This window comes from Enterococcus bulliens (genome assembly GCF_053761865.1).
The window spans coordinates 1-57,671 of sequence record NZ_JBSMXK010000012.1 but is presented as its reverse complement, the minus strand read 5'-3'; the positions used below and the strand labels follow the sequence as shown (position 1 = coordinate 57,671).

At 37.0% G+C, this 57,671-nt stretch carries 54 protein-coding genes and 1 other annotated feature (1 of these 55 running past the window's edge); of the genes, 5 read left to right on the top strand and 49 right to left on the bottom strand.

Annotated features, from left to right (window positions below; genetic code table 11):
• From ACWOEC_RS07550 to ACWOEC_RS07530, 5 genes are all read right to left on the bottom strand, one after another.
• Window positions 1-1,039 carry the 5' end (the start) of a penicillin-binding transpeptidase domain-containing protein gene (locus ACWOEC_RS07550; RefSeq protein WP_455307122.1) on the bottom strand. 1,178 nt of this gene lie to the left of the window's left edge, so the window shows 1,039 of its 2,217 coding nt (coding positions 1-1,039); it begins with the start codon at window positions 1,037-1,039; the stop codon falls past the left edge of the window.
• On the bottom strand, window positions 1,040-1,447 hold the full coding sequence (gene ftsL / locus ACWOEC_RS07545) for a cell division protein FtsL (RefSeq protein WP_455307120.1): 408 nt from the start codon (window positions 1,445-1,447) through the stop codon (window positions 1,040-1,042).
• Complete coding sequence (gene rsmH, locus ACWOEC_RS07540; protein ID WP_297079240.1) at window positions 1,440-2,411, bottom strand: 16S rRNA (cytosine(1402)-N(4))-methyltransferase RsmH; 972 nt, start codon at window positions 2,409-2,411, stop codon at window positions 1,440-1,442. The genes ftsL and rsmH overlap by 8 nt, the downstream gene beginning before the upstream one ends.
• A gap of 13 nt (window positions 2,412-2,424) precedes the next feature.
• A complete protein-coding gene (gene mraZ / locus ACWOEC_RS07535; protein WP_297079238.1) occupies window positions 2,425-2,856 on the bottom strand; it encodes a division/cell wall cluster transcriptional repressor MraZ in 432 nt (143 codons plus the stop codon).
• A gap of 126 nt (window positions 2,857-2,982) precedes the next feature.
• Window positions 2,983-3,354, bottom strand: a complete 372-nt coding sequence (locus ACWOEC_RS07530; protein WP_455307117.1) for a DUF3397 domain-containing protein — start codon at window positions 3,352-3,354, stop codon at window positions 2,983-2,985.
• Between the two features lie 295 nt (window positions 3,355-3,649).
• Here ACWOEC_RS07530 and ACWOEC_RS07525 point away from each other — a divergent pair, with 295 nt between their 5' ends.
• Window positions 3,650-3,769, top strand: coding sequence for a DUF4044 domain-containing protein (locus tag ACWOEC_RS07525; protein ID WP_081634494.1), 120 nt, complete (start codon window positions 3,650-3,652; stop codon window positions 3,767-3,769).
• A gap of 39 nt (window positions 3,770-3,808) precedes the next feature.
• On the opposite strand, the gene recN is transcribed toward ACWOEC_RS07525, so the two are convergent.
• From recN to ACWOEC_RS07420, 21 genes are all read right to left on the bottom strand, one after another.
• Window positions 3,809-5,494, bottom strand: a complete 1,686-nt coding sequence (recN, locus tag ACWOEC_RS07520; protein ID WP_455307114.1) for a DNA repair protein RecN — start codon at window positions 5,492-5,494, stop codon at window positions 3,809-3,811.
• A 17-nt stretch (window positions 5,495-5,511) separates the two neighbouring features.
• On the bottom strand, window positions 5,512-5,964 hold the full coding sequence (gene argR, locus ACWOEC_RS07515) for an arginine repressor (RefSeq protein WP_297079231.1): 453 nt from the start codon (window positions 5,962-5,964) through the stop codon (window positions 5,512-5,514).
• A gap of 12 nt (window positions 5,965-5,976) precedes the next feature.
• The gene (locus ACWOEC_RS07510) at window positions 5,977-6,789 is read right to left on the bottom strand and encodes a TlyA family RNA methyltransferase (protein WP_455307112.1); all 813 of its coding nucleotides are present in this window, start codon (window positions 6,787-6,789) and stop codon (window positions 5,977-5,979) included.
• Between the two features lies 1 nt (window position 6,790).
• Complete coding sequence (locus tag ACWOEC_RS07505; RefSeq protein WP_455307110.1) at window positions 6,791-7,672, bottom strand: polyprenyl synthetase family protein; 882 nt, start codon at window positions 7,670-7,672, stop codon at window positions 6,791-6,793.
• Window positions 7,669-7,890: an exodeoxyribonuclease VII small subunit gene (locus tag ACWOEC_RS07500; protein WP_297079224.1), complete on the bottom strand. Its 222-nt coding sequence runs from the start codon at window positions 7,888-7,890 to the stop codon at window positions 7,669-7,671. Before ACWOEC_RS07500 ends, ACWOEC_RS07505 begins: the two co-directional genes overlap by 4 nt.
• Window positions 7,871-9,226 (bottom strand): exodeoxyribonuclease VII large subunit, encoded by a 1,356-nt coding sequence (xseA, locus tag ACWOEC_RS07495; protein ID WP_455307108.1) that lies wholly within the window; start codon window positions 9,224-9,226, stop codon window positions 7,871-7,873. The genes ACWOEC_RS07500 and xseA overlap by 20 nt, the downstream gene beginning before the upstream one ends.
• A complete protein-coding gene (locus ACWOEC_RS07490) occupies window positions 9,207-10,076 on the bottom strand; it encodes a bifunctional methylenetetrahydrofolate dehydrogenase/methenyltetrahydrofolate cyclohydrolase (RefSeq protein WP_455307106.1) in 870 nt (289 codons plus the stop codon). The genes xseA and ACWOEC_RS07490 overlap by 20 nt, the downstream gene beginning before the upstream one ends.
• 123 nt (window positions 10,077-10,199) lie before the next feature.
• Window positions 10,200-10,649, bottom strand: coding sequence for a transcription antitermination factor NusB (nusB, locus tag ACWOEC_RS07485; RefSeq protein ID WP_297079218.1), 450 nt, complete (start codon window positions 10,647-10,649; stop codon window positions 10,200-10,202).
• Complete coding sequence (locus ACWOEC_RS07480) at window positions 10,642-11,067, bottom strand: Asp23/Gls24 family envelope stress response protein (RefSeq protein WP_455307104.1); 426 nt, start codon at window positions 11,065-11,067, stop codon at window positions 10,642-10,644. The genes nusB and ACWOEC_RS07480 overlap by 8 nt, the downstream gene beginning before the upstream one ends.
• A 166-nt stretch (window positions 11,068-11,233) precedes the next feature.
• Window positions 11,234-12,298 (bottom strand): M24 family metallopeptidase, encoded by a 1,065-nt coding sequence (locus tag ACWOEC_RS07475; protein ID WP_455307102.1) that lies wholly within the window; start codon window positions 12,296-12,298, stop codon window positions 11,234-11,236.
• 100 nt (window positions 12,299-12,398) lie between these two features.
• Entirely contained in the window at window positions 12,399-12,782 is a 384-nt protein-coding gene (locus ACWOEC_RS07470; RefSeq protein WP_455307100.1) for a DUF956 family protein, read from the bottom strand.
• A gap of 68 nt (window positions 12,783-12,850) precedes the next feature.
• The gene (locus ACWOEC_RS07465; protein WP_297079212.1) at window positions 12,851-13,762 is read right to left on the bottom strand and encodes a PTS system mannose/fructose/sorbose family transporter subunit IID; all 912 of its coding nucleotides are present in this window, start codon (window positions 13,760-13,762) and stop codon (window positions 12,851-12,853) included.
• Between the two features lie 22 nt (window positions 13,763-13,784).
• Entirely contained in the window at window positions 13,785-14,585 is an 801-nt protein-coding gene (locus ACWOEC_RS07460) for a PTS mannose/fructose/sorbose transporter subunit IIC (protein WP_297079210.1), read from the bottom strand.
• A gap of 25 nt (window positions 14,586-14,610) precedes the next feature.
• On the bottom strand, window positions 14,611-15,594 hold the full coding sequence (locus ACWOEC_RS07455) for a mannose/fructose/sorbose PTS transporter subunit IIB (RefSeq protein WP_455307097.1): 984 nt from the start codon (window positions 15,592-15,594) through the stop codon (window positions 14,611-14,613).
• A 33-nt stretch (window positions 15,595-15,627) separates the two neighbouring features.
• On the bottom strand, window positions 15,628-16,116 hold the full coding sequence (locus ACWOEC_RS07450) for a mannose/fructose/sorbose PTS transporter subunit IIB (RefSeq protein ID WP_297079206.1): 489 nt from the start codon (window positions 16,114-16,116) through the stop codon (window positions 15,628-15,630).
• Window positions 16,117-16,313: 197 nt separating this feature from the next.
• Window positions 16,314-19,121, bottom strand: coding sequence for a sigma-54-dependent transcriptional regulator (locus ACWOEC_RS07445; protein WP_455307095.1), 2,808 nt, complete (start codon window positions 19,119-19,121; stop codon window positions 16,314-16,316).
• Window positions 19,122-19,138: 17 nt separating this feature from the next.
• Window positions 19,139-19,501: a DUF1634 domain-containing protein gene (locus ACWOEC_RS07440; protein ID WP_455307093.1), complete on the bottom strand. Its 363-nt coding sequence runs from the start codon at window positions 19,499-19,501 to the stop codon at window positions 19,139-19,141.
• On the bottom strand, window positions 19,498-20,337 hold the full coding sequence (locus tag ACWOEC_RS07435; RefSeq protein ID WP_455307091.1) for a sulfite exporter TauE/SafE family protein: 840 nt from the start codon (window positions 20,335-20,337) through the stop codon (window positions 19,498-19,500). Before ACWOEC_RS07435 ends, ACWOEC_RS07440 begins: the two co-directional genes overlap by 4 nt.
• On the bottom strand, window positions 20,334-20,876 hold the full coding sequence (locus ACWOEC_RS07430) for an N-acetyltransferase family protein (RefSeq protein WP_455307144.1): 543 nt from the start codon (window positions 20,874-20,876) through the stop codon (window positions 20,334-20,336). Before ACWOEC_RS07430 ends, ACWOEC_RS07435 begins: the two co-directional genes overlap by 4 nt.
• A gap of 4 nt (window positions 20,877-20,880) precedes the next feature.
• Entirely contained in the window at window positions 20,881-21,792 is a 912-nt protein-coding gene (locus ACWOEC_RS07425; RefSeq protein ID WP_297079196.1) for a diacylglycerol/lipid kinase family protein, read from the bottom strand.
• Between the two features lie 28 nt (window positions 21,793-21,820).
• On the bottom strand, window positions 21,821-22,561 hold the full coding sequence (locus ACWOEC_RS07420; RefSeq protein ID WP_297079195.1) for a GntR family transcriptional regulator: 741 nt from the start codon (window positions 22,559-22,561) through the stop codon (window positions 21,821-21,823).
• A 124-nt stretch (window positions 22,562-22,685) separates the two neighbouring features.
• Here ACWOEC_RS07420 and ACWOEC_RS07415 point away from each other — a divergent pair, with 124 nt between their 5' ends.
• Both ACWOEC_RS07415 and ACWOEC_RS07410 read left to right on the top strand, forming a co-directional pair.
• Window positions 22,686-23,582: an ABC transporter ATP-binding protein gene (locus ACWOEC_RS07415; RefSeq protein ID WP_297079193.1), complete on the top strand. Its 897-nt coding sequence runs from the start codon at window positions 22,686-22,688 to the stop codon at window positions 23,580-23,582.
• The gene (locus ACWOEC_RS07410) at window positions 23,575-24,834 is read left to right on the top strand and encodes an ABC transporter permease (protein WP_455307088.1); all 1,260 of its coding nucleotides are present in this window, start codon (window positions 23,575-23,577) and stop codon (window positions 24,832-24,834) included. The genes ACWOEC_RS07415 and ACWOEC_RS07410 overlap by 8 nt, the downstream gene beginning before the upstream one ends.
• Before the next feature lie 67 nt (window positions 24,835-24,901).
• Here ACWOEC_RS07410 and celB read toward each other — a convergent pair whose 3' ends face one another.
• From celB to ACWOEC_RS07315, 19 genes are all read right to left on the bottom strand, one after another.
• Window positions 24,902-26,170 carry a PTS cellobiose transporter subunit IIC gene (celB, locus tag ACWOEC_RS07405; RefSeq protein WP_455307086.1) on the bottom strand — a complete coding sequence of 423 codons (1,269 nt, stop codon included), beginning with the start codon at window positions 26,168-26,170 and terminating at the stop codon, window positions 24,902-24,904.
• 45 nt (window positions 26,171-26,215) lie between these two features.
• The gene (locus tag ACWOEC_RS07400; RefSeq protein ID WP_455307084.1) at window positions 26,216-27,613 is read right to left on the bottom strand and encodes a glycoside hydrolase family 1 protein; all 1,398 of its coding nucleotides are present in this window, start codon (window positions 27,611-27,613) and stop codon (window positions 26,216-26,218) included.
• Window positions 27,614-27,695: 82 nt separating this feature from the next.
• Window positions 27,696-28,142 (bottom strand): GNAT family N-acetyltransferase, encoded by a 447-nt coding sequence (locus ACWOEC_RS07395; RefSeq protein WP_455307082.1) that lies wholly within the window; start codon window positions 28,140-28,142, stop codon window positions 27,696-27,698.
• A gap of 58 nt (window positions 28,143-28,200) precedes the next feature.
• On the bottom strand, window positions 28,201-29,031 hold the full coding sequence (locus ACWOEC_RS07390; protein WP_455307080.1) for a M15 family metallopeptidase: 831 nt from the start codon (window positions 29,029-29,031) through the stop codon (window positions 28,201-28,203).
• Entirely contained in the window at window positions 28,991-30,877 is a 1,887-nt protein-coding gene (locus tag ACWOEC_RS07385; protein WP_455307078.1) for a glycoside hydrolase family 13 protein, read from the bottom strand. The genes ACWOEC_RS07390 and ACWOEC_RS07385 overlap by 41 nt, the downstream gene beginning before the upstream one ends.
• Window positions 30,858-33,299 carry a glycogen/starch/alpha-glucan phosphorylase gene (locus ACWOEC_RS07380; RefSeq protein WP_455307077.1) on the bottom strand — a complete coding sequence of 814 codons (2,442 nt, stop codon included), beginning with the start codon at window positions 33,297-33,299 and terminating at the stop codon, window positions 30,858-30,860. The genes ACWOEC_RS07385 and ACWOEC_RS07380 overlap by 20 nt, the downstream gene beginning before the upstream one ends.
• A gap of 67 nt (window positions 33,300-33,366) precedes the next feature.
• Window positions 33,367-34,824 carry a glycogen synthase GlgA gene (glgA, locus tag ACWOEC_RS07375; protein ID WP_455307076.1) on the bottom strand — a complete coding sequence of 486 codons (1,458 nt, stop codon included), beginning with the start codon at window positions 34,822-34,824 and terminating at the stop codon, window positions 33,367-33,369.
• 5 nt (window positions 34,825-34,829) lie between these two features.
• Window positions 34,830-35,975 (bottom strand): glucose-1-phosphate adenylyltransferase subunit GlgD, encoded by a 1,146-nt coding sequence (glgD, locus tag ACWOEC_RS07370; protein ID WP_455307074.1) that lies wholly within the window; start codon window positions 35,973-35,975, stop codon window positions 34,830-34,832.
• Window positions 35,965-37,107, bottom strand: coding sequence for a glucose-1-phosphate adenylyltransferase (locus ACWOEC_RS07365; RefSeq protein WP_455307072.1), 1,143 nt, complete (start codon window positions 37,105-37,107; stop codon window positions 35,965-35,967). The genes glgD and ACWOEC_RS07365 overlap by 11 nt, the downstream gene beginning before the upstream one ends.
• 29 nt (window positions 37,108-37,136) lie before the next feature.
• Window positions 37,137-39,023 (bottom strand): 1,4-alpha-glucan branching protein GlgB, encoded by a 1,887-nt coding sequence (gene glgB / locus ACWOEC_RS07360; protein ID WP_455307070.1) that lies wholly within the window; start codon window positions 39,021-39,023, stop codon window positions 37,137-37,139.
• 239 nt (window positions 39,024-39,262) lie between these two features.
• Window positions 39,263-39,988 (bottom strand): TVP38/TMEM64 family protein, encoded by a 726-nt coding sequence (locus tag ACWOEC_RS07355; RefSeq protein WP_455307068.1) that lies wholly within the window; start codon window positions 39,986-39,988, stop codon window positions 39,263-39,265.
• Window positions 39,951-40,127 (bottom strand): hypothetical protein, encoded by a 177-nt coding sequence (locus ACWOEC_RS07350; RefSeq protein ID WP_455307066.1) that lies wholly within the window; start codon window positions 40,125-40,127, stop codon window positions 39,951-39,953. Before ACWOEC_RS07350 ends, ACWOEC_RS07355 begins: the two co-directional genes overlap by 38 nt.
• Window positions 40,128-40,229: 102 nt before the next feature.
• On the bottom strand, window positions 40,230-40,523 hold the full coding sequence (rpmA, locus tag ACWOEC_RS07345; RefSeq protein WP_016184617.1) for a 50S ribosomal protein L27: 294 nt from the start codon (window positions 40,521-40,523) through the stop codon (window positions 40,230-40,232).
• 12 nt (window positions 40,524-40,535) lie between these two features.
• Window positions 40,536-40,880 (bottom strand): ribosomal-processing cysteine protease Prp, encoded by a 345-nt coding sequence (locus tag ACWOEC_RS07340; RefSeq protein ID WP_297079581.1) that lies wholly within the window; start codon window positions 40,878-40,880, stop codon window positions 40,536-40,538.
• A 26-nt stretch (window positions 40,881-40,906) separates the two neighbouring features.
• The gene (gene rplU / locus ACWOEC_RS07335; protein WP_297079579.1) at window positions 40,907-41,215 is read right to left on the bottom strand and encodes a 50S ribosomal protein L21; all 309 of its coding nucleotides are present in this window, start codon (window positions 41,213-41,215) and stop codon (window positions 40,907-40,909) included.
• 19 nt (window positions 41,216-41,234) lie between these two features.
• Window positions 41,235-41,307: a sequence feature (ribosomal protein L21 leader region), on the bottom strand.
• Window positions 41,308-41,373: 66 nt separating this feature from the next.
• Window positions 41,374-41,943 carry a 3-isopropylmalate dehydratase small subunit gene (leuD, locus tag ACWOEC_RS07330; protein WP_455307063.1) on the bottom strand — a complete coding sequence of 190 codons (570 nt, stop codon included), beginning with the start codon at window positions 41,941-41,943 and terminating at the stop codon, window positions 41,374-41,376.
• 1 nt (window position 41,944) lies between these two features.
• A complete protein-coding gene (leuC, locus tag ACWOEC_RS07325; RefSeq protein WP_455307061.1) occupies window positions 41,945-43,327 on the bottom strand; it encodes a 3-isopropylmalate dehydratase large subunit in 1,383 nt (460 codons plus the stop codon).
• Window positions 43,324-44,370, bottom strand: coding sequence for a 3-isopropylmalate dehydrogenase (gene leuB / locus ACWOEC_RS07320; RefSeq protein WP_455307059.1), 1,047 nt, complete (start codon window positions 44,368-44,370; stop codon window positions 43,324-43,326). Before leuB ends, leuC begins: the two co-directional genes overlap by 4 nt.
• Window positions 44,367-45,884: a 2-isopropylmalate synthase gene (locus ACWOEC_RS07315; RefSeq protein ID WP_455307058.1), complete on the bottom strand. Its 1,518-nt coding sequence runs from the start codon at window positions 45,882-45,884 to the stop codon at window positions 44,367-44,369. Before ACWOEC_RS07315 ends, leuB begins: the two co-directional genes overlap by 4 nt.
• 563 nt (window positions 45,885-46,447) lie before the next feature.
• Here ACWOEC_RS07315 and ACWOEC_RS07310 point away from each other — a divergent pair.
• Entirely contained in the window at window positions 46,448-47,452 is a 1,005-nt protein-coding gene (locus ACWOEC_RS07310; RefSeq protein ID WP_455307056.1) for a tyrosine-type recombinase/integrase, read from the top strand.
• Window positions 47,453-47,507: 55 nt separating this feature from the next.
• Here ACWOEC_RS07310 and ACWOEC_RS07305 read toward each other — a convergent pair whose 3' ends face one another.
• The 3 genes from ACWOEC_RS07305 to ACWOEC_RS07295 all read right to left on the bottom strand — a co-directional run bounded on the left by ACWOEC_RS07305 (window position 47,508) and on the right by ACWOEC_RS07295 (window position 54,671).
• Complete coding sequence (locus ACWOEC_RS07305) at window positions 47,508-48,686, bottom strand: protein kinase family protein (protein ID WP_455307054.1); 1,179 nt, start codon at window positions 48,684-48,686, stop codon at window positions 47,508-47,510.
• Between the two features lie 106 nt (window positions 48,687-48,792).
• Window positions 48,793-53,448: a DEAD/DEAH box helicase gene (locus ACWOEC_RS07300; protein WP_455307052.1), complete on the bottom strand. Its 4,656-nt coding sequence runs from the start codon at window positions 53,446-53,448 to the stop codon at window positions 48,793-48,795.
• Window positions 53,449-54,488: 1,040 nt separating this feature from the next.
• Entirely contained in the window at window positions 54,489-54,671 is a 183-nt protein-coding gene (locus ACWOEC_RS07295; protein ID WP_455307050.1) for a hypothetical protein, read from the bottom strand.
• A gap of 270 nt (window positions 54,672-54,941) precedes the next feature.
• Between ACWOEC_RS07295 and ACWOEC_RS07290 the strand changes: the two genes are divergently transcribed.
• The gene (locus tag ACWOEC_RS07290) at window positions 54,942-55,457 is read left to right on the top strand and encodes a DUF6933 domain-containing protein (RefSeq protein ID WP_455307048.1); all 516 of its coding nucleotides are present in this window, start codon (window positions 54,942-54,944) and stop codon (window positions 55,455-55,457) included.
• A gap of 1,233 nt (window positions 55,458-56,690) precedes the next feature.
• Here the strand turns inward: ACWOEC_RS07290 and ACWOEC_RS07285 are convergent.
• Window positions 56,691-57,440 carry a hypothetical protein gene (locus tag ACWOEC_RS07285; protein ID WP_455307046.1) on the bottom strand — a complete coding sequence of 250 codons (750 nt, stop codon included), beginning with the start codon at window positions 57,438-57,440 and terminating at the stop codon, window positions 56,691-56,693.
• Between the last annotated feature and the right edge of the window lie 231 nt (window positions 57,441-57,671).

The following is a 57,671-nucleotide window of genomic DNA, read 5'->3' as shown; positions in this document are numbered from 1 at the left end:
TTGTTAAGATTTTCATCGTTGAACCTGGTTCATAAGTATCTTGGACTAAAATATTTCCCCATTTGAAAGTATCGGCGTTCGTACCTTCTTTTGTTTCTGGATCAAATGTTGGTTGTTGGGATAACGCGATGATTTCTCCAGTATCCGCTTTGACCAACATAGCCGTCATATTTTCCGCATCTAATTTATCGAAATATTCTTTCATATATTGATCTAAATACACTTGGATTCGACTATCTAATGTCGTATAGATATCTTTTCCATCTTCAGCTGGTGTAGATTCTGAGATCGTTCCTGGAAGTGGATTTTGATAGTTATCTTTTTGATAGACAATCTTTCCATCTTTTCCTTTTAAGATATCATTATACGCCGCTTCGATCCCCATTTTTCCGACAAGTTCTTTTTCGCCGGTCTTTTCTTCCACAACGTCAGTATATCCAATCAAATGAGAAGCAAATGCTCCATTAGGATATAAACGTGCTGGACTTTCAGTAAAGTAAATCCCGACAATATCTTGTTTTTCCATTGCTTCTTCGATGGCTTGTTTTTGCTTAAGGGTCAAATTTTTTGCACTGTTGATTTCTACTTGATAGGATTCTGCTTTTTCACCATTTTCTAACTGTTTCACCACGTCGTCGACATCGACCGCTTCGACTTGCGTTTTCAAAATTTTTGCTAAAGCTTCAAAATTCTTTGGCTCAGCATATAATTTTTTATCTCCAGTCGTATAGGTCTTTGATAAGATGATGTAAGCAGAATAAGAGGTAGCATCTTCAGCAATCGCGATGCCATTACGGTCATAAATGGTCCCTCGTTTGGCCGCCACGGTCTGACTCCCTTTATAAAGAGCATCCGTTTTATCTTTTAATGATACATCAGAAACTTTACCTGCTAATACGATATAACTTAAACGGCCCGCAAATAAAAAGAACATCACAAAAGTCATAGAGAACAAAAAGATCCCTACTTTTTTGCGATTGCTCTTAGGTGTGCCATTGTGTTTAGTGAAATATCGCTTGATTTTTTGTATGAGATTCATCTATTTCACATTCCTTAAATTATCCTCTTTATTGGTTAATCCTTTTTCTTCAGCGATTTTTTTGATTCGATCTGTTTTGGTTAATTCATTTTTTTCTTGACGCAAGTCATTAATTTGATTTTGATTTTTTGTAATTTCACTTTGTACGCCTGAGATCGTATTTTCGACTGAACTGATCGTCGTACGCAAGTTAATCGTAAATAGACCTAATGCAATAGCTCCCACAATAATGCTTGCAATCAAATATCTTTCTAGACGGCTTAAGACCGCCAAGCGATGTGTAGGAGATGTTGGCACCGAAACAACTTCAGGACGAACAAGTTGATCAGCATAGACTGTGGATTGTTCGACTTGTTCCTCAGGTGTTAATGGTTGGAATTGATCTTCTTGAAACTTCAATTCAGCCATGATGAATCTCCTCACTTTCTTTTATTCTCTCTACAATCCGTAGCTTCGCGCTACGAGAACGATTATTTTCAGCTAATTCTTCTTTAGATGCCGTAATCGGTTTACGATTGACTAAACGTAACTCTGGTTGGAATTCTTCAGGAATCATCGGCAACCCCGGTGGAACATCTTTTTGTTGACTAAATTCTTTAAACATCGTTTTGACGATCCGATCTTCTAACGAATGGAATGTGATGACACTGATTCTGCCATGAAGATCGATTAGTTCGATTGCTTGTTCTAATGAATCTTCTACCACACCTAATTCGTCGTTGACTGCGATTCGAATAGCTTGGAAAATACGTTTAGCCGGATGACCGCCTTTTCGTCTAGCTGGTGCTGGAATCGCTTCTTTGATCAAGTCCACTAATTCTCCAGTAGTTTTGATCGGCTTTACTTCGCGAGCACGTTCGATTTCACGTGCGACTTGTTTTGAAAATTTTTCCTCTCCATAACGAAAGAAAATTTTTACTAATTCATGGTAACTGTATGTATTGACCACATCATATGCAGAAAATTCTGCTGTCTCATCCATGCGCATATCGAGCGGTGCATCTTGATGGTAACTAAAGCCACGTTCTGCTTCATCTAGTTGCGGTGAAGAAACACCCAAATCATACAAGATCCCATCGACACGTGAGACACCTAAAGCCATTAGTTCTTCCTTTAAATAGCGAAAATTGCGCTTAATAAACGTTACTTGTCCTTTTTCAACATAAGGCGCTAAACGTTTTGTAGCAAAATCAATGGCTTTTTGATCTTGATCAAATGCATAAAGATGACCTGAATCCCCAAGTTGTTGAAGAAGATATTCACTATGCCCTGCGCCTCCTAAGGTACAATCCACATAAATACCGTCTTCTTTGATATTCAATCCGTCAACAGTCTCTTGTTTCATGACTGTATAATGCTGAAATTCTGTCATCTTCTGCCTCTTTCTAAAACCCGAAATCTATCATATTTTCGGCAATCTCATCAAAATTTTCTTCTGCTTCAGTTGAGAAAGATCGCCATTTTTCTTCATCCCATATTTCAATTCGATTGGCTACACCAATAATGGTGCAATTTTTCGTTAAATTTGCATAGTCACATAATGTCTTTGGAAGGGTAATTCGTCCTTGCTTATCAAATTCACACTCCGTTGCAGCGGAATAGAGAAAGCGGACAAAGGTGCGAGCTTCTTTTTTCGCTAAGGGCATATCACTTAATTTTTGTTCCATTTTCGCCCATTCATCTTTAGGGTAACCAAAAAGACAGCCGTCTAGTCCTCTTGTAATCACAAATTGAGGCACTAGTTGCTCGCGCAGTTTCGCGGGAATAATCACTCGGTTTTTGGCATCGATTGTATGCTGAAATTCGCCCATCAACAACGCAAAAACCCCCGTTCACCACTTGATAAATCAAGTCTACCACAATCCCCCACTTTCTACCACATTTTCTCAAAAATTGAAAAAAAAGTTTTCTTTTCTGCTTTTTTCAACATGAGTTTTGCAAATCTAAACAATCAGTCCGATCACGCTAGTTACAATCAGTAAGATGTAAATAAATAACGTAAATAAAAAGACCATCCGCCAATACATTTTGAAAAAACGTTGGTAATGGATCTCATCAAAAAAGTACGCATGTACAAAAGCCAATCCGATCGCTAGTAAGATAATCGACATAAAGTAGTAAGCTAAAAGCGTGGTACCAAGGACTTCTAAAGATAATTCATGGAATCCAATAATCAAAAAGAACGTTGCGATATCTGGTGCTTTAATGTTGAATTTCTTTTTTAATTGAAAAAACCTCACGATAAATTGTGCACCAAAAAGTGCGATGGTTGGAAAAATATACCAAAAAAGTAAACTAACTGTAAATGTAAACATAATGTATTCCTTCCTGATTCTCTGTAGATTGAGAGAAGTTTTATTATTTCGGGCTTTAGAAAAATTTAGAAAACGGTTGACGTGAGTTGAATCGTCTATTCGTATTCATTGATTGTCATAACTAGTAAAGGTGTGGATCGCTACGCATTCCAAGACTCTGTTTGCATATCGCTTTCTCTTTGAACGGCGAATAAAAAAAGAAAAATCTTCTTTAATTTACGCTTTTGAATCTTGAGTTCTGCTATACTTGAGAGTAAACTAAGTTACAACTGATTGTTTAGAAAGGTGAGGCATGATGAGCGGAAAAAAACCTAAAAGCCGATTTGAAAAAATTACGATGGTCGTTGTCTGGTTAATGTTGATTTTAACCATTGGATCTATCGTACTAGGTGCAATCGCAAGTATCAAAGGATAACAGACAATGAGCTGAAAATCGTAGCGAAAACTACGACTTTCAGCTCGTTTTTTCTTGTTTCGCAATGGCTAACAATTCCTCTGCATGTTGGACTGTAAGCTTCGTTACTTCTGCCCCAGCTAACATTCGTGCTACTTCATGTACTCGTTCTTCATTTGACAAGCATTCCACCGTCGTTTTTGTTCGTCCATCGGTTACTTCTTTTTTGATAAAGTATTGATAATCCGCAAATGCAGCCACTTGGGGCAAGTGGGTAATACACAAGACTTGTGAACGTCGCCCGATCGTAGCGATTTTTTGCGCAATCGCTTGAGCTACGCGTCCACTAACCCCCGTATCGACTTCATCAAACACAATACTGGTCAACGCTTGGTTCTCTGAGAAGACTGTTTTTAATGCCAGCAAGATTCGCGACAATTCTCCACCACTGGCCACTTTAACTAGTGGTTTCAGCGGTTCACCAGGGTTTGTGGATAAATAAAACGCCACCTTATCCATCCCTCGATCGCCAAGCTCTACTTGTGTATCAAAACGGATTTGAAAATCTGTATTTTCCATATACAATTCTTTTAACTCACACAAAATCCCTTGTTCTAAACGTTTTGCGATTTGCTGACGTTTCTCATGCAACGTTTGCGCCAGTGAAGTGACGAGAGCTTGTTTTTGCTCTAATGCTTCACTTAAAGCAGCCAATTGTTCATCTGAGTGATCTGCTTCTGCGACTTCTGTAGTGATCTGTTCATAATAAGCTAATACCGCTTCGATGGAATCGCCATATTTACGTTTGAGCTGACGAATCACTTCTAGACGGTCATACACTTCTTCTAAACGTTGTCCGTCAAATTCCAAACTATCGATTTGACGTGAAAGATCAGAAGTCGCTTCTTGCACTAAGTAATAAGCCGATTGCAACGATTCTGCCATTCGTTCATATTCTTTATCCAGTGCCGTAATCCCTTCCATCTGTCCTGTAGCTTGGCTTAGTTGATCTGTCGTTCCTTGACCATCTTGTGTCAAAAGCTGATACGTCGCAGCTAGCGCATCTACGATCTTTTGGAAATTTGCCAATTTATCGCGTTCTTCAATCAAAGCCTCTTCTTCACCAAGCTGTAAATTAGCTTGTGCTAACTCATCTAATTGAAAGTGAAGCATATCCATTCGCTGTACATAGGACTGCTCATTTTGTTTGATTTGCATCACTTTTTTCTGTAATTTTCGAAAGTTCTGGTACTCTTCTTGGTAATGACTCAGTTGTGCGGTGAATTTGGCATCACCAAATTCATCGACTAGACGTAAATGTTGATCTGGTTGTAACAGTGCTTGATGATCGTTTTGACCTTGGATATCGACTAGAAAAGCGCCGATTTTCCGTAGATTAGCTAGCGTCATGACGCGGCCGTTGACCCGACAAATTGATTTACCAGTCAGTGTCATATCCCGTTGTACGATCAAAAAATCTTCTTCACGATCAAGTCCTAATTCCACGAGTAAATGGTCAAAAGCTTCTTGTGTCGGCCATTCAAACACACCTTCTAGTCGACAACGATCTGCTCCTTGACGAATCATCTCTACTGAACCTCGACCACCGGCTAAAAGTCCCATCGCATCGATAATAATCGATTTACCCGCACCTGTTTCTCCCGTCAGAGCATTCATTCCTTGATAAAAATTTAAATGTAACGATTCAATGATCGCGAAATTTTCAATTGTAATCTCGATCAGCATCTCTTCACCTAATTTCCCTACTGCTCGTAACGTCTAATTTCTTCGTAGATCACGTCGCGTGCTTCGTGTGTTTTTGTGATCATCAAGATCGTGTCATCATCCGTCATCATCCCGAATAATTCTTTAGTATAATAACTCTCCAATAAATTTGCTAGCGCACGAGCATTTCCTGGCATCGTATTGATCAGAACAAATTTATCCATCTTATCGACTGAACGAACAGCATGTTTTAATAAATTTTCCATCCGTTGCGCGACTTCGACATCATTTTGTGCCGGCAAACTATAGCGATATCCTCCTGTAGCAGCTGGCACTTTGATCAATTTTAATTCCTTGATATCACGCGAGATCGTAGCTTGAGTAACTTGAATCCCACGTTGTTCTAAAATCGCAACAAATTCTTCTTGTTTGGCGATATCTTGTTCACTTAATAAGCGCGTCAATAATTGATGACGATCTTTTTTTCTCATACTCTCGCTCCTTTACGTCAATTGCTGATGCGCACGAGCGACTAACTCTGCGATATCGATCGTTGGATCGATTTTACCGATTCCCGTGCTTTTTTTCAAATGAACAATAAATTCAATATTTCCTTCTCCACCTGTAATGGGCGAAAAATCTAATTGTTTGACATCATAACCTTCTTTAGCAGCAAATGTCGTGATACGTTTGATAACTTCTTGATGCGTTTTCGCTTCACGAACGATCCCGTGCTTTCCGACTGCTTCTTTGCCGGCTTCAAATTGCGGTTTGATCAATGCCATCACATCTCCTTGGTCAGCAAGGATTCGATGTAAATTCGGTAAAATCAGGCGCAATGAGATAAACGATACATCGATTGTTGCAACTTGAGGAACACGTTTGAAATCTTCTGGGTTGGAATGTCTAAAATTCACTCGTTCCATGACAACCACACGTTCATCTTGTCGTAATTTCCATGCAAGTTGATTATACCCTACGTCAAGCGCGTAACTTAATAATGCCCCATTTTGCAAGGCAACATCGGTAAAACCACCTGTTGAAGATCCAATATCTAATACAACTTTACCGGCAACGGTAAAGTCAAATACTTTTAATGCTTTAGCTAATTTCAATCCACCTCTGGATACATAAGGCAACTTTTGTCCTTTGATTTCTAAAGGTGTTGTAGCATCGATCTTCTCACCTGGTTTATCCAAGCGTTCGCTGTTGATTTCTTTATAAACCAAACCTGCCATAACGCCTCGCTTAGCTTGTTCGCGGGTCTCGAATAACCCTTGTTGGACTGCCAATACATCCACTCGTTCTTTTTTCATGTTATGCCTCTTTCTGTAGTGCCAATTGTGCAAGAATAGCTTGCATCGGTGCAGTCGTACGGTTCTCTTGTGCTAATGTGGTTAAAATCTCTTGTGCCTCTTCCAATTGTCTAGTTAGCGCAGCTTTTGCACCAGATAATCCTAATAATTTTGGATAAGTGCTTTTGTCTAATGCTTCATCACGATGAGCAGTTTTGCCTAATTCATCCGTCGTGGCGATCACATCTAGAATATCATCCCGAATTTGAAACGCAAGACCGATTTTACGCGCTAATTGATCTAATTGTATCAATTCTTGCTCGCTTACTTGACTGATAATCCCACCAGCCAATAAAGCAAATCGGATCAATTCACCGGTTTTTCGTTCGTGAATGGCTTGCAATTCCACTTGGTCTATTTGACGTTTTTCACCGCGCATATCCGCTACTTGACCTGCGACCATCCCACTTGGACCAGAACTAGTCGCCAGCAATATAACTAAACGAACCGTATCTTTGGCATCAAATTCTATACTCGCTAGTACTTGGAAAGCTAATGTCAGTAACGCGTCACCAGCCAAAATCGCCATATCCTCACCAAATACTTTATGATTCGTCGGTTTTCCGCGGCGAAGATCGTCATCGTCCATTGCTGGTAGATCATCATGGATCAATGAATATGTATGCACCATTTCTAAAGCAGCGGCTGCATCGATCGCCGCTTTAGGAATAGTTGGTTGAAACAATAAGACTGTACTAAGCAACAGTAGTGGGCGAATTCGTTTTCCGCCAGCGTCTACTGAATACTGCATACTTTGTGCTAAGCTTTTTTCGTTCGTTTCGTCTTGGATTATTTGAGCGATTTTTTGCTCGACTGCAACTAAATGCTCATTCATCATCTTCATTTTGCATCCTCTTCAAATGGTAATTCTTCATTGGTATCACTCATGATCTTCGCTAACGTTTTTTCTGCATGAGTCAGCGTATCTTTACATTCTTTACTTAATTCCATGCCTCGTTTAAAAGCGGTGAGTGATTCTTCTAGGGCAATATCCCCTTGTTCTAATTGGGTGACAATTTTTTCTAATTCAGCTAATGATGCTTCAAATGTCTGTTGGGTCATCTACTTGTCCTTTCTTGACGTCTCGTACATCTACCTTGGCTTGTCCGTCGGCTAAATGCAAGGTCAAATGATCGTTTGTATTTAATTGCTCCACCGAACGAATGATTTCGGTGTCACTTGTCGCATAACTATATCCTCGACTCATAATCTTTAAGGGACTTAATAGATCGAGTGCTTGGATTGTTTGATTGGCTTGTTGTTGTTTTTGCATAAGTACTCGAGTCATAGCTTGCATCAAACGTGTAGTCGTGTAGGCTTGCTCTTGCTGTTTTTGTGTCACTTGATTCTTCATCTGTTGTGGCGATAGCCGATAAGTGGCTGCAGCGACACGCTCGTTTTCTTTAGCGAATCGTACACTGATCACATGCTGTAGTCTTTGAATCATCACATCTACTTTTTGGATCTTCGATTCATATAGCCGCTCCGGCTGTCTCAAAATGTATGAATTGGCTAATGCTTGATACCGTTGTTTCTTTAAGTCGATTTGATGTAAAAAAGCTTGTTCCAATCGTAGTTGTTTTTCTTTGATTGCTAACACTTCTTGGGTCAATACCGGCACAGCCAATTCAGCAGCTGCTGTCGGAGTAGCTGCACGAACATCCGCCACTAAATCGGCAATCGTCGTATCTGTTTCGTGACCGACCGAAGAAATCACAGGAATAGGCATCGACACAATCGCACGAGCCACTTGCTCTTCATTAAACGGCCATAAGTCTTCAATCGATCCTCCACCTCGACCCACGATCACAGTATCAAAATCACCTAATTGTTTCACGCGTTCTAAATTTTCTACTATATTTGCCGCCGAACGTTCTCCTTGAACGACGGTAGGAAATAGCACGATTTGTGCAATCGGGTATCGTCTTTGGACAGTCGTCATAATGTCGCGGATCACTGCACCACTAGGAGACGTTAGTACTACGATTCGTTTGGGAAATTTAGGCAATGCACGTTTTTGACGATTGAATAATCCTTCAGCGGCTAGCTTTTCTTTTAATTGTTCAAATGCTTGGTATAAAGCCCCCACACCATCTGGTTCCATATGTTCGACATATAATTGATAGTTTCCCGTCGTTTCAAATAGTGAAATGCGCCCGACTACCAAGACTTTCATACCTTCTTTTGGTTCAAAATTCAATTTTGCAAAAGCTTGCTTGAACATCACTGCCGAAAGCTTAGCCTGATCGTCTTTTAAACTAAAGTATTGATGGTTTGGACGCAGCCTAAAATTTGAAATCTCTCCAGTCAAATAAACGCGCTCCAAATAAGGATCTGCGTCAAATTTACGTTTCAAATAGGCGGTAATCGCCGCAATACTAAGATAATTCGTTTTCACTTAATCGTCTCTCCTGACGTTTTGCAGCTTCATAAGTTTGTTGCATCAACATCGTAATCGTCATCGGACCCACACCTTTTGGAACCGGTGTGATAAAACTAGTTAATGGCGCTACTTCATCAAAATGGACATCACCGATCAATTTGCCATTTTCATCGCGATTCATTCCAACATCGATGACCACTGCACCTTCCTTGATAAATTCTTTCGTTACAAAATGACCTCGTCCAATTGCCACGACTAAAATATCTGCCGTTTTGGCTAAAGCTGCTAACTCTTTTGTTTTAGAATGCGCCATCGTGACTGTAGCATTTTGCGCCAATAATAATTGAGCCATCGGTTTTCCCACAATGTTACTGCGACCGATCACAACAGCGTGTTTTCCGCTTAGATCGATCTCATATGCACGAAACATCTCCATAATGCCGTATGGTGTACAAGGAATCATCTCAGGTGTGCCGGCAAATAAATGCCCTAGATTCATCGGATGAAATCCATCAACATCTTTTTTAGGATCGATAGATTCAACAATCTTTGCTTCATCGATATGTTTTGGAAGTGGAAGTTGTACCAAAATCCCATGAAAATCCTCATGTTGATTGTAAAATGCAATTCGTTCTAATAACTCATCTTCTGTAATCGTCTGACTCAAACGTTCGATTTTTGAATGGATACCAATTCTCGTTGCAGCCAATTCTTTATTTTTCACATATGTCTGACTCGCAGGATCTTCTCCGACTAATAACACCACTAACCCTGGTGTTTTCAGCGTTTGTTCTTGTGCGATCGTTTTCCTTAATTGTTCTTGCATGTTTTGGGCTAACCCTTTTCCGTCAATAATTGTTGGCATTCATTCCACTCCTTTACACTTTCTCATATTTTATCATAGGAAAGAAACGGATAGAACTCTCTAAACACGAAAGATCCAATTTTAGACAAAAACTTAGCCATTTTACAAAAAAAAGAAGCTGACCTATGCGCCAGCCTCGATTTCTTTATTGATAGAAGACAATACTCCATTGATAAACTTACGTGACTGTTCATCGCTAAATGTTTTTGCCAGTTCGATCGCTTCATTTAATACAACACGATTTGGTACGTCTTCCACATAAAGCATTTCAAATAATGCGAGACGTAAAATCGTTACATCAATCTTAGCTAAACGACTAATCGACCATCCTTTACGTAAATGCTGACCGATCTGTTCATCTAATTCATTTCGTTTAACACATACGCCACTAACAACTAAATCCAAGTAAGCAGGTACAAATGCTTCTTCTGCTTCATCAAGCAATTCCGTATGGTTCAATTCAATCGCATGATCGATCGCTGCCTGTTTTGAAAGGTCTTTGTTAACATCTAGAGGAAATAAAGCTTGAACTGCCATTTCTCTGATCTCATGTCTTGATAACTCTTTATTCATTCTCTTCCTCTTCATTCCCAAATAATTCCGCTATATTGATTTCTTCGGTTTTTTCTGGCACTACTGCCAAAACGTGTACATTTACTTCACTTAATACTACGTCTGTCATAAACAATACTTGTTGTTTGACGATTTGCTGGATCTCCATGGCAACTTTCGGTACCGATACACCGTATTTCATATAGCTGTATAAATCGACCTTAATTCCAGCTTCATCGATAGTCAAATGCACGCCTTTACGATGTGCTGAACGACCTAGTAATTCGTTCACATTATTGGTAAATGAACCACGCATCGCATAAACACCTTCGACTTTAGCTGCAGCAACCCCAATGATGACTTCGATAACTTCAGGTGCAATCACAATTTCACCTAGTTCTTGGTTGGCGTCTAATACTAAATTTGTTTCCTCGACCATATTATCTCCTCCGTCCCTAATTATGAGCACGAACGAGTAGCGCTCATGACAATTTCTAACTAGAACCACATATTGTGTTTACTTCGGTAACAGTGTATCATTTTCTCAGAAATTTCGCTATAAAAACTCTAGTTTATAGCGAAATTCTAAGATTTTATTTTTCACTTTATAGTAAAATTAATTCTTTTGGTGCATGTGTCAAGACGCGGTTTCCTGTTTCGGTAATCAACAGATCGTCTTCGATGCGAACACCCCCGATACCTGGCAAGTAGATTCCTGGTTCATCCGTGATGACATTTCCAGCAACAAATGCTTTTTGCGCTCTAAACGAGACATTTGGCCCTTCATGGATCTCTAAGCCGATTCCATGACCAGTGGAGTGTCCAAATGCATCTTTATAGCCATAAGATGCAATGTGATCACGCGCAATTGCATCCAATTCCACGCCAGTCATGCCAGGTCGTGCAACTTCAATCACTTTTTGATTGGCTTCTAAAACGATTTGGTAGATATCTTTTAATTGTTGGCCTGGATCACCAATCGCAAATGTACGCGTCACGTCCGATACGTACCCTTCATAGTAGCAGCCAAAATCGATGGTAATCAAATCGTTTTGCTCGATGATTTTTGAGCTTGCTACACCATGAGGCATCGCTGAACGGACACCACTTGCAACGATCGTTTCAAACGACACACTCGTTGCCCCTAGTGAACGCATGAAAAAATCTAATTGATTCGCTACTTCGATTTCTGTCATCCCTGGACGAATCGTTTTAATCGTATTGGCGATTCCTTGATCTGCGATTGCACATGCTTTTTCGATCAATTCGATCTCTGTTTCATCTTTGACTTCACGTAATTCTTCGATCATCCCAGAAATCGGTACTAATGAAGACTCTGCAATAATTTCTTCTAACCATTGGTAATCCGCAAAACTCACAAAACTTTCTTCAAAAGCGATCGCATCAATTTCTTCTTGCATACAAAGTTTGGCCACTTCGTCAAAGATCGGCCCTTTATTTATAACGATCTCAAATCCTTGTGCTTGTGCTGTTGCTTGTTCTGTATAACGAAAATCTGTCACAAAAAAAGCTTTCGTTAAAGTAATCACCGCTAAACCAGTTGTTCCGGTGAAGTTCGTCAAATAGCGTAAATTATAAGGACTGGTAATCAAAAATGCGTCCACTGCTTCTTTTTTCATTGCCGCACGTAATTTTTCAATTTTATACATATTCTTCCCTCTTTCTGTTTCATATTCCTATACTAGTATACCAAATTTTAGATTATTCTGGTATTAAAGAAAATGGACCTCCATCCAGGAGATCCATTTTTTATTTTTTCTTTTTTCCAGTAAACAATGCGACAATACCCCGCTTGACGACATCCGTAAAGGTCAATGAGCGCACCATATGACTTGGATCGACATAGACTTGAATCGCTCGCAACACTTTTTTAGGCTGTTTTGAGGCAAATGTATACGTCCCATTTTTTTTCGTCTGAATTGCATAGCGTGGGATCCATTTCCCTTTAAACATGACAGAGGCAATGACATAATCTACTTCCTCCCAAGGGATTTGAATATATTTTCGTGCGTCCCGATCATTAAAAAACTCAAATCCATGATTACCGATCATAATTTTCCCGTAATCGGTGATGCCTAAATAAGATGTTGCATCGATAACCAAATCAACTTTAGAATTAATAGATTCTACCATATTGCTCTCTCCACCTCTTATGTAAAAATGAAGGTCTTGAGTTAAGACCTTCATTTCTTTTTTCTATATTATAACAAACCGATTACGTGGCCGACAACACCGACTACGAATAATCCTAAAATGATTACGATTGGAGAAACTTTTTTCTTCAACAACCACATACAACCTAATGTTAATAATAAAGCTGCAAGTCCTGGAATCAATTGATCCAAGTTATCTTGTAGAGTAGTGACTTTAGTTGAATCTAATGCACGACCTGAAGCTACTTGACCAAATGCATCTTTTAGACCTTGACCAGACAATGGAATTTTGTCCCAATCAACATACGCACCATCGTCTAATTTCACACGTGAAATCACTGGCGTGAATTTGATCGATACCCAACGCTGTACTAATGATCCTAACACAAACATCCCTAAGATCGAAGCACCTTTTGTTACTTTTTGTAATAAACCACCAGATAAATCTTCAGTGATTTTTGATCCTGCTGTATAGCCAAATTCTTGTGTATAGACCATAAATGCCCAACGGATGATATTCCACAAAACAAAGAATAAAATTGGTCCTAAGATGTTTCCTGTCAAGGCAAGAGATGCTCCTAGTGCACCTAACATTGGACGAACAGTAAACCAGAATACTGGATCACCAACACCGGCTAAAGGACCCATCATCCCTACTTTAACCCCTTGAATCGCTACATCATCAACAGGTGCTCCATTTGCACGATCTTCTTCTAATGCTAAGGTTACCCCTAAAATCGGTGATGCGATATATGGATGTGTGTTAAAGAATTCTAAGTGACGTTTCAACGCTGCTGCACGATCTTCTTTTGATTTATATAATTTTTTGATTGCTGGAATCATTGCAAAGGCCCAACCACCATTTTGCATACGCTCATAGTTCCAAGATCCTTGGATAAATGTTGAACGCCATGCTACGGACATCCGATCTTTTTTTGTTAATTCAATTCTATCTGCCATGTTTTTCTCCTCCTTTTTTCGCTTAGTAATCGTTTAAGATATCGCCTAATGGGTCACCAGTGTTTCCACCGCCGCCTTTAGATGAACCACCCATATCTGAAAGATTTAGGTAGATCAATGCAATCGCGATAGCTAACGCACCAATAGCGATCAAAGTTAGTTGTGAAATTGCTGCAATAACGAATCCAATAATAAAGAATGGCCAAACTTCACGTGTTGCCATCATGTTAATAACCAACGCATACCCTACTGCTACGACCATTCCTCCACCAATTGCCATTCCATCTGTTAACCAAGCTGGCATTGATTCTAAGAAATTACGTACCACGTCTGCTGGAATGAATAATAAAGCGGCTGCTGGAATCGCAATACGAATCCCTTGTAAACATACTGCTACGATATGCCAAAATTCGATTTTACGGTAATCACCTTGTTCTGCTGCTGCATCCATAAAGTGAATGATCGGTACAGCAATCGTACGTACTAACATCGTTAAGAATAAACCAGCTACGGCTAAAGGAATCGCTACAGCAATCGCTGAATCTACCCCTTTTACTCCTTGACCACCTAATACTAAAATAATTGCAGATGCTACTGAAGCTAAAGCCGCATCGGGTGCTACCGCAGCTCCGATATTCGCCCAACCTAGTGCGATCATTTGTAGTGAACCACCTAAAACAATTCCGGCTCCTAAGTTTCCTGTTACTAGTCCAATCAATGTACATGCTACTAATGGTTGATGGAATTGGAATTCATCCAAAATTCCTCCCATCCCCGCAAAGAATGCGACGATGATAACTAAAATCATAGATATAATCGACATCTCTTAATCCTCCTTATAGTTGACGTTAAGCTTTCCCTAACTCTTGTTTTGCTTTTTTCAATAACTCATTCATATTACTTTTTGAATCATTTGGTACTTTGCGAACGTCGAATTTAACGCCTAATTTTTCTAGTTTTTCAAACGTCTCAACATCTTCTTCACCCATTGAAAGCACTTTATTTACTACGACTTTCCCTGTTGAATGTGCCATCGATCCTACGTTGACTTCTTTGATATCCACGCCACCTTCGACTGCTTTTAATAAGTCTTCAGGATTTTCAAATAATAAGAGCGCTTTTGTCCCACCAAAACGAGGATCTTTTGCCACTTCGATCATTTTCTTGATCGGAATCACGTTGGCTTTTACTCCAGGAGGCGCTGCTTGTTCGATCAATTTTTTACGAAGATCATCTTTTGCTACCGCATCAGACACAACGATGATACGTGTTGGCCCAGTCGCTTTCGTCCATGCTGTTGCCACTTGTCCATGAAGTAAACGTGTATCGATACGTGCTAAAACAAATTTGATTTTCCCATCACCCACTACAGTTCCTGGAGGCATTGCGCCTTGTGGAGCTTCAGCTTGAACAGGCGCTGCAACTTCTGGCTCTAATTCTTCCGGTTTTACTTTAACACCATCTTTTGCTGTATTAATGATGGCTTTGGCGATATCTTGTGCAGATTCCATTGAGAAACGAGAAGCATATGCTTCGATGACCATCGGTAAATTCATCCCCGCTACAATCGCCCAATTCTCTTTATGCGCTTCAAATAGGCTGTTGGCTTGATTGAAAGGAGTTCCTCCCCATAAATCAACTAAAAACAAGATCTCATCTTGGCTATCAAATGAAGCAATCGCTGCTTCCATTTTCGCCTTGATATCATCTGGTCCTTCACTTGGTTCTAATACACAAGCAGCAACGTTTTGTTGTTCTCCAAAAATCATTGCGCCTGACTGTAAGATCCCTTTAGCGAAATCACCATGGCTGGCTAAAATTATTCCGACCATTCTTTTCCCTCCTATACTTTTTTGACATCGTTGTCATTTTTTCTCTTTTTCTAATAAATCGATCAACGAAATCTTACGATCTGTCGGAACTTTTCTAAGTTCTAGCTCGATTCCTCGATAATAGAGATAGTAAAAGGCTTGTCGATCCTTTTCATCAATAGATACATAATTTGTAAGCATATGCTTTCCGGTTTGAAATCGCATTCCACCGATATTCACACTAGATAAGGATAATCCTCCTTGAACAACGCGAACCACATCTTGCGGATTCGTAAACAATAATAAAATAGCTTGTTCAGAATACAAAGAATAATCACGAATCTGTAGCATTTTTTCAATAGTGACCACGTTTGCGCGAATACCTGGAGGAGCTGCTTCTTTCAACAACACCGTTCGAAATGGATCTTTCGCTACTTCATCACTAACGACGATGATTCGATTGATATTGGTCATTTTCGTCCAAGCCGTTGCGACTTGTCCATGAATCAAGCGATCATCGATTCTCGCTAAACGAATTACCATCTCGTTTCCCCTCACACTTACAATTTTGTTATCTATTCATGAATCGGCCTTTCACTTATCTATAAGCAAGAAGCGTGCCAATAATTACATACACTACTAAACAGCATTTTTTCAACTCAAAAAACACTAAAACGATACACTATTTTTAGTGTATCGTTTTAGTGTATCGTTCAAACGCTATATTGTATAGCAGTGTATTATTGTGTATCGATTTTTAATCGTAACATTTCAACAATATAATACTCTTCAGATTCTGCAATATCTAATCCAAATGGTGTCATTAGTTTTACAAGTTCACGATGCAAAAATGCATATCCTGAGAATGTATACATCGCCTGTATTTGCTCACTTGTAGCACTTAATGGTCGTTTGAGTAATGCACGTTCAAACAGATTGCTACAATGTGTCACTAAATTCGTACGAAAAGCATACGTTTCATCTTGGATTTTCCATACTTCCAGCAGTTGACTCGCAAACGTCCAAAGTGGATCGATCAATTTATCTGGATTAAAAAAAGTCAATCCTTCTGCCATAAATCGTTGACACGCTTGTTTAGCACTCACTTGATCGATCATTCGATCTTCATCTAATAATTGCGCTTCAAATGTCGATTCCATCAGTAAGTAATCAATTAATTCATCCGTGTCCGCATTGATAAAACGTTCTAAGGAAATGAACGGGGCATCAATTTTAGGATCAACAACGCCTGTCGAGGCAATGATTTCATATCGCTCCACTAGATCTGCTAAACGCGTGCTAAGTTCGATGACAGATAAAGTCAATACATTTAGATCATCGATATGTTGCTGTCCTAGAGAAGTTTCGATGATTTTTTTTACTTGTTGGGCCGTTCCCTCGCCAGAAGCACAGATCGCTAAAATCACACGTTCTTTATTGGTATCTTTTGCTTTTTCTGCTACATGACCATATCCTCTAAACGTGCGTAGTGCATCATAAATACTATCTAGGTCACTACCGATTACAGATGCCTTGCGCGCAGCTTCTAATACATTTGGTGTGGTTACCATATCAAGCGTACGTACTTTAATTCCTGTATCGCGTTGGATTTGATCTTGAAACGTAGCCAAAGATCCCATATCAACCATCAATAAAACCCCACTATAATCATGTACACGTTTTACCGCTTCGACGACTTTATCATAAGCGACCTTAGGCGACATATCTAGTGGCATATCCACTGCGGCAATCTGATCAACACCTAAGAGCGATTTGACGACATCCACCATACTACGCGCAGTACTTTCGCCATGAGCCGCTACAACGACACCAATTTTCCCTGTTATCGATGCATTGCGTAGCGAAATTAATAACACTGCCAAGTAATCTTCTTCTGCTTGGGGAATCTCGACTTGGAAAAAGCGTGCGATATGTTGCCTGATTTCGTGAGCAAGTGCTAGTTCTTCAGGATAGCTATGAACCATTTCACGAATATTATCATTTGAGTAGCGAATATCTCCTAGCTGGATTTTCTTCATAAACGAACTGATATGTAAACTCATCGCATACAAAAAGTTTTGCTCAAGTGCATCCCCAAATCGTTCGTGGACGATCTGATATAACTGATTAGTCAGCTCGATGATCTTAGGATCCACAAATTCACTTAATTTATTTTCTGATTGAAAAGAAAATCCATGGTTTTTATAAAATGATTTCAAGTGAACATTAATATCTGTTGAAATAAAATGGTGAATCGTCTCTTGATCCACACCTTCAGCTTTTAATAAATCTGCTTTGTCACCAATGATGTCATATAAATTATAAGGTAGATCGTACGAACCAGTTTGGATATCAATCAATGCATCGTCTGGTTGGATCACTAATTTAGACGCTACATATTGTGAGAGCGCAGTCAAACTCTGACGTTTACTTGCTAAATAGACAAGCCCAGAGCGAATACCTTCTGGCACATCTTCCATCGTGATTTCGATTTCATTATGATACATATGATTTAAAAACCCTCTAGCACAAATCAGTTGAACATTGGATTTTAATTGTCCGATATTCCCAAACGTCACTGCCCCAATCAGCGACTTCACCACATCTTCAGTCAACGAGATCGTTCGTTCGATACGTTTGGCTTCTTGTGCGACCATCACTTTTACTAAATCGATTTTTTCAATTGCCGGCCGTTCATCGAAAGAAGGCAATTGGATCGTAATTGGGATCCTACGTAAAAAGGTTCCTAGTAATGTCGAGGATGGATTTTCTGTTGTTGCTCCGATAATGCGAACACTAGCTTGTCGATGCTTACCACTTTCTCCTAAACGATTATACCGACCATGATCCATAAAATAGAAGATCATTTCTTGACCTTCGGGTGGTAACCGATGGATTTCATCTAAAAATAGCATGCCATCATTCGCTTCTTCAATAATGCCTTCTTTATCTTTTTCAGCTCCAGTAAAAGCGCCTTTAGCATAACCAAATAAATGACTCATCAATAGCTCAGGGTTATGAGCATAGTCTGCACAATTGAATACGATTAATTCTTTATCTGATGCGATTACTTCATTTTGTCGCGCAAATTGAAACATAGCATGTGCAAAATGAGTTTTTCCTGATCCAGTTGGTCCTGTAATCAAACAATTTAACCCTTTAGGTGGATATAAAATCGCAGCTTTAGCCTGTTCACCTGCGTTTTTCATCGAACCATTGATTCCAATGATTGTTTGAAAGACATCTTGTGATTTTTCAAACGACAAGCGGGGTTTTGTAACTGGCAATTCTTTATAACTTGGCACATATTTTTCTACTGGTGGAATAGGATCGACTAGTTGATCCAACGCTTTTTCTACTAAAAAATAGGTAACTGGACGTCCATCACTTTTCGTTAATTTTTGTTGCCGAACCAATTCATTTAATTCTTTGCTGACATTGGAACGTTGCATATTGAGTTGTTCGGCAAGTTCACTTGTCGTAAACCCTTGCTGTGTCGCTTTTTTCTGCTGCAAATAATTCCAAATCAAATCCTTACGTTTTGCCACGTATTCCCCCCCTTTTTTTACCCGTGTATGCCAAAAATCATGCTAATGAGTAAAATAAAAAACACGATAATCGTAATGATCGTATAGATGAGATCACGTTGTTGAATAAATAGTAAAATCGAAACAAGTACGCGTAATGCGGGTGTTAAAATAAGGAAAAACAATCCTACTAATAGATAGGTATCCGGAACCAAATGGATAAAACCAAACACTAATTTTGACCATGAAAACAAGTCTTGTGCTGTAAACACTTGATCGGTCCCACGTAACGTCAACAATAGTCCAATAACCAATAAAGCCGCTGCAACATACGTCCCGATCGCTAAAATCCGTCCAATCAAAAGCTCCATTTTTTGAATTTCTGATTCTGAATTGTTCATCCTATTCCTCCAAATCCTTTGATGATCATTTGAATGCCTAAATAGAGTAAAATCGGAACGAAAATGATGCGGATCGTTCTCGTTTTAAGATACTGCATGATTCTGGTTCCGATCGTTGAACCAATTAATACTCCGATTGCTAATGGAGCTGCGATCATTGGCTGAATCGATCCGTTAAATAAATAAATCATCGCACTTGCCGCAGCCGTAACGCCCATCATCAAATTACTCGTCGCGCTAGAAGGCTTTAACGGCATTTTCATGATCGTATCCATCGCCAACACCTTAAATGCCCCGCTACCAATCCCTAATAGACCACTAGCGATCCCAGCACCAAACATCATCGAAAAGCCACCCGTTAGATTCGTCAGTTGGTAAGAGATCATTCGTTTTTCTTGCTTGTCATAATACGCGCCATTTAATCGAAGTTTTTCTACTACCGGAGATACAGTATCTTGAAAAATCGTTTCTTTTTTGCGGCCAATCAATTTTTTAACCATATTATATGCTGAAAAAACAAGTAAGGAACCAAAAAACATATATAAGATATTAGGCGCAAATAGCCCCGTCAACAATGCGCCTACAATCGCGCCTAGTGTCGTCGCGATTTCTAAAAACATTGCGACTCTCAGATTTAATAAATCGTCTTTTAGATATGCAATACTCGCGCCAGAACTCGTCGCAATCACCGAAATCACACTTGCTCCGATCGCATATTTAATATCGATTCCTAAAGCTAAGGTCAAAAACGGTGTGACGATAATGCCTCCACCTAATCCTAAAATCGCGCCTAAAATCCCAGCTAGGATTCCACTAAGCAAAAACAAAGAAATCATACTCTTTCTCCTTTAGCGTTTGCCGGGATAAAATTATCCGGTTTTTTAGACGTAAGTAATGTTTTTTGCATCCATGTAATATCCCACCATGTATCAAATTTATAGCCGACTTGTCGAAACTCACCGACTATTTGATACCCTAGTCGTTCATGAAAAAGAATACTCGATGTATTGCTAGATGTGATACAAGCTAATGTTTGATGAATATTTTGCATGCGTAAGCGTTGTTCTAACTGTTCATAAAGCATGCGCCCGATACCATTTTTTTGTGCATCAGGCGCAAGATACACACTCACTTCAACACTCCAATCATATGCTTTACGCGCTTTATACGCACTTGCATAGGCATATCCCACTACTATATCCTCTTTTACTGCCACTAAATAAGGATAGGTATGCTGAATTTGTGTGACACGTGTGGTAAATTCGTCTAGTGTAGGGATTTCGTACTCAAATGTCGTGGCGGTTTGCAAGACATAGTGACCGTAGATCTCAACTAGTTTAGGAATATCTGCAGTCGTTACATTTCGTATATCTATCATATTAATTGGCCACGCTTTTTGGGTTCGGACCTGAAAATACTTGTAGATGTTGTGCATAAATTTCTAAAGTAACAGGTAACGCCGGTCCTGGATCACCATCGACATTTGTTTCCAAATGAGTCGCTGTAGTCAACTCAATCGTTCCTTTTTTAAACGTATGGTAGCCGACATTTTCACTTGATGTTTCGACCCCCTGATACAATTCTGGTAAACTTTTTAACACATCAAACATCGTTTGGTCTTTTAAATAAAGCAAATGAAAATTACCATCATCGACTTGAGCTTTCGGTACGAGTTGTTCAAACCCACCAATCGAATTGGTCAACCCAATCAACACTAAACTACTCGTCACTTCGATTTCTGTTTGATCGAATTTGATCAAAAAATCATAGGATTCATTTTTGATCAACTGTTTCAGTCCTGAAAAAATATAGGCAAATTTCCCTAGTTTGGTCTTCGCTTCAGGATCGACATCATTAATTGACTCTGGGATCGTGCCGATCGCGACCACATCCATAAAGTAACGCTCATTGATTTTGCCAATATCTAGTGGCTTAATACGATCGAATGAGATACATTCAATTGCCTCTTTTGGATCTAAAGGCAGATCTAGCGCTCGACCTAAGTCATTGACTGTCCCTAATGGAAAGAAACCAAATAATGGACGAGTTGCATGATTGGCTAAACCATTGATTACTTCATTGACTGTACCGTCACCGCCCATAGCAAATACGGCATCATAGCCAATCTGTGCCGCTTCATCTGCAAAACGTGTGGCATCATCAGCTTTTTCAGTATATTGGATATCGACACGCTCAAACATCGAGCGTAATTTTTCTTCTGCTAAATCTGCATATTCTTTTGCTTGCTCTTGTCCTGAACTAGGATTAATAATTAGTCTTGCTTTTTTCATTATAAACTCATCCTCTCATTTTATCGATTTAAGCATCCACACTACTCATCGAATAGCCTCGTACATCAAAACGGTTACGACTTTTTGAATATTCTAGTGGACGGCCATCTTTTAGATAGACCACTTGTTCGACTTCTAACACCGGATCTTCTAGTGAACAAGCTAGATACTCTTGATCATAACGGTCCGAGCGATCCGCTTGAATACTGCGATACGCACCACCAAATTGTAGTCCCAATTCTCCTTTGACATAATCATAAATCGAGTGTAATAAAATATCCGTAGTCAGCCCAGGTACTAGATCACAAGGCATATACGTATGCTCGATCAAATAAGGAACATCTTCTAAAATACGCAAACGGATCAATTTATAAACAGGTTGCTGCGCTTTGATCATTAGACGTTGTTGGACCTCAGTACTTGGAAACATCACTTCAAAACAAATCACCTTACTAGTCAACGTCTTATGTTTTGCAGCCATTTGTTTACTTAGCCCGTCATATTCTCCTACAGGTGAGGTATCTTTATTCCAAAACGAACGATTTAAAACTTTTGTACCTGCACCTCTTCTGGCGTATACTCGCCCTTCCATCATTAAGAGATCAATCGCTTTTTTGACCGTCATTCGACTAGCATCAAATTCTGCTACCAATTCTGTTTGATTTGGTAAGAATGTATCTTCTGCATAGATACCAGAATCGATGCGTTCACGTAAACTATTGGCGATTTCTTCATATTTGGGTTTCAAAAAAACCACCTCCTCTATCATTTTACTCGATATCAAATTGTTAGACAATTTTTACTCTACATTATTTTTTGTCTTGACAGCTGTTTTTGTATCCACTAGGCTTAAAGGGAATCTTGCAGTAAAAATACGATTAAAAGGAGTCGCTATGTTAGAAGTACATGAGTTAGTCAAAACGTTTGGAAGTTTAACAGCAGTCGATCATCTTTCGTTTCAAATCCAAGATGGACAAATCTTAGGCTTAATCGGTCAAAATGGTGCTGGAAAAACGACAACATTTCGCTTGATCCTTGATTTTTTAAATCAAGATAGTGGTAGTGTCAACTGGAATGGCCATGAATTAACTGGAAAAGATTATGATATCATTGGCTATCTTCCAGAAGAACGCGGGCTTTATCCGAAATTATCGATCCAGGATCAATTGCTGTATTTTGCAGCATTACGTGGAAAAAACAAAAAAGAAATCGAGCCTAAAATCGATGAATGGATGGATAAATTCCAAGTCAAAGGAAAAAAAACAGATAAAGTCAAATCTTTGTCTAAAGGAAACCAGCAAAAAGTCCAATTGATTGCTACATTAATCCACGAACCAAAACTGGTGATTTTAGACGAACCATTTAGCGGGCTAGATCCAGTCAATGCAGAATTATTAAAAAATGGGATTTTAGAATTAAAAGAAAAAGGATCTTGCGTGATTTTTTCAAGTCACAATATGGAAAATGTCGAGCAGATTTGTGATCACCTGATTATGTTGCGTAATGGGCAAGCAGTGTTAAACGGAACCGTTCGGGAAATTCGCGAATCTTTTGGACGCACAAAGCTCTTTTTGGAAGCACCCGTTACGAAAGAACAGTTAAGCCAAATTGCTGGCGTACAAGTCCACGAAAAAACAGGACAACAATTTGAACTGACTTTATCTAATCCAGAAATCGGCAAACAAGTATTTGAATTGGTTACAAAACATGGATATATCCCCATGTTCAACCAACAACCGCCAACATTAGAAGAAATCTTTAAACGAAAAGCTGGTGTGACGAATGAATAAATTTTGGATCATTGCCTCAGATGTTTATAAAAAAAATGTACGCTCATTATCTTTTATCATTATGCTACTGGCACCTTTCTTATTAATGGGAATCGTTTACCTTGTGGGCTCCTTGGCTACAAATTTTTCTAGTGAGACGACGATTGCTCTAGTGAGTAAAGAAGATGCTGTAACCGATGCACTAACTGCCTCTAAATTACAGGATGTCACGTTTAAAACCTATCCGTCTGAACAAGCTGCTAAACAAGCACTAAAAGCTGAAAAAATCGATGGATTTATGACTGTAGAAAATACTGACGAAACCCTAAATGCTACACTCTATGCCACTTCTTCGATCGGTGCAACAACTGAACTTGAGATCCAACAAACACTGTCTCAACTCCAAAGTATGCTAAGAGCCAATCAGTTGCAATTATCTTCAAAAGAAGTCACGGCCTTAGCGCAACCAGCATTATTTGAAAAAAACAAAGTTTCCTTTAACGATCAAGGAAAAATGGTTACCGGAGAAGATAATTCAGCGATTCAACTAGTGTTAGTCATCGGAATCACTGTGGTACTCTTTATTTTTATCACGAGTTATTCTTCAATTATCGCCCAAGAAATCGCCTCTGAAAAAGGTACACGGATCATGGAAGTCATCTTATCAAGTACCAAAGCTAAGACGCATTTTTACGGCAAATTAACTGGTGTGGTTCTAGTAGCGTTAACTCAAATCATAGTCTATGCTGTAGCTTTTATCGTTGGCTACTCACAATTGAAAAAATTGGAGTTCGTCCAATCGCTTTTAGATACGATCACGCTAGATAAATTGTTAGAACCTGCACTTTGGTTTACGTTGCTCTTTTTTGTCTTTGGGATTTTAGTTTATGATGTCTTGGCTGCACTTTGTGGGTCACTCGTTTCAAAACCTGAAGATACAGCTAAAGCAGTTCAGCCGATTATTTATATCGGCATGATCGGCTATATTATCGGCTTTACTTTCGGAACCAATGATCCTCAAAATATCGTAATCAAAGTGACCTCTTTTATTCCTTTAGTTTCATCTTACGTCATGCCAATTCGCTTGGCTACAGATACTGTAAGTTTGACACAAGCGAGCTCATCCTTTGGGCTATTGGTTTTATTTGGAATCGGGTTGACTTTAGTTTCAGCCAACTTATATAAATCAAATGTTTTAGTCTATAGCGAAAAAGGCATGTTCCAATCCTTGAAACAATCACTAACGATCTTAGCAAATGAAAAGAAAAAATAATTAAAAAGGGGTGAGACAGATTTTTGTCTCACCCTCTTTTTGATTAAATGCTGTTAAAGACGTTTATTTAAATCATACTTTCTTTTTCTTTGTCTAACACACGTAAGAACGGATACCAGATAAACCCAACGATCACCATATCAACTAATTGCAATAAGCCACCTAATACTGAATTTGTCGCTAACATCCCACTAAAGAAGATCGGTACTGTCCAAGGAACCGATACCCCTGTTGGTGCAGGTACGATCCCAGCTGCCATTACCAAATAGTTCATAGTCGTCACGATAATCGGCGCGATGACCCAAGGAATCAAAATCGTTGCATTCAAGACGATCGGTAATCCAAAGATCGCCGGCTCATTCACATTGAAAATCCCTGGTGCCAAACTCAAGCGACCAATATCTTTATATTGCTTTTTCTTCATGACAAAAGCCATAATCAGTACTACTGCTAACGTCATCCCTGAACCACCTAAACCTACTGTAAAGGTTTCCATAAATGGTTTCGTAATAATATGCGGTAACGTTTCACCTGCTTTATATGCTTCAAGATTATCGAGCATTAGCGTATTCCAAATCGGATCCATAACAGAATTGACGATAATTTGACCATGTAACCCAAAGAACCATAAAAATTGAACAAAGAATAATGCAAGTAAAGTTGCTGGTAAACTACTCCCTAAACCAACCAATGGTTTTTGAATGATTTCATAAACCACATCGTGTAAATTGGCATTTAAGATACCGGTTACAAATGCATTGATCAGTAAAAAGATGGTCAATGTTAACACCGCAGGAATCAACGCTGCAAACGATTTTGATACTGCTGGTGGTACACCATCTGGCATTTTGATCTGCCATCCTCTTTTCGTGATCCGACAATAGATTTCTGCCGCTAAAAAAGCAGCAATCATGCCGATAAACATCCCTTTGGCACCCAAACGATCTAACGATAATACTCCAGTAACTTCAACGCCATCTGCAGTCGTCATCATAAAAGGTGTAAGCAATAAAAAGCTTGCAAATGAAACGGCTCCACCAAAAATTCCTTCCACATCATATGATTTTGATAAATAATAGCCAATACCAAATGTCACAAATACCGACATGATACTCATCGTCGCATTTTGACCATTTCCAAATAAATTGCTTAACGTGCCCTTAGTCGCATCATTGAAAAATGGCAAGTTATTTAACACCACGACAATCGATCCAAACATCGTCAACGGAAACGACAGCATAAATGCATCACGTAATACAGATAAATAGCGATTTTGACCTAACTTATTGGCAAAAGGTAAGATTTTTTCAGACAACCGATCCATAAAATTATTCACTTTATTCACATTCCTTATCGTTTAAAATTTTTGGTATAGCCAAACCTATGGCAACAAGCGATTGTGTTTTGCGACAGTCTTAAACCAATGTCCCGATGCTTTGATCGTTTTCACTTGGGTGTGGATATTATTTGAGATCAAACCGTAACGATTTTTATAAGCATTACTCCAAGACCAACAATCGATCGGCGTCCATAAATGATATCCAAAACAATTGGCCCCTTCACTGATCGCTTGATGTAAATAATTCAAGTGATCTTTGATAAAGGCAATTCGATACTCATCTTCAATGATTCCCTGTTCATTTTGATAACGTTCTTCATCTGAGATCCCCATACCATTTTCTGAAATAAACCAAGGAATATTCCCATATTTATCACGAATTGAACAAGCGATATCGTAAATCGCTGCTGGATAAATCTCCCAACCACGATCAAGATTCATGGTTCTTCCAGGTAATTCGTACTCATCGTAATATCGATCAGGCAACCATTCGCCTACGCTATTTGGTGAAATATCCGGTGCTTTTACACGATGTGGATGATAGTAATTTACACCTAATATATCAATTGGATTGTCTTTAATGATCGCCAATTCTTCTTCTGTACTTTCCCATATCACTTGGTTTTCTTCAAGTAATACTACAAGTTCTTGAGGAAACGTTCCTTTGATGGCTGGATCTAAAAACAAACGATTCGTGAATAATTCAGCTAAATGAGCCGCCTGTTGATCTGCAGGCGCATCTGAGGCTGGATAAGTCGGTGTTAGATTTAAAATGATCCCGATTTTCCCACCTGAATGAGCAACCTCCATTTCCTTAAAACGTTTGATTACTTTAGCTGAAGCTAAGTTTAAATTATACGCGACTTGCATCGCTTTTTTACCATCAACCAATTTGGGATAGTGGAATTGATGCAAGTATCCTCCTTCCACAACAACGATTGGTTCATTATGCGTAAACCATTCTTTGACGCGATCACCAAATAGTTCGAAGCATTTTGTCGCAAAGACAACAAACAACTCCACTACTTTTTTTGACTCCCATCCTCCATATTTATGATACAGTTCTACCGGGATATCAAAATGGTGTAGATTCATAACCGGACGAATATTTTTCGCAATCATCGAATCGATCACTTCATTGTAAAAACGTACCGCATCTGGATTAACACTTCCTGTTTCAAAATCGTCGATCAACCGTGACCACTGAATCGAAGTCCGTAAACTATTAAACGATAGTTCCTCCATCATTTTTAAATCGCTTTCAAAACTATTGTAAAAATTAGAAGCTACATCTGGCCCAATCTGATCGTGAAAATCTTCTGGATGTTGCTCAAACCAATAATCAAAAACGTTTGCATATTGTTTGTTGAATCGGCCCTCACTTTGCGGACCAGACGTTGCTGCTCCCCACCAAAAATCTTCTGGAAACAATTTTTCCATTACTCATCCCTACCTTCGCTTGAATTCCCCCTTATTATATATTCATTATTTTTAAATGTCTATACTTTTATTTAAAAAGTTTTTATATTTCTAATTTTAAGATGATTTGATCGTATAAGCGCAACCCGTTTTCCATAATTGGTTCTGCGTAATGAGTCGTAAAATAATCGGGTACGATTTCTACCATTCGAAAATGATATTTTTGATATAGATACAACTGTTTGAAACTTGTACTACCGGTTTTGATCACGATTGTATGCTGATGTTTTGTTTTTGCTAGATCAATCAAATGCGTTAATAGTCGACTAGCGATATGACGGTTTTCTGCATACTCAACTACAGCTAGATGTGTGATTTCAATTTCTTTAAGGTCTTCTACATATACTAATGCCCCTAATAGTTGATCATCTTCTATAAAGCCAAGCACTTCACCTTTTTCTAATGCTTTCTTTATCGCGAATTCACTAGGGTCAGCGAGTAATAATAACGGCAACAGTTCACTTATTGTTTTGGTTAGTGTAACAATCATTTTATCCTCCTAAAAACCCCAAAAACGATGTGATCTCACATTGCTTTTGGGGTCTAATTTATTCGATTTTTTGTTGTTTATCTTTAGCTGCTTGAACATTTTGTAAAAATTCTTCTAGTATCAATTGATGCGTTGTAATGTATTGCGCGTATTCTTTTCCGACATAGCGTAAATGCCACGGCTCATAGTCGATTTTAGTGATCGCTTCTTTTCCTTCAGGATAGCGAATAATAAACCCATACTCCGGTGCCTGTTTTGCTAACCACTTCCCACCTTCTGTATAGCCAAAATCAGAGTGCAAGACTTCTGAAGGATAGGAAGTGTACCAACTTTCATCCACGACATCTAATGCAAGTCCAGTGTGGTGTTCGCTATGTCCTGGTTCCGTCATCGTTTTTTTAGCATCTGCTAAGGCTTCCTCTTCTGTCATCCCATTAGCAACACGCTGTTGAACACCAGCATTTAACACTTGTTGTTGGTAGTCAACCGAACGATAAGCAGAAATAATAACCAATGGAAATTGCGCATCCTGACAGGCTTGAGCAAGTGCTTTATAATCTGGCAGAATTCGTTTATCTATTAAATAATTCCCTACTGCAGCTAGATCCGTTGCTTCATTGACTTCTGCTTTGATCAAATGATCTGGTCCTACAAGTGGTAGACGCCAATCATCTAAAGATACATTGGCTAAAAATACTTCATCATCAGTCAATGCTTTTGTTTTAGGTTTTGCTGTTGTTTTTTTCTCAGCTTTCACTACGGTAGCTTGTTTGTCTTTATGTTCGATAATGCCACCCACTGCAAGACCTAAGATCCCTACGCTTAAGAGCGTTAATCCAACCGTTTTTTTAGTCCATAGTGTACGTGTTTGTTTCTTGATTTTTCCCATGGTATACCTCGATTTTCCTATCTATTTCACTAAAGGTCGCAAACAAAAATGAGTTTTTTTCAAGTTTTGTTAACGTTTGCGTTAGCGCTTGATACAATTCTATTTGCATCGGCTGATCTCTTAACCAATGAACGTCAGCAAATGGGTGATCAATCTGTCGATCTGTAAGATTCATCATAAAAATTGTATACTTATTCTCGTAATGACGCAAGCATCCAAAAATCGTATCAGAATAAAAAAGATACGTATCCCCTTTTTGTAACGGTTCATGCGTTGTACGATAGTGAATCAACTGCTTCATTTGATAGTATAGGTGATGATCGAATGTTTCCCAAGGATAATATGAACGATTATCTGGATCAGCTTGCCCTAAAACGCCCACTTCATCACCATAATAAATACACGGTGTCCCAGGCAAAGCGAACATGACTGCAAAAGCTAGATAGACGTTGTTTAGTGATCCATCTAGTTCGGTTCGCAAGCGTTTGGTATCGTGTGTCCCTAAATTATTTAAAGATTGATGTAAAAAAGGTTGTGGATAGTTTTCTAGAATCGTTTGCAGTTGTTTGCTGATCACGGCTACTTCTTTCGTATTGATCAGCTTTAAAATTGCTTCACGAAAAGGATAATTCATTACCCCGTTTAGATTTTCACCTTGTACATATCTACGACGTTGGTCATACGCAATTTTATTTGAGGCATCTTCCCAAACTTCACCGATCAAGATACGATCATCATATTCATCTAGTACTTGGCGAATCCCTTCAATAAATTCATCTGGTAATTCATCGGCAACGTCTAAACGCCATCCATCTACACCCAGATCTGTCCAATAACGGATCACGCTATCTTTACTTCGGTAAATAAAATCACGAAAGCTTTCTTGTGTTTTATCGATTTGTGGCAAGTCATGAATCCCCCACCACGACTGATATTCTGTCGGATAGTCGGTAAATTGGAACCAAGGATAATATTTACTTTGTCGACTACGACTTGCACCTGTAGTTTCACCATAACGACCATCTTGATTGAAATAACGACTATTGCGCCCCACATGACTAAAGACACCATCTAAGATCAGCCGAATGCCCGCTTGATGCAAATGATCCAACAACGAAAGAAAATCTTCTTTACTTCCTAATAACGGATCGATTTCAAAATAATCACTTGTATCGTAGCGATGGTTACTATTGGCCTCAAATATAGGATTTAGATACACGATCTTCACACCTAGGTCCACCAAATAAGGGATTTTTTCTTCGATCCCTTTTAACGTTCCACCATAGAAATCCCAGCGCGTTACTTCACCTTTTTCATTCTTGATATACATCGGCCGATCACTGTGACTACCATAAAGAAAAATATTCTCACGTTCTGTCAACAATTGATATGGTGGTAAGTGACTAGAAAAGCGATCTGGAAAAATCTGATAAGCGACACTCGTTTCAAACCACGAACAAATTGCTTCGTGCTTAAAGCAAGTCAATTGAAATTCGTTGATCTGATGGGCTTGTTCAACTAATTTTCCTTCACCGTTTTGTTGATCGCCCTTGATATAATAGCCAATCTTTCGATATCCTTCTTGTTGGTAGGTGATTTGAAAATGATAGAAATACAATCCTCGTTCTAGATGAAAGTGAGTTTTATATAGCTGTTGTTTAGCATCCCACTCCATCGTAATCGTTTGATCCGATGCTTGATCTTGGTGATAGACAAATGCAACATGTTCGATTTGTCCATTGGGTACACTCGCTTCTAAACAAATCTGCACCGTATCAGATTCACTGACTGCTCCAAAAGGATATTTGTATTTCGTTGACCATGGATTAAATGTTATAGGAAGCATGTTCCTCATCCTTTACCGTGTGTCCAATTTTAATTTGTTGAATACGCCAAATATCTTCAGCATATTTTTTTACAGTATCATCAGCTGAGAAACGACCTGCGTTAGCGATATTGACTAAGCTCATTTTCAACCATTTTTCTTGTTTAGCGTATAAATGTTCAATTTTTTCTTGCGCAGTGACATATGCTTCAAAATCACGCAATACGAAAAATTCATCATTGTATTTTAGTAAAGAATCATAAATTTCGATTCCTTCTTGTTCGATATTTGGAATCATGCCATTAATTAAGGCATCGATTACTTTACGTAAGGTCAAAGAAGACTCATAATACTCAAACGCATGGTAGTTAGCTTGCTCATAGTATTCGTATACTTCTGATTCAGTCAAGCCAAAGATAACGATATTTTTATCGCCTACTGCATCACGAATTTCAATATTCGCACCGTCTAATGTGGCTAACGTAATCGCACCATTTAACATCAACTTCATGTTACTTGTTCCAGAAGCTTCTTTTGAGGCCAAAGAAATTTGCTCACTCACATCTGCAGCTGGAATAATTTTTTCAGCTAAACTTACACTGTAGTTTTCTAAAAAGACAATTTTTAGTTGATCATGGATACTTTCATCATGATTGATCAAATTCGCCAATTCATTGATGACTTTAATGATCGATTTTGCATAATGGTAACTTGGCGCGGCTTTGGCACCGAAAATAAAGACTCTTGGTTGAATTTTCTTTTTCGGATTTTCTTTTAGATCTAGGTAAAGTTTGATAATATGTAAAAGATTCAATAATTGACGCTTATAGGCATGCAATCGTTTGATTTGAACATCAAATATTGCATGATCATTCACAATAACACCCGTTTCTTTTTCGATGAATTGCGCCAAATGTGTCTTGTTCACTTGTTTAGCTTCAGCTAATTTTTTCAAGACTTTTTTATCATCTTTATAATTCATCAAGAGATACAGATCTGATGCTTCAAAACGCCAAGATTTTCCAATCGTTTCGTCTAACACGTTTGATAATGTCGGATTTGCCAATTGGATCCATCGTCTTTGTGCGATTCCATTTGTTTTATTGTTAAAGCGCGAAGGATACAAGCGATAAAAATCATGAAGTACAACATTTTTTAAGAGATCAGAATGAAGTTTGGCTACCCCATTTGTACTATGACTTCCAATAATCGCTAAGTGAGCCATGTGCACCAGACCATTTGAGATAATACGAGTACGTTCAATTACGTCAAAGTCGACAGTCCCTGTCATCTGTTCCACAAATCGACGATCGATTTCTTCGATAATTTGATAAATACGTGGTTGTACACTACGCAACATCTCGACCGACCATTTTTCTAACGCTTCTGCTAAAATCGTATGGTTCGTATAGCTCATGACTTTGATCGTAAGATTCCATGCACGCTCCCAACTCATTTGCTCTTCATCGACTAAAATCCGCATAAACTCTGGAACACACATCGCAGGATGAGTGTCATTGATATGGATTGCAATATATTCATCGATGTTATTCAAATTGTAGCCATTTGCTTTAAAGTGACGCACAATACTTTGAGTTCCTGCTGAAACAAAGAAGTACTCTTGCATCAAACGCAAGCGACGACCCGCTTCATTTGAATCATCTGGATACAGTACAGACGTCAAATCTTCAATCTCACGGCGTTGTTGGATGCTACGATAGTTGGCTTCCTCTTCTAGCGGAATCTCTACATCCCATAAACGTAACGTATTGACAGTTCCATTTTGATACCCAACCATCCCAGTATCATATGGTACCGCACGAACGATTGTTGGCTGTTCATGGACCGGAACTAAACTACCATCTTCCATTTCTTTTAAATAGGCATGACCATTGAATTGAACCATCACTGATTTACTATCACGACGCACTTCCCATGTATTCCCACGTGATAACCATTCATTTGGTAATTCGACTTGATAGCCATCAATAAATTTTTGTTTGAATAATCCATATTTATAGCGGATACCATTTCCGTTGCCTGGTAGTCCTTCAGAAGCGATCGAATCCATAAAACACGATGCTAAACGACCCAATCCACCGTTTCCTAATGCCATATCAGGTTCGATTTCTAAAATATCTTCTAAAGCAATTCCCATATCTGCCAAACTAGTTTCTACAGTATCTAGCCAGCCCATATTCAATAAATTACTCTTCATCATTCGTCCAGGTAAAAACTCAATAGAAAAGTAATACATTTGTTTATTGTGTTGTGCATTATACGTTCTTCGAGTAGTCCTCCAGTCTTTAGCATAACTGGCACGGATCAACGTCGCTAACGTCGTATATAAATCATATGGCGATGCTTCTTCAACCGATAATGCGTACTTTTCTGTCAACATGTCTAAAAATTTTTCTTTAAATAGCTCTTTACTGATTGTCATCGAATCATCCTCTACTTTTAGATTAAAGGAAGCTGGTATACGTTCATTCGCACCCCAGCTTTCCCCCTTATTTTTTAGACTGTACTTGTATCCCTACCATTTCGTGATACAGGTGGATATAATGTTCACTTGCTGTTTCCCAACTAAAATCGACATCCATCGCACGAATCACGACTTCCCGCCAAACATCGGGTACTTCTTTATAAATATGAAGCGCCAAATCAACGGCTTGCTTTAGTGCATAGGCTTGAAAATCTACGAAACCAAATCCTGTTCCTTCATGCGTAACAGGGTTAAATGGCCAAACCGTATCACTTAATCCCCCAATTTGGTGAACGATCGGCAATGTACCATAGCGCATCGACATCATTTGTGACAAGCCACATGGTTCAAAGGCTGAAGGCATTAAAAACATATCTGCCCCAGCATAGATTTTTTGGGCCAAATCAACATCAAAGGTAATGCATGCCCGCACTTTTTCAGGAAAGCGAGATTCAAAATAACGAAATCCATCTTCAAATCCTGTTTCTCCTGTACCCAATACAACAATTTGAACCGTTTGTTGTGTTAACAGTTCTTCCATTTTCTCCATGACTAAATGGAACCCCTTTTGATGTGTCAATCGACTAACCATCCCGATCATTGGCACGTCTTTTTCGATCGGTAAACCAAGTAATTTTTGCAATTGTAATTTGTTTTCTGTTTTTTTATTCAATGTTGTTTGATCAAACGGTTCAAAAATATGACGATCATGCATTGGATCATAAATACTATAATCAATCCCATTTAATATTCCAACTAATTTTTGATTTTCTTGACGTAAGATAGCATCTAGCCCGCAACCAAACTCACCTGTTTGAATTTCTTTGGCATAATTAGGTGATACGGTATTCACACGATCTGCATATACGATACCTGATTTTAACCAATTGACCATCCCGTTTTGCGCGATCATGCCATCTTCAAAATGTTCTGCACCGGTTTGAAACCAATCGCCTAAAGTATATGGTTCAAAATAGCCCTGAAATTCGATATTATGAATCGTCAATACCGTTCGAATCTGTTGAAAAGCATTAATCCAACGGTATTTTTCTTTTAATAAAAACGGAACAAATGCAGTATGGTAATCGTTTGTATGCACGATGTCTGGAATAAAATCTAATTTTTCCATCGCTTCAATCAATGCTTGTTGAAAGAAGGCAAAACGTTCGCCATCGTCGTCATAACCATAAATCGCTGGTCGATTAAAGTAGTATTGATTATCTATAAAATAATACTGAACTTCATTTAGTGTCAATGTTTTGATCCCACAATACTGATTGCGCCAGCCCACATCGATCATAAAGTCTAACACGTCGGTGGTAGCTTCTTGATACTCTTTGGGAATCAAGGACATGTAGGGTAAGATCACCCGAATATCATGTCCCTTTTCCTTTAGTTTTTTTGGCAACGCTCCAGCTACATCGCCTAAACCGCCACTTTTAAAAAAAGGTGCACATTCCGCTGCTGCAAATAAAATTTTCATACCAGTTACTCTCCGATCTGATCAGTCGTTACATGACTACCTTTTTTAATAACTAATGGTTGCTCTTTAGTCCCAATAATACGCACACCAGCTTCCACCGTCACGTTTTTGTCTAAAATCGCATATTGGATCGTTGCACCTTGACCGATTTTTCCACTTGCCATCACAATCGAATGCTCCACTGTCGCTTCTTCTTCGATCGCTGTTCGTCTAGAAATCAAACTATGATGGACAGTTCCTCGAATGATACTTCCTGTTGCAAATTGGCTTGCATGTACATTCGATTCCGGTGAGAAATAGGTTGGAACTTCATTTTTAGCTTTTGTTAAAATATGTTGACTTGAATAGAGTAGCGAATTGAATTTTTTAGGATCCAACATATCCATATTAGCTTCATAGTAACTTTTCACGTCAAAAATATTGCTTAAATAGCCGGTATATTCATATGTTGTAACTTCATTTCCTTTAAGATTTTTCCAAATCAACTCTTCTAAACAAGCATATTCCCCTTCACTTTGAGCTACTTCTAAAATATTGATCAACCAGTCGGTATTTACCACGAAAATATTCATCGCTAAATTGTAAAACGGTTGATCCTCATTTAATTCTTCAAAAACTGTCGCTTCAAGTGTAGGTTGGTTTTCACGAAAAGATAAAATATGGTCTTTAGGATAGATTTTATCAGATTCCACTCGTTTGAATAACACCGTACATTCGCGTTGTTGTTCTTCGTGTACACTGATCACTGAGCGATAGTCAACATTACACAAGATTTTGTTTCCTGTATATACCGTAAACTTCGATTTTGCTTTTCGTAAAAAATCGATCATCGGTTCATGGAAAGGTTCACCCGCTGCTTGTGCACGTTGAATCGTTTCTTTAAAAGAAACGAAGTAGTGACTTAGGATATTATTTAAGTGCCAATGATTGCCCCCACCTAAATGATCAAAGATTGATTGCGTATTGCGTTCGCTAGCAGTCATATAGATCGAGCGCACGTTTGCATTCACTAGATTGGATAACCCAAAATCAATCATCCGATATTTGCAATCGAAATACAGCGTTGCTAACGGACGTTTTGCCGTCAATTCACCTAATCCTGTACCTTCAAACTCATTTTCCATAATCGCAGATACTTTATTAGCTCTCATCTACTAACACTCCAATCACCTCAGAATAGCCGACTACCGCAATTTCATCGGTTCCATCGATTTCAGCATTATCTCCAACGATCGCATTTTCCCCAACGATCGCTCGTTTGATCGTTACATTTTTTCCAATCGTGGCTCCTGCCATAATGACACTATCTTTGATCACGGCGCCTTCTTTAATTTTCACATCATTTGATAACAAACTGTTTTGAACGTTTCCAGCGACATAACATCCATCCACCACCAAAGAGCCTTTAACACTCGCTTGTTCTGTAATAAAATGCGGTGGAGATACTGGGTTTTTAGAATAGATTCGCCATGCACTATCACTCATCTTCAATTCATTATCTGGATTGATAAATTCCATACTTGCTTGCCATAGTGAATCGATCGTACCTACATCTTTCCAGTAATCATCAAAGCGATAGGCAAAAACATTTTCGCCACTTTCGATATAAGACGGAATCACATGTTGTCCAAAGTCTAACATTTGATCATCTTTATTGTAGCTATTCAACAACACTTGACGTAAACGAGACCAATTAAAGATATAAATCCCCATTGATGCCAAATTGCTTTTTGGTTCCGCTGGTTTTTCATCGAATTCAACGATACGATCATGATCATCGGTATTCATGATCCCAAAACGTGATGCTTCTTCCATCGGTACTTCAATAACTGCAACCGTTAGTGAGGCATGGTTGCGTTTATGGGTTTCAAGCATTTTATCGTAATCCATTTTATAGATATGATCTCCTGATAAAATCAAGACATACTCTGGATCGATTCGATCGATATAATCAATATTTTGATAGATCGCATGCGCCGTTCCTTCGAACCATTTGCTTCCTTCATTACTTGAATAAGGTTGTAAAATCGTTACACCTGAACCAATGCCATCTAAGCCCCAACTTGCTCCGTTTCCGATATGTTCATTTAAAGCTAAAGGTTGATATTGTGTGACAACTCCTACGGTACTGATTCCTGAATTCACACAGTTACTTAACGTAAAATCAATGATACGATAGCGTCCGCCAAAAGGGACAGCTGGTTTGGCAATCGTTTGGGTCAGTTTCCCTAAACGACTTCCTTTTCCTCCAGCAAGGATCATTGCTAACATTTCTGTTTTCATACTCTCGATGGTTCCCCATCTTCCCTCCCTTATTTCTTCCTTGTAATCGTAATGGTTGCTGGTTTTAAAATTAAAGCACCTAATGCTGGAACAATTAATTCAATAATGTGTTCGTCTTGTTCACTAGTTGTGACCATTGGTTCTTGTCCTTTCGTCCAAGTCCCACCATATTCCGCTAACTCCGTATTCAATAACTCTTCATAAGTTCCTTTATAAGGAACTTTGATGCGAAAATTACGTTGTTCTTCAGGTGTAAAATTAAGGAGGACAATCAAGAAATCTTTTTTACGTTTTCCTTTACGGATAAAACTTAGCACGACTTCTTTAGTATTGTCCGCATCAATAAATTCGACACTCGCTTGAGGGTCTTGTTCTAACTCCCATAGAGCTGTTTCTTCTTTATATAACGCATTCATTTTAATTGTAAATGCTTGCATTTTTTTGTTCATATCATTGGCTAGATCTTTCCATTCTAGCCCTTCATTGTATTTCCATTCTAAAAATTGGCCCCATTCATTTCCCATGAAAGACAGTTTCTTACCTGGGTGTGTGAGTAAATACGTATATAAGTTACGTAGTTGAGAGAATTGCTTGTATCGATCGCCCCACATCTTATGTAACAAGCTTTTTTTACCATGAACCACTTCATCATGTGAAAGCGGCAAGATATAGTGCTCATTTACCATATACATGAATGAAAAAGTCAGTTTATCTAGATGATACTTTCGATAAATCGGGTCCATTTCGTAAAAAGCAAGTGTATCGTTCATCCAACCAAGATCCCATTTATAATCAAACCCTAATGCATGATCTTCGACACGACCTGTAATCTTAGTTTCAGAAGAGCTTTCTTCAGCAATCATCACGACTTCTGGATGTGCAAGCTTGATCACAGCATTCATTTTTTGTAAGAAATAAATCCCATCAAGATTACGGTTGGTTCCTTCATGATTTGGCTCCCAAGCTTTATCATCATAATCAAGGTAGATCATACTTGACACAGCATCGACACGTAAGCCATCAATATGGAAAAACTCAATCCAAAACAAGGCATTAGAAATCAAGAAACTTTGGACTTGTGGTTTTCCAAGGTCAAAATTCAAAGCTCCCCAACGAACATTGCGCGCACGAAACTCATTTTGATATTCAAATGTCGGGGTGCCATCATAATAGGCTAATGCATCATCGTTCACACAAAAATGACCTGGTACCCAATCTAGTAATACACCAATATTTTCTTGATGACAACGATCAACGAATTCTTGAAATTCTTCTGGCGTACCATAATTTTCTGCGAGCGCAAAATAACCAGTTAATTGGTATCCCCACGATTGGTCAAGTGGATGTTCCATAACTGGCATCAATTCGATGTGTGTGTAGCCCATCTCTTTGATGTATGGAACTAATTCATCTGCTAAATCTTTAAATGTAAAAGGTGTACCATCCCAATGATACCGCCACGAACCTGCGTGCAATTCGTAAATATTCATTGGACGTTTTAGAGTTTGACTTCTCTTATTTCGACCACGATACAATCCATCACGCCACTTATGTGCTGATATTGTATACAATACCGCTGCATTATTTGGACGTGGTTCAAAGCGAATAGCAAAAGGATCGATTTTATAAACATGTCGCCCATTTTCTTGTTCAAGTTTAAATTTATATAAATCACCTTCTTGAGGCAAGAGCGTGTGCGTTTCCCAAATTCCTGTACGAGCATCTTTTTCCATTGGAATCGTATCGTTCCAATCATTAAATGTCCCAACTAACCAAACTTGTTTGGCATTTGGTGCAAACACACGAAAGATATACCCTTCATCTGCTTGATGTGCACCGAGTAAATGATGTGCATAAAAATTTTCACCAGTTGTAAATAAATGTTTCGCTTGTTCTACTTGTTTTAGATCCTTCAATGCTATCCGTCCCCCCCTCATAAAAAAACAAAAACTTGTTTACAAAATTATGATAACATATCCCTTCGAACTGTTACACAATTATTTCTTAAAAATCTAAATCGTTTTAATCATTCTCAAACAAAATATCAATAAGATAACTAAAACAACAAGCGTTCTTGATTTGTAAATTCTCATTTTATTATCATTTAAACTGTCATAAAATTAAAAAGAAACCGTTATATTAAATAAAAAACGAGTTATTTTACTCGTTTTTTATGGTCTTTTTTAAGGAACAGGATTAATCCTGAAAATAAAATAAAAATTACCAAAAAAATGATCCCTAATTTTATATTCCCTTTAAATAACGCATCCCCACCACAAGCATATAAAATCGATGCGGGCAATGCACCAAAAAAAACAATACTCCCTTGTTCTTTTTTCGTCATCCGCAGCTGTTGGATCGTATAGCTAACTAAAATCGAAGGAATAAAAGGAATCATATAACTGATCGTCAGCCCTGTTTTTGGATGTTTCAACGAGCTTAAATGTTTAATCCAATGATTTTGTGTTTGATTTTTATGGATCAAAGGAATTTTATTTAATAAAGTGATCGCCAAAAAATTTCCTGAAGCATTGCCAACAATATTCAGCACGCCTCCAAAAAACGGACCATAACATAAGCCGATCAATATGCCTAGCATCGATGTAGGAACACCAGGTACCATACAACAAATGATCGTTAAACTAACCAACACGACCGCTGCATCGATCCCGTGCGAACGGACTAAATTTAGTAGCTCAGCTTTGCTTACTTTCGGATCAAACAATGCATGTAGATCGGGTTGGTAAAGATAAACGAGTATACTGCTTAATCCTAAAATCAACACGACTCCTAATAAAATCCATCGTTTACGAACTTGATGTTTGACCATCTCGTTTGGTTGATTAGACATCTGAATCGACTTCAAAAATAATGACTTCATCTTTTTCATTCGGATGTGTAATTTTTAGTCGTTGTGGCAGGCGGATATCTTCTGTATATTGCCCTTCACGGACTAATTCTTTCGGATCGACATTGGCATTTTCTTCGTCACCACGGTTAAATAAAATATTTTCTTCCATGACCACCAACTCCTTTTTCTTTTATTTTAAAGGAAATGACTAAAAAACAAAAGAAACTTCTTCAAATAAAAAAGCTCGACTCTATAGAGTCGAGCTTTTTTATTATGCTTCTTGCGCTACTGGGTAGACAGAAACTTGTTTTTTGTCGCGGCCTTTACGTTCGAAACGTACCACACCGTCAACTTTAGCAAATAACGTATCATCGCCACCGATACCTACGTTAACGCCTGGATAGATTTTTGTTCCGCGTTGGCGGTACAAGATTGATCCACCACTAACTGTTTGACCATCAGCACGTTTAGCACCTAAACGTTTTGATTGAGAGTCACGTCCGTTGGAAGTAGAACCTCCACCTTTTTTGTGGGCGAATAATTGCAAATTCATATTCAATAACATGGAATGCACCTCCTATTTAATAATTTGTGTTTTAATTTGGATAGAATCGCTATTCTCATTTTGAACTGCTTGTAAACCAAGCAACAAATTTTCTAATAAAATTTGCGCAATGTTGGTTTGCTCCTGATTTTTAGAAAACGGCAATTCCATCGACAAGTAGCCACCTGCTTCATTATCCACTACAACATTCGGCTCAAAACCCGCTAAGGCTTCAATCCCATTGACTGTACTGATGGATAATGCTGAAACCGCGGCACAGACGATGTCCATTCCGTATTCTCCCGCATTTGCGTGACCTGATAATTCAAATGCTACAATGCGACCAGAAGCATCGCGATTGAAAGTTCCATTGATCATAACTATTTACCCTACTTTTTGATTAATTATGCGTTGATCGCTTCGATAACCACTTTTGTATATGGTTGACGATGACCTTGTTTAGTGTGAGAATGTTTTTTAGGTTTGTATTTGAAAGTCACGACTTTCTTTTGTTTGCCGTGTTTTTCAACAGTTCCTACAACAGTTGCGCCTGCAACAGTTGGAGCACCTACTTTAGTTGATTCACCACCAACTAAAATCACCTCGTCAAATGTTACTTGTTGTCCAGCTTCAACGTCTAATTTTTCAACGTAGATTGCTTGACCAACTTCAACTTTGATTTGTTTACCACCAGTTTTGATAATTGCGTACATGCTATACAGCACCTCCTTCTTTTAGACTTAGACTCGCCATCCCAAGTGATCTAACGATGCTTAAAACTTGTTCTGTGCGGTTGTAGCTGTGGAGTCCACAATTACAACAATACTAATCTATCAAATTTCACAGGCCGAGTCAAGAAAAAGTTGTTCTCTTACATCTTTTTTTCGTAAGCGTGGATTTTTTCTTCATATTGTAATGTGATCGCAATCTCATCTAAACCGTTGAGTAGTTTATGTTTCCAAGTCGCATCGATATCAAAAGAAAATCGTTGTGCTCCACACTGGACTTCTTGCTTGATCAAATCGACTGTTACCACTGCTGTCGGATCTTTGACAAGTTCTTGACGATTTGTTTCATCCAATACGATTGGCAATAGCCCATTTTTAGTCGCATTCATATAGAAGATGTCACTAAAACTACCGGCAATAATCACTTGAAAACCATAGTCCAACAAGGCCCACGCTGCATGTTCTCGCGATGATCCAGAACCAAAATTGTCACCTGTGACTAAAATTTTGGTATCTTGATAGGTATTATCGTTTAAAATAAAGTCTGGATTTGGTGTCCGGTCACGTAAATAACGCCAATCATCAAATAAAAACTCACCAAATCCAGTTTTTTCAATTCGTTTTAGATAGGTTTTTGGAACCAACTGATCCGTATCGATATTGTCGTTCATCAATGGAATCGCTTGACTTGTTACCGTTTGAATAGCCTTCATGTTATGCACGCTCCTTTACAAGTGGTCTCACATCGACGAAATGTCCATGCAGTGCAGCGGCAGCGGCCATTGCCGGACTACATAAATGCGTTCTGGCATTTTTTCCTTGTCGTCCAACGAAGTTACGGTTTGACGTCGATGCACAGTGAACAAATTCCGGGACTTGATCTGGGTTCATGCCTAGACACATCGAGCATCCAGGTTCACGCCATTCAAAGCCTGCTGCTATAAAAATTTGATCCAATCCAATCGCTTCTGCGGCCTTACGAACTGGTCGCGACCCGGGAACGACAATCCCTGTTACCTTAGGATCGATTGTTTTGCCTTTGACGATGGCTGCGGCTTCCTTTAAATCGGACAAGCGACCATTGGTACAAGAACCAATAAAAACATATTCGATTGGGATATCTTTTGCAAACTGACCAGGTGATAGCGCCATATAGTCATATGCCATTTGATCATTATGGTCCGTTATCTTTGGAAATGCATCTTCGATCGAAACACCCATTTCCGGATTGGTACCCCACGTAATGTAAGGAGATAATGCCGAAATATCTAAATGACGGTAGGCATCATAACAACTTGGTGCATCTGTTTTTAAATCAAGCCACGTCTTATTGTACATCTCGATATCTTCTGGTGCATAAGGACGTCCTTTAAGGTAATCGATTGTCTTTTCATCCGGAGCAATCATCCCCATCTTCGCTCCGCCTTCGATCGACATGTTGCAAATCGTCATCCGCTCTTCCATTGAAAGGCTACGGATGGTTTCGCCGTAAAACTCTACTGCATATCCCACACCAAAATCGACACCCAATGTTGCAATTAACGCGAGAATAATGTCTTTTGCATAGACGCCTGGCTGTAAGGTACCGGTGATCTCAATGCCCATCGTTTTTGGTTTTTTTTGCCATAGTGTTTGTGTAGCCAACACATGCTCGATTTCACTAGTTCCAATCCCAAATGCGATTGCTCCAAAAGCACCATGAGTCGCCGTATGGGAATCTCCACAAACAATCGTTTTCCCCGGTTGAGTCAGCCCTAGTTCTGGTCCAACCATATGTACGATCCCTTGATTTTTTGATCCGTTATCACACAATTCGATTTCAAATTCCGCACAATTTTGACGTAATGTATCCATTTGTTTTTTAGATACTAAGTCGGTAATCGTATGGATATCTTTCGTTGGGACATTATGATCCATCGTACCAAATGTCTTGTCTGGTCGTCTTACTTTACGCCCCGCTTGACGTAGGCCTTCAAATGCTTGTGGTGACGTCACTTCATGGATCAATTGTAGGTCAATATAGAGCAATTGTGCTTCATTTTCTGCACCTGTGATGACATGTTGTTGCCAAACTTTATCAAATAGTGTTGTATTCATACTACTCCTCCTTTATACGCTGCCAAAACAGCACATGTGACGTCAGTTGTTGTCGCTTGTCCATTTAAATCTGGTGTTCGTGTCGTCGATAATGCCTGCGCACAAGCTTGTTCTAAATCGTTGGCAATTTCTTCATAGCCAAAAGTTTCTCGTAACATCATTGCAACTGACAAGATCATCGAGATTGGATTTGCTTGATGTTTGCCTGCAATGTCAGGAGCTGAACCGTGAATCGGTTCATATAACGAAACACCTATACCATGACTAGCACTAGGCAATACGCCAAGTGATCCAGGTAAAACAGAAGTCTCATCGCTTAAAATGTCTCCAAATAGATTCTCGGTCACGATCACGTCAAAGCGAGTTGGATGTTTGATCAAATCCATTGCCACCGAATCGACATATTGATAAGATACTTCACACTCTGGATAATCCAACGCGATTTTAGCTACTGTTTCACGCCATAGACGACTTGTCGCTAAGACATTGGCTTTATCGACTGCGCATACTTTTTGCCGCCTAGTCTTGGCTAATTCAAATGCATAACGCACAACACGTGTGATTTCATCTACATGATAATAATTCGTATCGATAGCCTCGTGATCTGTTTTTTCACGTGGAGTTCCAAAATAAATCCCACTGGTCAATTCACGTACAACAATAAGATCTGTTCCATTGACGATTTCTTTTTTTAGCGGTGAAAAGTCAACTAAACTATCACTAACTTTGACCGGCCGAATATTCGCATATAACGCCAACGTTTTTCGCAGTTCTAATAGCCCTTGTTCTGGTGTCGTTTCAGCCGTTGTCCATTTCGGTCCACCAATTGCAGCAAGTAAAATCGCATCTGCTTTTTGGCAAGCTTCTAGTGTGGTATTTGGCAAAGGGACGTGCACTTGGTCAATCGCGCTCCCTCCAAATAAATGCGCTTGATGTTGCAGTGGTAAATGATGCTTTTCAATTACATAATCCAGTACGACTAGCGCACTTTCCATAATTTCTGGGCCAATGCCATCACCAGCTAATGTTACGATCGTCTTCATTTTCTTCCTCCTACTCGTTGATACATTTTCCCACTTGCCTGTACATAGGCTTTGGCAGATGCTTCTAGCACGTCAAAGTCGATCCCATTGCCACTGAATAGTTGCTGCTCTTGATCGCTGATGCTAACGTGAACTTGCGCTTGTGCATCCTCACCTTGTGTCAAAGATGTTATCGTATAGTCTAAGAGTAATGGTTCGTGATCGAATAGTTGATCGATCGCATGATAGATCGCTTGAATACTCCCATCTCCTACCGCAGAAGCTACTTTTAATTCGTTATTGATCTGCACTTCGATAACCGCACATTGATAACCATTGGATACATATTGAACTTGTAATCGCGTCAAGAAGATTTCGTCTTCTTGATTTAATTGATCACTGACGAGTGCGTGAAGATCGCTATCGCTTAATTGATTTTTTTTGTCCGCTAACGTTTTAAATTTTTTAAACAAGTCACTGATTTCTTCTGCTGAATAGTCATAACCTAATTGCTTCATTTTTTCATGAAATGCATGTTTACCAGATAATTTTCCTAAAGGCAGTGAGTTGGTTTTGACCCCCACCAATTGTGGTGTGATAATTTCGTATGTTTCTGGATTCTTCAAAACACCATCTTGATGGATACCTGATTCATGTGCATAGGCGTTCCCGCCAATTACCGCTTTATTTTTCGGAACATGAAGACCAGATAAACGAGAGACCAAATCACTAGTATTTTTCGTTTCTTGTAACTTGATTTTCGATTGGCATCGATAAAAATCACGTCTGATGTACAGTGCGACCGCGATTTCTTCTAATGCGGTATTGCCTGCACGTTCACCGATACCATTGACCGTTCCTTCGACTCGGTCTGCACCGTTTTCGATTGCTGCGAGTGCATTCGCTGTTGCCATCCCTAAATCATCATGGCAATGGGAAGAAAACGTGATTGGGGTCTGACTACGAATATGGTCGATCAAATAGCGAAAAAGTTCGCCATATTCTGTCGGTGTGGCAAAGCCAACTGTATCGGGAATATTGATGATCGTCGCCCCCGCATCGATTGCGGTTTGCACAGCTTGTAATAAAAAGTCTTTTTCAGTACGAGACGCATCTTCTGGTGAGAATTGGACGATCTCAAATAAAGAACGTGCATAGGTTACATGTTCATGAATCGATTGTATAACTTCTTCTCTCGTCATGTTCAATTTGTCCTTACGATGGATCGGACTAGTCGCTAAAAACACATGGAGTTGCGGTGATCTTGCTTGCGCCAATGCTTCATAAGCACGATCGATATCCTTTTTTTGACAGCGAGCTAAAGCTGCAACAGTCGCCGTTTTCACAGCTTCAGCAATTGCTTTGACAGCTTCAAAATCACCCTGTGACGCAATCGGAAACCCTGCTTCAATCGTATCGATCCCCCATTTTTCTAATTGTAAAGCGAGTTGGACCTTTTCTTTTTTATTAAAATGAACACCTGGTGTTTGTTCGCCATCACGTAATGTGGTATCAAAAAATTGAATATTTCTCATCTGTTTTCGCTCCTTTAAATTGAATTTAGGTATAAAAAAAACATTCCACAAAGGTTTTCCTTCATGCAATGTGAATAGGACTCTTCAAATACTACGTCGAAGAATCCTGGGTCATAATAATAAGTTTAGTGAAAGTACATTGTTCGTTTTAATCATAAGGCAAGCTCCTTTAACTGATTTCTTGTTACTGAGCATACCGATAAATAAAAAAGAAGTCAACCACTTTTTCTAAATTTTCTGAATATTTTGTTTATTTATAACAAAGAAAAATAAATAAATCTTGACCGACCTTACGGATGATTTAAACAGGTCTTCTAAAAGATAACAAAAAAAGACCTCTAGAAATCTCTAGAGGTCTACGAGCGTCACAGGAGGGATTCGAACCCCCGACGTCACGCAGAGAAAGCTTGATATATCAACGTTTTCAAGCTTCTCAGGGATACTATTGGTTCGCTGATTTCAACGAATTTTCCCGTTTATTTTTTATGTTAGGTAGTCGAACTCACCTCGAACTAGCACGTTTTTTCAATAAAATAACAATTTTTTAGAAAGGATTGAAAAAAATGGCTAAAAAAAATCGAGGAGAAAGCATATTTAAAGTAACTAAGTCTGCACCACTAGAACCATCTAATTTTGATAATTTCATTCATTTTCAGACACCTAAAGAAAATAGTAAAATAGAAATTCGTATGGCTTTAAAAAGAGTCTTAAAACAGATGGAACTGAATGGAAATCGTCCACGAACAATTAACGATTATAATAAGCAGTTCAACGATTTTATCAATAAGTGTAAAATTGTTTATATTTCCGACATATCGGTTGATAAAATCTATCAATGGCTTGAATCGATGGGAAATGTCCAAAATAGCACAAAACGAATACGGTTCAAAGCATTAGCATCTATCCTTAATCGCTTCTTTGAAAATGGTTGGATTCCAAATAAATTCTGGCGTGTTATCAAAATTAAGGTAGATGAAAAAGTTAAAGAAGCTACTACACCAGAAGACGTGGCTAGACTTCTTAAAATTCTTGATTTATCAAATTATTTTGAATTTCGTGATGCTTGTGCAGTGTTATTGATTTATCAAACAGGTATAAGAATCAATACCTTAAGCCAACTTGAAACAAAACACATTAATTTCGAACAAAAATGCTTAATTTTAGATGGAAGCATCATGAAAAACAGAAAATTATCCATGCTTCCACTTTCCGATGATATGTTAGAAATGTTATCTTTGCTTATTTATCAAAATAATATCATTAGGAATAGTAAAAATGTAGATAACAACCTCATATTTATCACTATGGAAGGAACTTCTGTTCAAAAATCAGATAAATCAAACGCTATTAGAAGAAGATTAGGAACATATTCAAAAGATTTTGATATTCCTAACCTAAATCCTCATGCTTTAAGACGTGGCTTTGCAACAAATTTATTACGGAAAGGTGCATCAGTAGCCCTTATTTCTAAAGCACTGAGCCATGCTGACTTAGAAACAACTTCTCGTTACCTATATTTAGATAGCACTGAAGCAGCTAATGAATTAAGAAGTTATCTTGATTCATGATGAAAAAGTGGTTAATAACCACTTTTTTAGAATTATTTAAAACTCGAACTTATTGTTACCAATCTGTTTTAAAAAATACTTTTTTCAATTCCTCTAACGATTTTACTCTTTTAGATAAATTCGCATTCATTCCAGAATCAATAAACTTCTCTACTTCTTTATTTTTATTATTATTATTCAGATTCTTTCTCCCAGTCATTATATAAAAAATCACCTGAGTTAACGCATAAATTTCATGTTGAATAGTGTATTTATCCGCTCCCATAATTTTCAACTGAGGGTCATTTAAACTTCCTTGAAATTCAGTATTTTGGCGAGTCAGTGTGCTATCAGAGTCTTTGAGATAACCAAAATCACAGACTTTTAAGATAATGGTTTTGTCATCATATTCCTTTACTAATATATTGGATAAAGAAATGTCTCTATGAAAAATCCCTTTAGAATGAATGTATTTAAACGCATTAAAAAGTTGAGCAACTAACCTTTTTCTTTCAAATAATTCTAATTTGGTATTATTTGAATCAATAAAATCTTTAAGCGTTTGTTTCACGTATTCCATAATAAATTCATTCGCATCATCATTATAGCTATAAACTTTTAATACATATAAAGAATCCATATTTTTCATATTTTCAAACTCTTTTTTAAATCGTATTAACTCAGTAGATGTTAGTTCTTTTCTTGCTCTTTTCAAAGCAAATGTTTGATTATAAAAAGTATCTTTAAACTTATAAACCATAGCATAAGAACCAGAATTAACCAATTTTAAAGAGGAATATAAACTGGTGTTTTCTTTTACAATTTCAATTTGCTTTTCAAAATAAATGATTGGTTCATATTTAACAATATTCAGTAACCGATAGTCTTCTGGAATAGTTGACCCACCAGAATTACTGAGATGCGGTTGAATGAATCGAATAGTGTCTACATAATTATCAATCATTTTAAAAGCATAATCAGTTCTAGATAAAGCATGTTCAAATTCTTCATATTTATCAACCAGTATAATTAATTCTCTGCTAGGGTCTGCATTAAAATGATTATTATAATTTGCTTTTTCATTTAAGAAAGAAAATAGAGAATTAAACTGGTTCTGGAATACTGCGAAACAAAATCTCAGGCGATTATCTTCTACACTTTCATATAAACGTTCTTCTGGTAATTGCCCCATGACTTTATTGGAAAAACCCATTAAAAAATCAACATTTTCATCTAGAATATAATCTACATTCATATGTTACAACTCCAAACATCAATGATAATAGTTTTCTCTTACAAAATATATTTCTCAATACAATAAAAAGCCTAATTAAAGACTTCTTATTGTAACTATTTAAACTTTAGTCAATTATCTCCAATGGCGGTAAACTTTCTACTAAATCCATTGTTTGCATAGATACATTAATAATAGACAACAATAGATTAAATATATATTTTGGGTTATCTGAGAACTCGTTAGGGTCATCCACTATCCCAGATTTTTTATCTTTTTTCACTTGATATTGGTCAATAATCCACTCAATAGCAGGTTTTCCATTTACAACATATTCATATGCACGTTCAGGAATATCTTTTATGACAATATCTTCATTAAAAATGATGGTATCTAATTGACCACGTTTAGGATGTTTCATCTTCTTCACTTTAAAACTCGGATTATCTGATTTAAAGACTATATTTACAGCGTCATATGCAGAAACATCTTCATAATTTAAGTGTAAATCAGCTAATTCTTTACCAACTTCTACATATTTTTCTTTGTCTTTAACTTCTGGAATACGAGCAATAGCTTTTCTCAAATCGTTGTCATATTTTATAACAAAATCTCTATGGTTTATTACAGCATAAACATAAAAAAACATATCATCTTCGCTCAATCCATACTTAGAATTCATAAAACTTAAATCTAATAATCCTTCTGATTTCTTTTCCAATGGATAAATCTGTGCTTTTTCCATTGAATCAAAATTAGGAATACGGGAAATAATCAAACCTGAAAATTGTCGCTTTGTTCCTAATCCAGTTGTTATCAAAAACTTTGGATTTTTACTATCTATATAGGAATCAAATCTACCCGGCATTTCAACAACACTTTTATCATATAATATCCATTTTTTTGTATATGGACGATATTGACTTAAAATCATCTTAGAAAAATCTGGCTTTAATTCAATTCCTTTAGCAAAGCGTTGACGTAATGCACGCGACCAATTAACAAAATCACCATTTTCATTTAATTTTGCACTCTTATTCTTATTCAACCGCTTTAACTCTTCATTATAATTAAAAGTCATCTTTTCTATGTTTCTTTGAATTTTCTCTTTACTAAAACCATAAACCCAATAATCCCTACTAGTATTTATACCATTTAATTTTTCATTAAAAATAGCATTATCTTCCCCAAATAGAGGTATATAATTTTTATATTTATTATCCCGCTGATTAATCCAATCATTGTTTTCGTCTGGATGAATTTCCTTCCAACTAATATTACTTATGAATTGTCTATTCCTCAATATTTGTAGTTTTTCTTCACGACTTAAATAATCACCAATATCATGGTAATGAATTTCGTTGCTGTCACTGCCATCTTTTACTAAAATACTTATAGCAATTGGCGTCCGACTACCTGAATCAAATACATTTCCTGCTTCTTTTCGTCTCTGTTCTCCTGAAGTTCTGGCATCACCTCTTAAATTAAAAATATAAAGATGATTAAATTCATCATGCAAACACTTTCTCATTCCATCTGTCGCTTGAGAGTCAATAAATGAACCATTAGATACAAATCCGATTACTCCTTTTGAACCTATCCTGTCACTTGCCCATCTAAAAGCCTCAATATACGAATCATATAAGGTTTTTTTCATTTTTGAATCTGTATATTTAGCATAAGTTTTACTAATAGCGTGTTCCAATTTCGGATAACTTATATTAGCAGAATTATCATTATCTGATTTTTGCCCTGCAGAATAAGGAGGATTACCAATTATCGCTGTTATTGGCACTTCTTGTTGACGTTTTAATCGTTCATCATTTGTTCCAAAGAAAGCATCGTCTAACGTATCCTCTTGTTCCGTTGACTCAAAGGTATCAGTCAATACTATTCCTTCAAAAGGTTCGTATTCTTCATGATTCAACTCTGCAAAAGTTGATTCAATATTAATTGCTGCAATATAGTAACTTAATAACACAATCTCATTTGCATGTAATTCTTGCGTATATTTTCTCGTAATATCAGCTAGAGTTATTTCTCCATTTGCTAACTTATCTTTTAGGTAGTGTAATGTCCGAACAATAAATGTTCCTGTTCCTGTAAATGGGTCTAAAATATGAACTCCTTCATCTTCAATAGCTTTTCCAAAGTGTTTTTTCAATACGTCATCGACTGATTTAACAATGAAATCAACAACTTCTACAGGTGTAAATACTATACCTAATCGTTGCGTAGTTTCTTTAAAACCTTTCGAGAAAAATTTATCATATAAAGTAATAATGATTCTTTGTTTAGCTTCCGCATTATCAATACCTTCCGCACGTAATTTTACAGAATCGTAAAACTCTTTTAATTCATCTTGTTCTTTATTAAATCCACCAAATTTTGACAACTCTTCTACAATTTTATCCATTGCTTCTGAAACAGGATTGTTATTTACAAAGCTATATTCTCCAAAAAGAGCTTCAAAAATAGGAGCAGTAATTAGGTGTTGAGCTAACATTTCAATTGCTTGTTTTTCATCAATACTTTCATTGATATTATGTTGTAAACTCTTCAAAAACTTATCAAATTCAATGGCAGTTTGAGAATTTTCATCACTAATCATAATGGTTATTTGTTCAATATGACGTTGTGCTATTTTCGCAACATCTTCTGACCAATCTTCAAGGTATCTTCTGTCTCCTACCTTTTTGACAACTTTTGCATAAATAGCGTTCTCAATTTCTCCCCAATCTAAATCTAAAGAAGTTTGGTAAACATTTTCATCTCTATCACCTATAATTGAAGCATTTCCGACTTCTTCATCTGAAGGAGCTTCACCTATACCGATAACATCCATATTTTCAGGTTTTTTTCTATTTAATTCCAGTTTATTAATCATAGCTGAAAAACGTTCATCCACTGAACGCAACGCATTTAAAATTTGCCAAACCGCTTCATATTTTTTATTGTTATCCAAAATTGATTCTGGGGTTGTCCCTTCAGGAATAACAATAGGTAGTATAATGTAACCATATTCTTTGTCTTTAAATTTCCGCATGATTCGACCGACTGCTTGGACAATATCTACTTGTGATTTCTTAGGTGCTAGAAAAATCACTGCATCTAGATTAGGAACGTCAATTCCTTCTGTCAAAAATTTCACATTAGATAATACTCGTGTTTCATCTTCTGCAAAATCTTCTGATAGCCAATCTAACGCCTCTTTCTTTTCTAAGGTATTCATCATACCGTCTACATGGCGAACATTAATTGATTGCTGAATACTTTCATTTCCATCTAGGTATTCATTGACTACTTCATTGAACTGAGAAGAAATTTTCTTTGAATTATTTATAGTGTTAATGAAAGAAATAGCTCTTTGCATAGGTTTTCCTTTAAAAACAGCATCTTTATCAACACTACTTCTTTTCATTAATCCGTTCCAAACACCAATTAGTTTGGAAACATCATCAACATCTAAGCCATTTTCACTATCAGATAGGACTTTCTGCATGTCTTTTTGAATAACCTTTTCATCGACTGCTAAGACCATTACTTTATAATCAGTCAAAATATCATTTGAAACTGCTTGTCCAAATCCTAAGCGGAAAATTTCTTCTCCATAAATGTCTTTATTATCCATTGATGACAAGACAATGCTAGAATCTTCTGCTTTTTGTTTTGCATCTGTTCCGTAAATTTTAGGTGTTGCTGTTTGATACAAGCGTTTACTTGCTTTGATATAGTTATTATTATGAACTCTTGTAAATACGCTTGCTTCTTCTCCTAAAGCCTTAGCCCCTGTTGTTCTATGTGCTTCATCACAAATAATAATATCAAATTCAGGAAAGCCTTTTTCTTGTGCTTCATGTAGAACTTCAATAGATTGATAAGTAGAATACACAACCGTTAAGTCACGTTGATTATTCTCTATTTTTTTATAATTGGATAGTAATTTTTCTGAATCTGTTGTCGCAGGAAAGCCAATATCTTTAGCAGATAATTCATCAGCATTCTTCTTTTTAGAAGCGTTCCTATCACTTGTCACAGCAAATGAATGCATACTTAGTTCCGTGTCATTATTCCAACCAATCAACGTTTGACTCAATAATTGGATACTTGGCACTAAATATAAAACATTAAAGGTTTCTTTATTCGTTTGTTTAGCCATCTTTTCAACTAATTTCAAGCTAGTAAAGGTTTTCCCTGTTCCCGGTGACATAATTAATTGACCACGGTCATTTTCTTTAAAGTAATCCATGGTTAAATTAATGGCATCATTTTGGTAAGGTCTAGTTTTCTTCACATTCTTTACTTTTACTTCATTCGGTCTACTTGGAATAAAAGATTCCCAAGCAACTTGACTATTTCTTAAATCACTCAAACCAATTTGTGCAACTGGTTTTGATAATTGATTAATCGCTTCATCTGCATTACTACTCAATGAATCTAATGAATACACAATAATTCCATCAGAATAATAAGACTTTCCAAGTTCAGCTAAAAATGAATCAATATGTCTTTTATATATTTTATTGTCATAAAATTTAGCTTGAATAGCAATCAATTCTCCTGTGGCTTCATTTCTTGCTACTAAATCAACCCCCGTATCTTTTTTGGGGATTGCATATTCTTCTGGAACTTCATTTAATAACCAAACATCTGAAAATAAATTTTTGTATGTTGGTTCATTTTTGAAATAAATTTGTGCGATTTTTTCAAAAAGAGTTCCCTTATCTCTTTGAATCTCATTTGATTGTTCCCTTGCTAATTGAATAAGTTCATCAAATGTCATTATTTTTCTCCTTCGTAAAATATTCATTTTAATTATAACAGCTTTCAACTTAATTAGGGATATAAAAAAACCTAGTCTAAAGCAGACTAGGTTTCAATTTCTGGAAAGCTTTCAATAATAGTCCATTCCATTTCTGAACTACTTATTGTTTGATGAATAATATTCTGCACAGTATCTCGATATACCTGATTTCCCACACAATCATTAGACAATGCCTCTAATGCTAGTAAAGAGAAAATAGCTTGTTTATAGCTTAGATTACTTGTAATAACAGTGACGCATTCAATTCATAATAATAGTCTCCATTCATTTTGATGGTTCTGAAGACCATCATTCAACGTTGCTATAGTCAATAAAAAAATACGATTTTTCTATTCAATCAAATATTTCTTTACTCATTTCAATTTAGAAAGACAAATGCTCTTAATATTTTATCTCCATCAGGACTAATAAGTATTTTTATCTCAAAATTTTTATCAAAAGCCACTTAAAAAATGACACTTGAAAAAGTCAACAAAATCAAGGGTTTTCTACTTATTGACAAAATCAACAGATTGTTGTTATGTCAACGTTTTAAAGCACTATTTTTCAAAAAACACCTGTCAGATACAACGAAGAAATTTTTATGGGTAATTCTACACTTAAAGTTATCTGGGAGGTATTTTTTATATAAACTATTTATATCTGCTTAAATAATCGTTGATAAATCAACGTTTTAAATAACAAAAAAACTTACTTCCTAGCTTTAGATTCAATTCTATATTACCTAAAATGTATTTTAAGATTTTTCAAATCTCATGTATCATTTTGCTATTAAATATATTTTTATTCAATTTTTAAAATCTATAGCTGTTGGTTTAATTTTAATATTTCTTTTTCAATAAGTATACAAAAAGACAAGCAGAGTAATCTACTTGCCCAAAAGGAAAGAGAACAGTGGACTAGACTGTTCTCTTAATTTAAATATGACTTTTTTGTTTCGCATCTCTATAAATAAGATAACATCCTATTTCTATAATTGCAAATTTGTAGAACATTTTTTAATGTACAGGTGTAGATTTATAATTCAAGCTTGCTCCTGCATCAGTTGTTGCTTTACTGAATATTTCAGCTAATTTAGGTTGTAATGTATCACGGAATAAAATATATGCGATTAATACGAAAATACCAAAAATTACCACCGCTACGATTACAAAAAGTCCTTGTGAAGCTCCATCTGTCATGAAAAATGACCTCCTTTAATATAAAATTTTATACAAGAATAATGAATATTCATGTTATATTTTTATATTATCATCATCATTTTTAAATTGCAATTTTAACTGTCGTATCAACACTTCACATCTAACTTTACTTATTTATATAAATCTAATTATTTGTTATATTTAATAAAAAAGTAAAGGGTATTTTATTGCTTTAAAACAAACGTATATTAATTAATTCCTAACAGAAATTCATCTGATATAATAAAAGAAAATCACTTGGAGGACATTATGAATCTCATACCCACTAAAAAAGCATTGCCTCTATTTTCAGTTTTTCCAAAATCAAAAAATGAATCGCCTAATTTGGAACGTTCTTTTTATTCTTGGCACGCAAACTATTTTACTTTTAATCGAAAAAAGATTTTGGTGCTAGTAAATGATAAATCATTTTCACCTATTGTATTAGCTGATATTAATGCTAAAAATAAAAAAGATTTGAACCATATGATTAAAGCAGGGATTGAAGAAGTATTTAGTTATAGTAATATACCACCTGTTCAAATTAAAAAGTATTTTCTAAAAGCTGGTAGATTGGAAATTTCTTCAAATTATAATCGTTCAATTATCAGTATCAACAATAGTATGATTCAACACTGTCAATTCTTTACTGAAGAAATTGATTTCCAAACAAATCTACAACCAACTATTATGAAATTCTTAGCAAATACTCCTTATCGTAGCCAAACACCTGAATATTCCATCAGCAGCGAAATCGTTGGAACCGAATTAAAGAAATTAATCTAAATTGGCTATTCAAAATTATAATTCTTTTTTATCTTAAAATTATCATCAAAAACCACTTAAAAAATGACCTTCAAAAAACCCTTATTTATCAAGGGTTTTATACTTGTTGACAAAAACACAAGATTACTGTAATATCAACGATTTTTCAATGTATTTTTCAAAAAATACCTCTCAGACGACACGAAGAAAAATTTGTGGGTAATTCTACGCTTAAAATTATCTGAAAGGTGTTTTTTGTATCGAAGATTTTCATAAACTATACTTAAACGTCTGTATATCAATATTTACATATAGTTTTTCAAATCATAAAACTGGTACAAGTAAAATTTTTATCTTTCCATCAGATTATGATTTAAATTAATATCCACAAAGTCATTTTACTATTTAAAAGTTCAAAAATATTTTATGGATTTCTACAATTGATTCTATGCTGCTTATTTTACGTTCTAAGACGTTTTAAATTTTTATGTATAATTTATCGAAAATAATTTCTAACACTCTCTAAAGATAATATATGCTGTTTAAAACACATTTAGAGTTATTTTATTATCTAAAAACTTCATTAATTCATTTTATATAATATTATGTATATTGTTGTTAGATAGAGGCTTTTATAGATTATCTAAGTACTGTCATTTAGTTAAATCAAAAAGAGATAAATATAGAATTTCGTTATATATAAAAATACATAATCACTGATAAAGAGTAAATTTTAGCTATTTTACTGAACCTAAGCACATCAATTAAGTAAGCAAGATGACATCTTGCTGTCACCATAAAATATAAACACTGATATATCAACGTTTTATAGCTATTTTTATCACACAATTATCAAGTGTAAATAAGTTTTTGCGTAAAGATATGTGTGAAAACAGATAGTTTACCCTAGATTTTATTGACTTTTTTTGACCTTCCCATTATACACATCTAGAGGGAATATAAAAAGTGCGTATTGGTCTTAGAAAAAACAAGTAGTTTTCTATTGATTTTATTGGCTTTTATAAGCCTCCTCATTATACACATCTAGAGGGAATATCCTATATAGATGTGTATAATGATTTCTATCAATTATGCCAGTATTTTCTAGGGAAAACTATACGTATTTTTCTTGTTCAATACGCAATTTTGAATTGATATAAAAAGAGATAATATTCTTAATATATAGAAATAACCCTTTATTATCAATGATTTCTAATAGAAAAAGACAGATAGAAACACTAGCTGTCTAGTATGCTAATTCACTTTATATATAACATTCTTAGATGAATACTTCTCCTTAATCCCTAACTGATTATACAATTCTTTAGTTAGTCTACACGTATTTAAACCATATTTATTGTATATATCCGCTCTTAGTTTCTTAAATCTTTCTGCAGTGTCACGAACCTTTAATCTTCTTGCTTTAGCTAACTTAGAAATAACATCCTTTTCGTATACATATCCTTTTTCTTCTATCTCGTTCATGATAATTCTAACTGAAGCTTTTTCCAATTTCTCACTTGCTTGGCTTAAATTACTGTCTGCTTTACTCATCTTTATTTTTTTCTGTTCAACAAGTGGTTTATAAGATTGTGGAAAATCCTGATAAGCCTTTTCTTCTCCAAAAAGTCTATATACCAATTCATAACTTAAACTACCGACTGTTACTTTATTTTCTCTTAAAACCTTAGCGATTCCTTCACTAACTGCTGTGTTTTCATCCGTCAAGTTTGTTGGTTCGTAGATGTTACTCGTTCTTAGCTTAGTGCAATCTTTCTTTTGTTCCAGTATCAAACCATTAAATATATCCTTAGGAATTTCTGCTTCTGGTTTCTTTTTAACAATCTCAGTAACAATCATATGATAAAGAATTTTTCTTGTCCTATCTAAGCTTACTTTCTTTTGGTTCGTTACTCTAGCTAATTGCTTTGCCAGATTTTTAATGCTGTAATAATTTAAATATCTTAGTTCGCCATTATCATCCATATAAACATAATCATACATAAAGTCTAAAACAATAGGAATTTCCACTTGATATTTACTAAAATATTGATAGAGTTCAGGATACGTTTGTTTTAATTCTCCTGATTGTAGTTCTCGCTTAAATTTTGATTACGTCCATATAATTGTGTAAAAGATAAAAGGCCATGTAACAGCCCTTTTACGGTACAATGTTTTTAACCACAAAAACATACCCAGGAGGACGTTACATGACCCAAGTACATTTTACACTGA

Excerpts from the sequence above, each read along its gene's own strand:
- ACWOEC_RS07415 (WP_297079193.1), top strand. The coding sequence starts at position 22,686 with ATGTTAGAAGTACATGAGTTAGTCAAAACGTTTGGAAGTTTAACAGCA.
- ACWOEC_RS07440 (WP_455307093.1), bottom strand. The coding sequence starts at position 19,501 with ATGAACAATTCAGAATCAGAAATTCAAAAAATGGAGCTTTTGATTGGA.
- ACWOEC_RS07310 (WP_455307056.1), top strand. The coding sequence starts at position 46,448 with ATGGCTAAAAAAAATCGAGGAGAAAGCATATTTAAAGTAACTAAGTCT.
- ACWOEC_RS07455 (WP_455307097.1), bottom strand. The coding sequence starts at position 15,594 with ATGGTCGGAATAATTTTAGCCAGCCATGGTGATTTCGCTAAAGGGATC.
- ACWOEC_RS07365 (WP_455307072.1), bottom strand. The coding sequence starts at position 37,107 with ATGAAAACAGAAATGTTAGCAATGATCCTTGCTGGAGGAAAAGGAAGT.
- ACWOEC_RS07435 (WP_455307091.1), bottom strand. The coding sequence starts at position 20,337 with ATGATTTCTTTGTTTTTGCTTAGTGGAATCCTAGCTGGGATTTTAGGC.
- leuC (WP_455307061.1), bottom strand. The coding sequence starts at position 43,327 with ATGAATACAACACTATTTGATAAAGTTTGGCAACAACATGTCATCACA.
- ACWOEC_RS07350 (WP_455307066.1), bottom strand. The coding sequence starts at position 40,127 with ATGGAAGAAAATATTTTATTTAACCGTGGTGACGAAGAAAATGCCAAT.
- ACWOEC_RS07475 (WP_455307102.1), bottom strand. The coding sequence starts at position 12,298 with ATGTATAAAATTGAAAAATTACGTGCGGCAATGAAAAAAGAAGCAGTG.
- ACWOEC_RS07400 (WP_455307084.1), bottom strand. The coding sequence starts at position 27,613 with ATGGAAAAATTGTTTCCAGAAGATTTTTGGTGGGGAGCAGCAACGTCT.
- recN (WP_455307114.1), bottom strand. The coding sequence starts at position 5,494 with ATGCTGATCGAGATTACAATTGAAAATTTCGCGATCATTGAATCGTTA.
- ACWOEC_RS07480 (WP_455307104.1), bottom strand. The coding sequence starts at position 11,067 with ATGGTCGAGGAAACAAATTTAGTATTAGACGCCAACCAAGAACTAGGT.
- ACWOEC_RS07305 (WP_455307054.1), bottom strand. The coding sequence starts at position 48,686 with ATGAATGTAGATTATATTCTAGATGAAAATGTTGATTTTTTAATGGGT.
- ACWOEC_RS07460 (WP_297079210.1), bottom strand. The coding sequence starts at position 14,585 with ATGTCGATTATATCTATGATTTTAGTTATCATCGTCGCATTCTTTGCG.
- rsmH (WP_297079240.1), bottom strand. The coding sequence starts at position 2,411 with ATGACAGAATTTCAGCATTATACAGTCATGAAACAAGAGACTGTTGAC.
- ACWOEC_RS07465 (WP_297079212.1), bottom strand. The coding sequence starts at position 13,762 with ATGGCAGATAGAATTGAATTAACAAAAAAAGATCGGATGTCCGTAGCA.
- ACWOEC_RS07300 (WP_455307052.1), bottom strand. The coding sequence starts at position 53,448 with ATGACATTTGATGAACTTATTCAATTAGCAAGGGAACAATCAAATGAG.
- ACWOEC_RS07425 (WP_297079196.1), bottom strand. The coding sequence starts at position 21,792 with ATGAAAAAAGCAAGACTAATTATTAATCCTAGTTCAGGACAAGAGCAA.
- leuB (WP_455307059.1), bottom strand. The coding sequence starts at position 44,370 with ATGAAGACGATCGTAACATTAGCTGGTGATGGCATTGGCCCAGAAATT.
- nusB (WP_297079218.1), bottom strand. The coding sequence starts at position 10,649 with ATGAATAAAGAGTTATCAAGACATGAGATCAGAGAAATGGCAGTTCAA.
- ACWOEC_RS07285 (WP_455307046.1), bottom strand. The coding sequence starts at position 57,440 with ATGTATGATTATGTTTATATGGATGATAATGGCGAACTAAGATATTTA.
- rpmA (WP_016184617.1), bottom strand. The coding sequence starts at position 40,523 with ATGTTATTGAATATGAATTTGCAATTATTCGCCCACAAAAAAGGTGGA.
- ACWOEC_RS07295 (WP_455307050.1), bottom strand. The coding sequence starts at position 54,671 with ATGACAGATGGAGCTTCACAAGGACTTTTTGTAATCGTAGCGGTGGTA.
- ACWOEC_RS07395 (WP_455307082.1), bottom strand. The coding sequence starts at position 28,142 with ATGATTGTTACACTAACCAAAACAATAAGTGAACTGTTGCCGTTATTA.
- ACWOEC_RS07315 (WP_455307058.1), bottom strand. The coding sequence starts at position 45,884 with ATGAGAAATATTCAATTTTTTGATACCACATTACGTGATGGCGAACAA.
- argR (WP_297079231.1), bottom strand. The coding sequence starts at position 5,964 with ATGAGAAAAAAAGATCGTCATCAATTATTGACGCGCTTATTAAGTGAA.
- rplU (WP_297079579.1), bottom strand. The coding sequence starts at position 41,215 with ATGTACGCAATTATCAAAACTGGTGGTAAACAAATCAAAGTTGAAGTT.
- ACWOEC_RS07525 (WP_081634494.1), top strand. The coding sequence starts at position 3,650 with ATGAGCGGAAAAAAACCTAAAAGCCGATTTGAAAAAATTACGATGGTC.
- ACWOEC_RS07530 (WP_455307117.1), bottom strand. The coding sequence starts at position 3,354 with ATGTTTACATTTACAGTTAGTTTACTTTTTTGGTATATTTTTCCAACC.
- ACWOEC_RS07505 (WP_455307110.1), bottom strand. The coding sequence starts at position 7,672 with ATGAAGATGATGAATGAGCATTTAGTTGCAGTCGAGCAAAAAATCGCT.
- ACWOEC_RS07355 (WP_455307068.1), bottom strand. The coding sequence starts at position 39,988 with ATGAAGTCATTATTTTTGAAGTCGATTCAGATGTCTAATCAACCAAAC.
- ACWOEC_RS07490 (WP_455307106.1), bottom strand. The coding sequence starts at position 10,076 with ATGCCAACAATTATTGACGGAAAAGGGTTAGCCCAAAACATGCAAGAA.
- ACWOEC_RS07410 (WP_455307088.1), top strand. The coding sequence starts at position 23,575 with ATGAATAAATTTTGGATCATTGCCTCAGATGTTTATAAAAAAAATGTA.
- ACWOEC_RS07385 (WP_455307078.1), bottom strand. The coding sequence starts at position 30,877 with ATGCTTCCTATAACATTTAATCCATGGTCAACGAAATACAAATATCCT.
- ACWOEC_RS07510 (WP_455307112.1), bottom strand. The coding sequence starts at position 6,789 with ATGAAAAAAGAACGAGTGGATGTATTGGCAGTCCAACAAGGGTTATTC.
- ftsL (WP_455307120.1), bottom strand. The coding sequence starts at position 1,447 with ATGGCTGAATTGAAGTTTCAAGAAGATCAATTCCAACCATTAACACCT.
- ACWOEC_RS07450 (WP_297079206.1), bottom strand. The coding sequence starts at position 16,116 with ATGGTAATTCGTTTAGCGAGAATCGATGATCGCTTGATTCATGGACAA.
- glgA (WP_455307076.1), bottom strand. The coding sequence starts at position 34,824 with ATGAAAATTTTATTTGCAGCAGCGGAATGTGCACCTTTTTTTAAAAGT.
- ACWOEC_RS07340 (WP_297079581.1), bottom strand. The coding sequence starts at position 40,880 with ATGATCAATGGAACTTTCAATCGCGATGCTTCTGGTCGCATTGTAGCA.
- ACWOEC_RS07290 (WP_455307048.1), top strand. The coding sequence starts at position 54,942 with ATGAATCTCATACCCACTAAAAAAGCATTGCCTCTATTTTCAGTTTTT.
- ACWOEC_RS07390 (WP_455307080.1), bottom strand. The coding sequence starts at position 29,031 with ATGGGAAAAATCAAGAAACAAACACGTACACTATGGACTAAAAAAACG.
- leuD (WP_455307063.1), bottom strand. The coding sequence starts at position 41,943 with ATGAAGGCTATTCAAACGGTAACAAGTCAAGCGATTCCATTGATGAAC.
- ACWOEC_RS07470 (WP_455307100.1), bottom strand. The coding sequence starts at position 12,782 with ATGGTAGAATCTATTAATTCTAAAGTTGATTTGGTTATCGATGCAACA.
- ACWOEC_RS07500 (WP_297079224.1), bottom strand. The coding sequence starts at position 7,890 with ATGACCCAACAGACATTTGAAGCATCATTAGCTGAATTAGAAAAAATT.
- ACWOEC_RS07380 (WP_455307077.1), bottom strand. The coding sequence starts at position 33,299 with ATGACAATCAGTAAAGAGCTATTTAAAGAAAAATTTTTAGACATGTTG.
- glgD (WP_455307074.1), bottom strand. The coding sequence starts at position 35,975 with ATGAGAGCTAATAAAGTATCTGCGATTATGGAAAATGAGTTTGAAGGT.
- ACWOEC_RS07420 (WP_297079195.1), bottom strand. The coding sequence starts at position 22,561 with ATGATAGAGGAGGTGGTTTTTTTGAAACCCAAATATGAAGAAATCGCC.